Annotated in this window: 45 protein-coding genes and 2 tRNA genes (1 of these 47 running past the window's edge); 9 read left to right on the plus strand and 38 right to left on the minus strand. The window is 27.7% G+C overall.

Annotated elements, in window-relative coordinates:
• Positions 1–3 precede the first annotated feature (3 nt).
• From B5D11_RS05185 to B5D11_RS05210, 6 genes are all read right to left on the minus strand, one after another.
• Positions 4–77, minus strand: a tRNA-Gly gene (locus tag B5D11_RS05185).
• A gap of 29 nt (positions 78–106) precedes the next feature.
• Positions 107–182 (minus strand) — tRNA-Pro (locus B5D11_RS05190).
• A gap of 91 nt (positions 183–273) precedes the next feature.
• Positions 274–744, minus strand: coding sequence for a metallophosphoesterase (locus B5D11_RS05195; protein ID WP_078681992.1), 471 nt, complete (start codon positions 742–744; stop codon positions 274–276).
• A 23-nt stretch (positions 745–767) separates the two neighbouring features.
• Positions 768–1,367, minus strand: coding sequence for an XTP/dITP diphosphatase (locus B5D11_RS05200; protein ID WP_078681993.1), 600 nt, complete (start codon positions 1,365–1,367; stop codon positions 768–770).
• Complete coding sequence (rph, locus tag B5D11_RS05205; RefSeq protein WP_078681994.1) at positions 1,364–2,113, minus strand: ribonuclease PH; 750 nt, start codon at positions 2,111–2,113, stop codon at positions 1,364–1,366. Before rph ends, B5D11_RS05200 begins: the two co-directional genes overlap by 4 nt.
• Positions 2,114–2,158: 45 nt before the next feature.
• A complete protein-coding gene (locus B5D11_RS05210) occupies positions 2,159–3,160 on the minus strand; it encodes an AIR synthase family protein (RefSeq protein ID WP_078681995.1) in 1,002 nt (333 codons plus the stop codon).
• Positions 3,161–3,243: 83 nt separating this feature from the next.
• Here B5D11_RS05210 and B5D11_RS05215 point away from each other — a divergent pair, with 83 nt between their 5' ends.
• Both B5D11_RS05215 and B5D11_RS12530 read left to right on the plus strand, forming a co-directional pair.
• Positions 3,244–4,647 (plus strand): hypothetical protein, encoded by a 1,404-nt coding sequence (locus tag B5D11_RS05215; protein ID WP_228201967.1) that lies wholly within the window; start codon positions 3,244–3,246, stop codon positions 4,645–4,647.
• Between the two features lie 126 nt (positions 4,648–4,773).
• A complete protein-coding gene (locus B5D11_RS12530) occupies positions 4,774–4,941 on the plus strand; it encodes a hydroxymyristoyl-ACP dehydratase (protein WP_127836524.1) in 168 nt (55 codons plus the stop codon).
• Between the two features lie 395 nt (positions 4,942–5,336).
• Here B5D11_RS12530 and B5D11_RS05220 read toward each other — a convergent pair whose 3' ends face one another.
• From B5D11_RS05220 to B5D11_RS05270, 11 genes are all read right to left on the minus strand, one after another.
• Entirely contained in the window at positions 5,337–6,884 is a 1,548-nt protein-coding gene (locus tag B5D11_RS05220; protein WP_180376958.1) for a peptide ABC transporter substrate-binding protein, read from the minus strand.
• A gap of 281 nt (positions 6,885–7,165) precedes the next feature.
• The gene (gatB, locus tag B5D11_RS05225; protein WP_078681998.1) at positions 7,166–8,599 is read right to left on the minus strand and encodes an Asp-tRNA(Asn)/Glu-tRNA(Gln) amidotransferase subunit GatB; all 1,434 of its coding nucleotides are present in this window, start codon (positions 8,597–8,599) and stop codon (positions 7,166–7,168) included.
• Between the two features lie 22 nt (positions 8,600–8,621).
• Entirely contained in the window at positions 8,622–10,079 is a 1,458-nt protein-coding gene (gene gatA, locus B5D11_RS05230) for an Asp-tRNA(Asn)/Glu-tRNA(Gln) amidotransferase subunit GatA (protein WP_078681999.1), read from the minus strand.
• Positions 10,080–10,105: 26 nt separating this feature from the next.
• A complete protein-coding gene (gene gatC, locus B5D11_RS05235; RefSeq protein ID WP_078682000.1) occupies positions 10,106–10,393 on the minus strand; it encodes an Asp-tRNA(Asn)/Glu-tRNA(Gln) amidotransferase subunit GatC in 288 nt (95 codons plus the stop codon).
• Positions 10,394–10,506: 113 nt separating this feature from the next.
• Positions 10,507–10,779 (minus strand): hypothetical protein, encoded by a 273-nt coding sequence (locus B5D11_RS05240; RefSeq protein ID WP_323052673.1) that lies wholly within the window; start codon positions 10,777–10,779, stop codon positions 10,507–10,509.
• A gap of 139 nt (positions 10,780–10,918) precedes the next feature.
• On the minus strand, positions 10,919–12,919 hold the full coding sequence (gene ligA, locus B5D11_RS05245) for an NAD-dependent DNA ligase LigA (RefSeq protein WP_078682001.1): 2,001 nt from the start codon (positions 12,917–12,919) through the stop codon (positions 10,919–10,921).
• A gap of 12 nt (positions 12,920–12,931) precedes the next feature.
• Positions 12,932–15,181, minus strand: coding sequence for a DNA helicase PcrA (gene pcrA, locus B5D11_RS05250; protein WP_078682002.1), 2,250 nt, complete (start codon positions 15,179–15,181; stop codon positions 12,932–12,934).
• A gap of 199 nt (positions 15,182–15,380) precedes the next feature.
• Positions 15,381–15,686: a YerC/YecD family TrpR-related protein gene (locus B5D11_RS05255; RefSeq protein WP_078682003.1), complete on the minus strand. Its 306-nt coding sequence runs from the start codon at positions 15,684–15,686 to the stop codon at positions 15,381–15,383.
• A 340-nt stretch (positions 15,687–16,026) separates the two neighbouring features.
• Positions 16,027–16,779, minus strand: coding sequence for a pseudouridine synthase (locus B5D11_RS05260; protein ID WP_078682004.1), 753 nt, complete (start codon positions 16,777–16,779; stop codon positions 16,027–16,029).
• A gap of 72 nt (positions 16,780–16,851) precedes the next feature.
• Positions 16,852–17,502 (minus strand): lytic transglycosylase domain-containing protein, encoded by a 651-nt coding sequence (locus tag B5D11_RS05265; RefSeq protein WP_078682005.1) that lies wholly within the window; start codon positions 17,500–17,502, stop codon positions 16,852–16,854.
• 34 nt (positions 17,503–17,536) lie between these two features.
• Positions 17,537–19,540: a triple tyrosine motif-containing protein gene (locus tag B5D11_RS05270; protein ID WP_078682006.1), complete on the minus strand. Its 2,004-nt coding sequence runs from the start codon at positions 19,538–19,540 to the stop codon at positions 17,537–17,539.
• Positions 19,541–19,998: 458 nt separating this feature from the next.
• Here B5D11_RS05270 and pulA point away from each other — a divergent pair, with 458 nt between their 5' ends.
• Positions 19,999–22,125 (plus strand): type I pullulanase, encoded by a 2,127-nt coding sequence (pulA, locus tag B5D11_RS05275; RefSeq protein WP_127836529.1) that lies wholly within the window; start codon positions 19,999–20,001, stop codon positions 22,123–22,125.
• A gap of 125 nt (positions 22,126–22,250) precedes the next feature.
• On the opposite strand, the gene B5D11_RS05280 is transcribed toward pulA, so the two are convergent.
• From B5D11_RS05280 to B5D11_RS13025, 10 genes are all read right to left on the minus strand, one after another.
• Positions 22,251–22,691 (minus strand): YaiI/YqxD family protein, encoded by a 441-nt coding sequence (locus B5D11_RS05280; RefSeq protein WP_078682008.1) that lies wholly within the window; start codon positions 22,689–22,691, stop codon positions 22,251–22,253.
• A 138-nt stretch (positions 22,692–22,829) separates the two neighbouring features.
• A complete protein-coding gene (locus tag B5D11_RS05285; RefSeq protein ID WP_078682009.1) occupies positions 22,830–24,179 on the minus strand; it encodes a glucose-6-phosphate isomerase in 1,350 nt (449 codons plus the stop codon).
• 566 nt (positions 24,180–24,745) lie between these two features.
• Positions 24,746–25,600, minus strand: coding sequence for a polyamine aminopropyltransferase (speE, locus tag B5D11_RS05290; protein WP_078682010.1), 855 nt, complete (start codon positions 25,598–25,600; stop codon positions 24,746–24,748).
• A gap of 14 nt (positions 25,601–25,614) precedes the next feature.
• Positions 25,615–26,028: an adenosylmethionine decarboxylase gene (gene speD / locus B5D11_RS05295; RefSeq protein ID WP_205693948.1), complete on the minus strand. Its 414-nt coding sequence runs from the start codon at positions 26,026–26,028 to the stop codon at positions 25,615–25,617.
• Positions 26,029–26,520: 492 nt separating this feature from the next.
• Positions 26,521–27,381 carry a PTS mannose transporter subunit IID gene (locus B5D11_RS05300; RefSeq protein ID WP_078682012.1) on the minus strand — a complete coding sequence of 287 codons (861 nt, stop codon included), beginning with the start codon at positions 27,379–27,381 and terminating at the stop codon, positions 26,521–26,523.
• A gap of 15 nt (positions 27,382–27,396) precedes the next feature.
• Positions 27,397–28,212, minus strand: a complete 816-nt coding sequence (locus B5D11_RS05305; protein WP_347476776.1) for a PTS mannose/fructose/sorbose transporter subunit IIC — start codon at positions 28,210–28,212, stop codon at positions 27,397–27,399.
• A 142-nt stretch (positions 28,213–28,354) separates the two neighbouring features.
• Positions 28,355–28,831 (minus strand): mannose/fructose/sorbose PTS transporter subunit IIB, encoded by a 477-nt coding sequence (locus tag B5D11_RS05310; protein ID WP_078682014.1) that lies wholly within the window; start codon positions 28,829–28,831, stop codon positions 28,355–28,357.
• Between the two features lies 1 nt (position 28,832).
• Positions 28,833–29,252 carry a mannose/fructose/sorbose PTS transporter subunit IIA gene (locus B5D11_RS05315; RefSeq protein ID WP_078682015.1) on the minus strand — a complete coding sequence of 140 codons (420 nt, stop codon included), beginning with the start codon at positions 29,250–29,252 and terminating at the stop codon, positions 28,833–28,835.
• A gap of 209 nt (positions 29,253–29,461) precedes the next feature.
• Complete coding sequence (locus B5D11_RS05320) at positions 29,462–31,855, minus strand: sigma 54-interacting transcriptional regulator (protein ID WP_347476741.1); 2,394 nt, start codon at positions 31,853–31,855, stop codon at positions 29,462–29,464.
• A gap of 182 nt (positions 31,856–32,037) precedes the next feature.
• Positions 32,038–32,262 carry a hypothetical protein gene (locus B5D11_RS13025; RefSeq protein WP_347476743.1) on the minus strand — a complete coding sequence of 75 codons (225 nt, stop codon included), beginning with the start codon at positions 32,260–32,262 and terminating at the stop codon, positions 32,038–32,040.
• A 531-nt stretch (positions 32,263–32,793) separates the two neighbouring features.
• On the opposite strand from B5D11_RS13025, the gene kdpA reads away from it, so the two are divergent.
• The 5 genes from kdpA (at position 32,794) to B5D11_RS05350 (ending at position 40,779) form a co-directional block, all read left to right on the plus strand.
• On the plus strand, positions 32,794–34,476 hold the full coding sequence (gene kdpA, locus B5D11_RS05330; protein WP_078682016.1) for a potassium-transporting ATPase subunit KdpA: 1,683 nt from the start codon (positions 32,794–32,796) through the stop codon (positions 34,474–34,476).
• 33 nt (positions 34,477–34,509) lie between these two features.
• Positions 34,510–36,573: a potassium-transporting ATPase subunit KdpB gene (kdpB, locus tag B5D11_RS05335; protein WP_078682017.1), complete on the plus strand. Its 2,064-nt coding sequence runs from the start codon at positions 34,510–34,512 to the stop codon at positions 36,571–36,573.
• 40 nt (positions 36,574–36,613) lie between these two features.
• Positions 36,614–37,240: a K(+)-transporting ATPase subunit C gene (locus B5D11_RS05340; protein WP_078682018.1), complete on the plus strand. Its 627-nt coding sequence runs from the start codon at positions 36,614–36,616 to the stop codon at positions 37,238–37,240.
• 141 nt (positions 37,241–37,381) lie between these two features.
• Positions 37,382–40,081: a sensor histidine kinase gene (locus tag B5D11_RS05345; RefSeq protein ID WP_078682180.1), complete on the plus strand. Its 2,700-nt coding sequence runs from the start codon at positions 37,382–37,384 to the stop codon at positions 40,079–40,081.
• On the plus strand, positions 40,081–40,779 hold the full coding sequence (locus B5D11_RS05350; protein ID WP_078682019.1) for a response regulator: 699 nt from the start codon (positions 40,081–40,083) through the stop codon (positions 40,777–40,779). Before B5D11_RS05345 ends, B5D11_RS05350 begins: the two co-directional genes overlap by 1 nt.
• A 19-nt stretch (positions 40,780–40,798) precedes the next feature.
• Here B5D11_RS05350 and B5D11_RS05355 read toward each other — a convergent pair whose 3' ends face one another.
• The 3 genes from B5D11_RS05355 to B5D11_RS05365 form a co-directional block, all read right to left on the minus strand.
• Positions 40,799–41,644: a carbohydrate ABC transporter permease gene (locus B5D11_RS05355; RefSeq protein ID WP_078682020.1), complete on the minus strand. Its 846-nt coding sequence runs from the start codon at positions 41,642–41,644 to the stop codon at positions 40,799–40,801.
• Positions 41,644–42,549 (minus strand): carbohydrate ABC transporter permease, encoded by a 906-nt coding sequence (locus B5D11_RS05360; protein ID WP_242942248.1) that lies wholly within the window; start codon positions 42,547–42,549, stop codon positions 41,644–41,646. Before B5D11_RS05360 ends, B5D11_RS05355 begins: the two co-directional genes overlap by 1 nt.
• A gap of 81 nt (positions 42,550–42,630) precedes the next feature.
• Positions 42,631–43,905, minus strand: a complete 1,275-nt coding sequence (locus B5D11_RS05365; protein ID WP_078682021.1) for an ABC transporter substrate-binding protein — start codon at positions 43,903–43,905, stop codon at positions 42,631–42,633.
• Between the two features lie 479 nt (positions 43,906–44,384).
• Between B5D11_RS05365 and B5D11_RS05370 the strand changes: the two genes are divergently transcribed.
• The gene (locus B5D11_RS05370) at positions 44,385–45,113 is read left to right on the plus strand and encodes an AraC family transcriptional regulator (protein WP_078682022.1); all 729 of its coding nucleotides are present in this window, start codon (positions 44,385–44,387) and stop codon (positions 45,111–45,113) included.
• 107 nt (positions 45,114–45,220) lie between these two features.
• On the opposite strand, the gene B5D11_RS05375 is transcribed toward B5D11_RS05370, so the two are convergent.
• From B5D11_RS05375 to B5D11_RS05405, 8 genes are all read right to left on the minus strand, one after another.
• Positions 45,221–47,557 carry a YhgE/Pip domain-containing protein gene (locus tag B5D11_RS05375; protein ID WP_078682023.1) on the minus strand — a complete coding sequence of 779 codons (2,337 nt, stop codon included), beginning with the start codon at positions 47,555–47,557 and terminating at the stop codon, positions 45,221–45,223.
• 198 nt (positions 47,558–47,755) lie between these two features.
• The gene (locus tag B5D11_RS05380) at positions 47,756–48,322 is read right to left on the minus strand and encodes a TetR/AcrR family transcriptional regulator (protein WP_078682182.1); all 567 of its coding nucleotides are present in this window, start codon (positions 48,320–48,322) and stop codon (positions 47,756–47,758) included.
• Between the two features lie 463 nt (positions 48,323–48,785).
• A complete protein-coding gene (locus tag B5D11_RS12800; RefSeq protein ID WP_242942249.1) occupies positions 48,786–49,025 on the minus strand; it encodes a hypothetical protein in 240 nt (79 codons plus the stop codon).
• Entirely contained in the window at positions 48,995–49,354 is a 360-nt protein-coding gene (locus tag B5D11_RS12805) for a DUF1016 N-terminal domain-containing protein (protein WP_242942250.1), read from the minus strand. Before B5D11_RS12805 ends, B5D11_RS12800 begins: the two co-directional genes overlap by 31 nt.
• Before the next feature lie 116 nt (positions 49,355–49,470).
• Positions 49,471–51,375: a UvrD-helicase domain-containing protein gene (locus B5D11_RS05390; RefSeq protein ID WP_078682024.1), complete on the minus strand. Its 1,905-nt coding sequence runs from the start codon at positions 51,373–51,375 to the stop codon at positions 49,471–49,473.
• Entirely contained in the window at positions 51,372–53,420 is a 2,049-nt protein-coding gene (locus B5D11_RS05395) for an ATP-dependent nuclease (RefSeq protein ID WP_180376959.1), read from the minus strand. The genes B5D11_RS05390 and B5D11_RS05395 overlap by 4 nt, the downstream gene beginning before the upstream one ends.
• 187 nt (positions 53,421–53,607) lie before the next feature.
• Positions 53,608–56,697 (minus strand): restriction endonuclease, encoded by a 3,090-nt coding sequence (locus B5D11_RS05400; protein WP_078682026.1) that lies wholly within the window; start codon positions 56,695–56,697, stop codon positions 53,608–53,610.
• Positions 56,698–56,761: 64 nt separating this feature from the next.
• Positions 56,762–57,671 carry the end of a site-specific DNA-methyltransferase gene (locus B5D11_RS05405; RefSeq protein ID WP_078682027.1) on the minus strand. Its footprint extends 1,049 nt past the window's final position, so 910 of the gene's 1,959 nt are visible here — the last part of the coding sequence; its start codon lies off the right edge, out of view; its stop codon occupies positions 56,762–56,764.

The raw sequence follows: 57,671 nt of genomic DNA on the forward strand, positions 1-57,671 counted from the left end.
ATTTGGAGCGGGTGAAGGGAATCGAACCCTCGTAGCCAGCTTGGAAGGCTGGAACTCTACCATTGAGTTACACCCGCATGTAAAATATAAAATTATTTTAAATTTTTGGTCGGGGTGACAGGGATTGAACCTGCGACCTCATGGTCCCAAACCACGCGCGCTCCCATCTGCGCCACACCCCGTTATCGTGGAAGTTATTGCCGAACTCCCGACGACATAGATTATTCTACACGATATATTTAAATTCGTCAATAGTTATTTTAAATTTTTTTGTTATAGTTTTTTCAAATTTACATCTATTTTATTATTCTCAATTGTTAAGATTGCTATACTTTTACAAAAATCACGTGGAAGAGAAGCACTTCCAGGATTTATAAACCATATTCCTTTTTCATATTCCACAAGTGATTCATGTGTATGCCCAAATAAAACTATGTCTGCTTCTAATTCTTCTGCTCTATATTTTAAATTTGTAAGCCCATATTTTACATTATATTTATGTCCATGAGTAATAAATATTTTTTTACCTTCTATTTCTTCTAATATTTCTACAGGTACAGAAGTTACAAAATCACAATTTCCTCTTACATTGATAATTTTACCATTAAATCCATCTTTAAGAATATTTACATCATCTACATTATCTCCAAGATGTATTATTATATCTATATTTTTTACTATATTTTTCAATTTTTTTAATTCGTATGTATTTCTGTGAGTATCACTTATTACTGCTATTTGCATTTAATACTTCCCTACCTTTTATTTTATTTATAATACTTTCTTAATTCTTCTTGTAATTTTCTAAGTGCTTTAGCTCTATGACTTACTGAATTTTTCTCTTCTTCACTCATTTGAGCAAAAGTTTTATTTAATTTAGGAAAATAAAATAATGGGTCGTATCCAAAACCTTTCTCCCCTGCAGGTTCTTCTTTTATATATCCTTCAACTTCTCCTTGAACTTTTATAACGGTATTTTCATCTATAATAAGTACAATAGCACTTATAAATTTTGCTTTTCTTTCATCAAAAGATTTGCCTTTAAGAAGTGATAACAACTTTTTATTATTTTTTTCATCATTTCCATGTTCTCCTGCAAATCTTGCAGAATAAACTCCAGGAGCTCCTCCTAAAGCATCAACTGAAAGTCCTGAATCATCAGATAAAACCATACAGTCTTTTTTAATTTTAAATATTTCACTTGCTTTTTTATATGCATTTTCTATAAATGTAGTCCCATCTTCTTCTATATCTATGTTAATTCCTGCTTCTTTTAATGAAATTATATCTATAGGAAACTCAGATAAAATAGCTTTTATTTCTTTAATTTTATGTTCATTATTACTTGCAATTATAAGTTTCTTCATTTATTCTCACCAGTCCCTATCCATAAACAATCTGTTTTTAAAATATCCTTTTGTATCTGAATAATTTGTTTTATACCTTTTTCTCCTAAAGCAAGAAGTTCATCCAAGTCTTTTCTTGAAAAAGGACTTTCTTCTCCTGTACCTTGAATTTCAATAAACTCTCCTTCATCAGTCATAACTATATTCATATCTACTTTAGCATTAGAGTCTTCTAAATAACATAGATCTAATAATTTCATATCTTTAATAATTCCTACACTAACAGCACTTACAAAATTTCTAATAGGATAAACATCAAAAGGTTTTTCTCTATGAAGCTTATTTACAGCATCTACCAAAGCCACAAATGCACCTGTTATAGAAGAAGTCCTTGTACCTCCATCAGCTTGTATAACATCACAGTCTATCCATATAGTTTTTTCTCCTATAGCTTTTAAATCTACAACGGATCTAAGTGCTCTTCCTATAAGCCTTTGTATTTCCATAGTTCTTCCATCTATTTTTAATTTAGATATATCTCTTAATTTTCTAACTTGCGTAGAACGCGGAAGCATGCTGTATTCGCAAGTAATCCAGCCCTCTCCCTTACCTTTTAAAAATGGTGGAACTTTATCTTCTATAGAAGCAGTACATATTACCTTTGTGTCCCCTACTTCAATAAGTACAGATCCTTCTGCATGTTTTATGTAATTCCTAGTTATTTTAACAGGCCTTAACTGATCATTTTTTCTTCCATCTATACGCATTTTTTCCTCCTTTAAAATTCATAGACTATAATTATATATTAATCATTATATACCAAACTTATTAATTTTTTCATTTATAATAAATAATTCATCTCTTTCTGGAGGTTCAACCTCAATTTCAACATTGTTTTCTACAAGTATACCTTTTTCTTTAGTAACTTTACCTATTATAGAAGCGTTAATTCCATTTTCTTTAAATTTTTCTATAAGAGCTGCACCATCTTTAGTTGTAATAAGCATACTTCCTGAAGATATCAATCTTAAAGGATTTACATCAAATTTATTACATATTTTATAAGTTGAAGTACTTATAGGCATTTTTTCTTTATAAACTTTAAATCCTACTAAACTAGCCTTTGCCATTTCCCAAAGAGCACCAAGTACTCCCCCTTCAGTTATATCATGCATAGAATTTACCCCAAACTTACCAGCTATAACTCCTTCTTTTACTACACTTATCTTATTAATATATTCTTTAACTTCTATAATTTCTTTAAAAGACAATAAATCCTTTATGTATTCAAAATAATCATTTACTACTATATATGTGCCCTCCATACCTATGGATTTAGTTACTATAATATCATCTCCAATTTTAGCTCCTGATGTAGAAATAGCTGTATTATTTTTACCCTTACCAATTGCAGTACATGACACTATAATTTTATTAACAGCTTTAGTTATTTCAGTATGTCCTCCTAATATTTCTACATTTAATTTTTTTGTTTCTTCGTCTATCTCTTTCATAATTGAATCAATTTGTTCAATATCTGTTCCCTCTGGAGCAAGTATTGTTACAAGTATTCCTAATGGTTCTATACCTGTTGAAGCTATATCATTGCAATTTATATGAACTGCTAATTTGCCTATATTTCTTTCAGTACCAGTTATAGGATCTGTAGATAATGCACATTCATAATCTCCAAAATCTATTATACTGCAATCTTCACCTATACCAGGTCTTACCTTAACTTCTTTTCTATTAACACTTCTATTATTTTTTATAATTTTATTTAAATCATCCCAGTTTAATTTACCTGATTTCATAAAAATCTCCTTTCTTATAAAGCGGACAAGCACAATTTTAAAACTCACTTCATATTATTTATATAAGGATTAATTTTTTGGTGGTGTATATTTTGAATTATATAGGACCTTTTCTAAGAATAAACTCTTTAAAAAGTAACCAAGTTGAAAAACAACTATTTTATCTTTCAAAAGAAGCTATAAAGTACTTAACTTTAACCTCTAGATGCGGTATAACTATTCCTCAAAGTGAATTAAAAAGCAGAAACTTTCCTAATATTGATAATAACATAATTAACTCTATTTCTCCACTTTTGTGTATATACAAAAAGGCTCATCCTAAACTTATAAGCATTGGTAATAATCTTTGCTTTGATGAAGATGCTTTAAAAAAAGAAATAAATATTGAAAGTAATGGATTTATGACTTTATGTTTACTTGAACTTATAGAGTATTATAATCAATTTAAAGATATAGATAATAAAAAATACTCTTTAAGTAATTTATACTTAATATTATGCAAAAGGCAGTTGGAATTTTATGCAACTAATTTTAGGAACATAGAAGGAGTATTTGTAGATAAAAAGAATGTATCTCATAACTTAAATTCTGATTTTAAATTTGAAGAAAAAAATAAAAAATTCAAATATTCTGATCAGGCTATTCAAATGACAGCTTTTTATAAATATTCCTTATTTGATAAAACTAAATGTGGAGAAGAATATAGAAACTTTTCAATGGATATTTTAAAAATGTTTTTAGAATATAAAGATGAATTGTACCTTTGCTCTAGAGAAGAACTTATAAAGTTATGTTTCGCTTTTAATGTGTTTTATAAATATTCAAATATTCCAGAAGTAAAAATACTTCTTCTGGATTTAATGGAATTTTTAATTGAAGATAATGATTTTTCAAGTAAATCAGATATTAAAATAGAAGAAATCTGTTTAACATTGATAAACTCTATTCTTTTTTATAAAAGTACAAATATACTTAAATTTAAAGACATAAGTGAAGAAATATTTAAAGTTTTATTAGATATGTACGATCCTGAACTTGGAATATTTATAAAACCTTGTGAAAAAAAAGAAATATCTTATGGATGTTTAGAAATTTTGTCTTATCTTATTTCTATGTTATGTTATAATAATTTAATTGAAAAAAGCAAAGACAGCGATATGATTATAATAGATATTTTTAAACGTCAGATTATAGATTCAGAACTTATTTTAAGCTGGCCTCAAAGTCCTAATTTAGATGATGTAGAAAGGTACGAAAATTTTTCTGCAAAAGCTGAAAATTTACTTGATGAACAATTTTTTAGAATGTCTTTTGTTCCAAGCCCTGAAATTTGTGAACTTCCTCCAATTTTTATAAAAAATATTACTTATAATAAGAAAAAAGGCAGTTTCTCTCAAGGCAAAACTACTTTTGATAGTTCTAAAAATTTATTTATATTTTTTCTTATAATTTATATTACTAAAATATTTAACGAAAATAATTTATAAGTTTATATTATACAAATATTTAGTGGTTTTAACATTTAAACACTAATTTTACGTAACATAAAAAACACTATTAAGAACAAACTATAAATAATTAAAAATAATATAGATAAGTGGAGTGATGCTGTTATGACAAACATAAGCTGTTTGGAAAACTGTACCTATTGTGTAAACGGGAAATGCTCACTTAATTATATTTCAACTTCAACAAATTTATTAAATCTTACAAATAATTGTCCTTATTTTGTTTTAAAAGAATCTATAAATAAAGCAGGAGTATTGCAAAATAAAATCTAGTTTATAATTAAATCTACAATAAATATGTTTTCTAAACTTATGCTGTGCATAATCTATTTTGCACAGCATAGTATTTTTTTATTTTGTTAGATATTATGATTATCTGTAAATTTCAATATCCTCATAACTGTATTGTAATTGTAGTTCATTCTTTCTGTTTAATACAAATGTGCTCATTTTTTCAATTCTATTCTCATTTTATCATTTTTACTTTGATTTATTTACTTAAAGCTCCGTCCCATCAAGCAAGCTAACTATTATCTTCTCACCTTCACACACCATCATCTTCTCTACCAATCTAAAATACATATCAACATCAAAATTCTCTAACAATTATGCATCAGCTAAAATTTCCATAAACTTTTTGCCTGAATTAATTATATTATAAAATGTATTTATTCTATATAAGCTCTGTCAAATTTAACATTACCTTCTGAAGTTACATATACTCCTTTTACATTATTTTTTCTACATAGTACAGCGTTATAAAAATATAGAGGTATGCTAGGAGTATCGTTAATGAATATTTTTTCTATTTGTTCTATTGTTCCTTTTCTTATATTTTTATCTTTTTCAAATTTAGCTTTAAATATTAATTTGTCAAATTCACTATTATTATATCCAAATAAATTATAATTTGAACTTGAAGTCCAAGGTTCAAAAACTGAAAGAGGATCTTTATAAAGTAAAGAATAATCTACTTTTACCATATCATAATCTCCTATTTTTATATTTTCTAAAAATTGATCTTCATTATATCCAATACATTTTACATTTAATCCTAATTTATCTTTTATATTTTTAGCTATAGCTTCACATACCTTTTTATTTTCAATACTATTTAAATAAATTAATTTTAAACTTGTACTTTTATCATAATCTTCATTTTTATTAATTTCTTTATCTAAAATTTTATTATTTTTATCATTAAAAGGTATATAAGAATTTGCCTCTACAACCATTCCATTTAAAGTTTTTTCAACTAAATTTTTCTTATCAATAGAAGATAATACTGCTTTTCTAAAATCATTTTCTTTTATAATACTCTTACTTTTTAAATTAAAATTAATACTAGACCCTTTATTAATTGGTATAACTTCTGCTTCTTCATCTATAATAAGATTTTTAATTTCATTAATAGGTGGATCCATAAAAATATTAATATTTGAATTTTTAAAACTTGCTAAAGCACTTTCACTACTTTTACTTGAAGTTATGTATATTTTTTCACTTTTTACAAAATAAGGTTCATAATAATTGCCATTTTTTAAAAGTGTAATTTCATCATTTAAAGATATATCATCTATTTTAAATGGGCCAGTATATTTAATATTTTTATAATTTTCTCTAAATTTTTCAAGTCCTTTATCCATTTCTCTAAGTGTGTATATAGGCTGACTTAAGATTTCTAAAAAATAACTTGTAGGAGAATTTAATCTTATTTGAAGAGTTTTCTCATCTTGTGCTTTTATAGCAACATTATCGAAATTTTTTTTGCCTTTATTATATTCTTCTGCACCAAATATAGAATATAACTGATATGCATATATGTTTTCTCTATTAGGATTTAAAAATTCTTTGAAAAAATTGACAAAATCTTCAGCTTTTATTTTTGTGCCATCGCTCCATTTAGCATTTTCTCTAAGATTAAATGTATATGTTATACCATCTTCACTAATAATCCAATCTTTTGCAATACCTGGAACAATTTCCCCATTTTCATCTACTTTAACTAAACCTTCAAATACAGCCAAAATTAAATCCATTTCTCTTATATTGTTTTCATTTAACTGAATTAAATCTTTAGGAATATCTCCTAAATCATAAATTAAATAATTATTGACTCTACTACTATCTTTAAAAGATGCATTTGTTTTCTTTTCAATACAACCATTAAAAAATAACATCATAAATATAATTAAGCATAAAACATATTTTTTCATAAGTTTATTCCCCCAACTGTAGCTTTTTAAATTATATATTTTAATTTTAGCCATTATTATATAAATTTAATCAAATTAGTATCTATGAATATATACTTATAAAATTTAAATAAAAATTTTAGATGTCCAAAGCTTTAAAATTTAATAAGCCTAGCAAAATAATAATTTCTCTCTTTTAGGAGTAAAATATATTACCCCTTTAATTATTATTTTACTAGGCTATAATTTAGTTTTCTTATTGAGCATCTATATTTATATTAATTTATTTAATTTTTCTATATTTATATTAATTTATTTAATTCTTCTGCTACTAATTTATTTGCAATTTGAGGATTAGCTTTACCTTTAGTTTCTTTCATAACCATTCCAACTAAAAATCCAATAATTTTAGTTTTACCATTTTTAAAATCTTCTACAGCTTTAGGATTAGACTGTATAACTTTAACTACAGCTTCACGAATAGCCTCTTCATCATTATTTTGAATAAGTCCTTTTTCTTCAATTATAATCTTAGGATTTTTTCCTGAAAAGAACATATCTTCTAAAACTTTTTTCCCTATATTGTTTGAAATAACTCCTGTATTAATAAGATTAATAAGATCACTTAAATCTTTAGGCGTAAACTTTAATTGAGAAACTGTAATGTTATTTTCATTCATAAGCCTTGAAATATCTCCCATAAGCCAATTAGAAGCAGCCTTTGCATCTTTACTTTCTTTAGCAGTTTCTTCAAAGAAATCTGCCATATCCATAGATAAAGTTAAAACTCCAGCATCGTATTTAGGAATACCATATTCTTTAACAAATCTTTCAGCTTTTTCATGAGGAAGCTCTGGTATTGTTTCTCTTATTTGATTTATCCACTGTTCACTTACATTAAGAGTTACCAAATCACCTTCTGGAAAATACCTGTAGTCATTTGCTTGCTCTTTGCTTCTCATAACTACAGTTTCACCTTTTGTTTCATCCCATCTTCTTGTTTCAACTGAAAGTTTTTCTCCATTATTTAACGCTTTAACCTGTCTATTATATTCATAATTTAATGCTTTTTCTAATGCTTTAAAAGAATTCATATTTTTTATTTCCGATTTAATTCCAAATTCACTACTACCTTCTGGTCTTACAGATATATTCCCATCACACCTTAAAGATCCTTCTTCCATTTTAACATCAGATACTCCAATAGAACTTAATATACTTTTTAATCTTTGAAGATAAAGTGTGGCTTCCTCAGGAGTTCTTATATCAGGTTTTGAAACTATCTCAATTAAAGGTACTCCAGCTCTATTATAATCTACCAAAGTTCCTGCTGAAGTATGAAGAAGTTTTCCTGCATCTTCTTCTATATGTATTCTTTCTATACCTATTTTCTTTTTATCTCCATCTGAAGTTTCAATTTCTATATATCCATCATAACATAATGGAATTTCATCTTGAGTTATTTGATAATTTTTAGGGTTATCTGGATAAAAATAATTTTTTCTATCCATTCTGCTTACATTATGTATTTTACAGTTTAATGCAAGGCCTGCTTTTATACCATATTCCACAACTTTTTTATTAAGCTGAGGAAGTGAGCCTGGAAGACCTAAACATATTGGACATACATGTGTGTTTGGCTGTCCTCCAAATTCAGTTGTACATGAACAATATATCTTAGTATTTGTTGAAAGTTCTGCATGAACCTCCAGCCCTATGACTGCTTCGTATTTCATTATCTTCCCTCCTGTAAGTACTTTAAATATTCGGTTCCATATTATGCCATTTAGTTGATTGTTCATAACTATAAGCTAAATTAAATAATACATCTTCTCTAAAATAGTTCCCCATAAACTGAAGTCCTACTGGAAGTCCATTTACCATACCACAAGGTACTGATATAGCAGGTATACCTGCTATGTTTACAGGTACAGTATATATATCTGACAAATACATAGAAAGTACATCTTTTGACTTTTCTCCTATTTTAAAAGCAGGTGTTGGAGTAGTCGGAGATATAACAGCATCATAATTTTTAAATACTTTTTCAAAATCTTGTTTGATAAGATTTCTTACTTTTAAAGCTTTTTTATAATAAGCATCATAATAGCCTGCTGAAAGCACATATGTTCCAAGCATTATTCTCCTTTTAACTTCTTTACCAAAACCTTCACTTTTAGAATTATAATATATATCAATTGCATTATTAAAATTTTTAGATCTATGCCCATATCTAATGCCATCAAATCTAGCTAAATTTGATGAAGCTTCTGCACTTGAAATTATATAATAAGCTGCTAAAGCATATTCTGAAAGAGGAAGAGAGCATTCTTCTACTATAGCTCCATTTTCTTTTAAAACATCAATAGCTTCCATAATAGTTTTTCTTACATCTTCATTTAATCCTTCTTCAAAATATTCCTTTGGTACTCCTATTTTCTTACCTCTTATATCTTTAGTTAAGCTTTTTGAATAATCTTGAACAGGAACTTCTGCTGTTGTAGAATCTCTATTATCAAAACCTGCAATATATTGTGTAACAAGAGCACAATCCTCTACATCTCTTCCTAAAGTACCTATTTGATCAAGTGTTGAGCCAAAAGCAACAAGACCATATCTTGATATCCTTCCATAAGTAGGTTTTAATCCTACAACTCCGCACAAGGATGCAGGCTGTCTTACTGACCCTCCTGTTTCAGAACCAAGAGTAAGAGGAGATTCAAAACTTGCAACTGCAGCAGCAGATCCACCTGAAGAACCTCCTGGAACTCTTTCTAAATCCCATGGATTTCTAACTAATTTATACGCACTATTTTCATTAGAAGATCCCATAGCAAATTCATCCATATTTAATTTTCCTAATATAACAGCATCTTCTTTTTTTAATTTTTCTACTACTGTTGCATCAAAAGGAGGTTTATATCCTTCTAACATTTTTGAAGCACAAGTATTTTGCATATTTTTAACGCTTATATTATCTTTTATACCTATAGGTAATCCCCCTAAGGCTCCTAATTTTTCTCCTTTAGCAATTTTTTTATCTAATTCTTTTGATTTTTCAATAGCTTCTTCTTTTGCTAAATAAAGATATGCTCCTATGTTTTTATCTATATTTTCAATTCTATTTATAAAGCTTTCAGTAACTTCTTCTACCTTTACTTCTTTTTTATCTATAAGCTCTTTTAATTCATGAGCTTTTAACTTATGTAGTTCCACTAAAATTTCCTCCTTTTAATAAGAATCTATTCTATAACTTTAGGAACTAAAAAATATTCTTCTAATTTATCTGGTGCATTTGATAGCACATCTTCAAGTTCCATAGATGGTTTAACTTCATCTTCCCTTAATCTATTTTCGATATAATAAGGATTTACTATTATATCTACATTATCAGTATCTAATTCATTTAATTTGTCAATATATCCTAATACACTATTTAAATCATGTATTAGAGCATCTTTTTCATCTTCTGTAAAATTTAATCTAGCAAGTTCTGCAACATATTCTACATCTTTTTTAGTAACTGACATTTTCCCACCTCTTCCATTTATAATAATTAATATTTTACCACAAAATAAAGTTTTTTAGGCTACAATACTAAAAAAATACATCAATATAAAAATATTGATGTATTTTTAGTAATTTATTGTACTCTCATAAACCTAAAAATTACAGAGCCAAAAGCCATAAGAAAACAAATCCCTGTGTACACTAAATCTTTAAAACTGGATTTTAAGTAAAAAATTTTTACTCCCCAAATTATCATGGTAAAAAATAAACACCACTGAAGAGTATAATATCCATAAAAATATTTTATGTACACAAAATGATATGTTGAAAGCATTGTAAGTATTAAAGCTAAAAATGTAAATAAAACTCCAATCCAGCCTAGTATGTTTATAGCTTTTTTAATCATATACTATGCCTTCCTCTCTTTTTCAAAATAATTATAAATTATTTTGAATAATATTTAAAAAATAAAGTTTTTATCCACAATATATAATAATATTAATTTTAATTGTTGTAAAGAGTTTTTCTATATATTTACAAATATTTTACAGCATAGAAATAAATTCTTCTTCTGATAATATTTTTATTCCAAGTTCTAAAGCTTTATTATATTTAGAACCAGGATCTTTTCCTGCAATTACATAATCTGTTTTTTTGCTTACACTTTCTGAAACTTTAGCTCCTAAATTTTGAAGCTTTTCTTTTATTTCACTTCTGCTATAATTTTTTAAACTTCCTGTTACAACTATAGTTTTACCCATAAAAGTATTTTCTATTGCAGTAATATCTTTAAAATAAGGTTTTATACCTAAATTTAAAAGTTCATTTATACTATTTGCTATTTTTTCTTCTTTAAAAAATTCTATTATACTTTTTGCTACTATATCTCCTATATCTTGAATGGAAGTAAGTTCTTCAAAATCAGCTTTTTGTAAATTCTCTAATGTTTTAAAATTTTTAGCTAAATCTAAAGCAGTTTTTTTCCCTACATTAGGTATTCCAAGAGCATATATAAAAGACGATAAATCACAATTTTTGCTTTTTTCTATAGCATTTAATAAATTTTGAGCTTTTTTTTCTCCGAATTTCTCTAACTTAAGTAAATCTTCTTTTTTTAACCTATATAAATCTGCAATAGACTTAATATCTAATTTTTCAAAAAGAGCTTCTGCTGTTTTTTCACTAAATCCTTCAATATTCATAGCTTCACGACTTCCAAAATGAACAATACTTTTAATCATTTGAGGTTTACAAGATAAAGTATTTTCACAAAAGTAATGAACTCCTTCTTGTATAAGTTCGCTGCCACAATATGGACAATATTTAGGGGGTTCTATTTCTTTGCTGCCTTCTAATGTATCTTCTACAACACCCATTATTTCAGGAATTACATCATTTGAGCGACGTACAAAAACATCACATCCAATCCTTACACCTTTTCTTTTTATATCATCCATATTATTTAAAGTTGCTCTCTTTACAGTAGCACCAGCGAGCTCAACTGGCTCAAGAATTGCAGTAGGAGTAACTCTTCCACTGCGTCCTACATTCCATTCAACATCTAAAAGCTTTGTTGTAGCTTCTTGTGCTTCGAATTTAAAAGCTATAGCCCATTTAGGAAATTTAACAGTATATCCTAAAAGTTCTCTGGTTTTAATATCATCAATTACTATAACTGCTCCATCTATATCATAATCTAACTCATCTCTTATATTTTTAATATAATCTATTTCAGTTTTTAATTCCTCTAAATTTGTACAAACTTTTATATAATCGTCAACTGGGAACCCTTTTTCTTTAATAAAATTCATCATGTCTATATAACTTTTAAATGGTTCTCCTTCTGTATATCCTATATCATAAAAAAATGCTGAAAGATTTCTTTTAGCTGTTTCTTTTAAATTCAAATTTCTAAGAGCCCCTGCAGCACCATTTCGTAAATTTTTAAGTGGAACTTCAGCATTTTTGTTGTATTCATTAAAAGCTTTTTTAGTCATTATAGCTTCTCCATGAATTTCAAATAGATAATCATTATCTATCTTTAAAGGAATGGTTTTTATAGTTTTAACTTGTGGTGTAATATCTTCTCCCACGCTTCCTGTGCCTCTTGTAGCAGCCTTTATTAATATTCCATCTTTATCGTATGTGCAGTTTATTGTAAGTCCATCAAATTTTTTAGTAACTACAAATTTTAATTCAGGTAATTTTTCTTCGTGACTTATATTATATTCATATACAAATTTTTTAACTTTAGTAACCCAATCTTCAAGTTCTTCTAAAGACTGAGCTTTATCAAGACTCCAAAGCCTACCTTTATGTATATATTTTTGAAATTCAGATAATACAATATCCCCTACTCTTTGAGTTGGTGAATAAGGTAAAATATAATTAGTCTCTTTTTCTAATTTTAAAAGTTCATCATATTTTTCATCATACTCTTTATCTGAAATAGAAGGATTATCTAAAACATAATAATTATAGGCATGTTTATTAAGTTCTTCTACAAGTTCATGTATTTTTTTTATTTTAATATCTTTATCTACCATGAAATCCCTCCATTAAATTGCTTCAAGTGGTGCCAATCCAAGCATAAAATTTTTAATTCCATGTGTATTAAAAGCTATTGTTAATTTTACATCATTTCCATCTTTTGCAACGCTTACTATAGTTCCAATTCCAAATTTAGCATGCCTAACCTTTCTTCCAAGAGTAGCTTCATTAATTGTCAATGTTTTACCTGATAATTGACTTTCTAAAGAAGAATTTTTATTTGAATTGTAACTTTGAGAATTTATTCCTATATTATTAATATTATTAGAATTAAATAATTTATTATTAAAAAATTTATTTTCTTCAACTTTTTGCTTATAACTTTGACTTCCTATATATTCTTTAAGTTCATTTGGTATTTCACTTAAAAAGTCAGAAGGTGAATAAGCTACAGTTTTCCCAAATACTCTCCTTACCTCAGCAGAAGTCATATATAATTTTTCTTTAGCCCTAGTTATACCTACATAGCATAGTCTTCTTGATTCTTGCATTTCACTTTCGCTATTTAAAGATGCTGCTCCTGGAAATATTCCATTTTCCATACCAACCATAAATACTACTGGAAACTCTAAACCTTTTGCACTATGAATAGTCATAAGTACAACACTGTCAGCTTTTTCATCAAAATTATCTATATCTGAAACCAATGTAACTTTTTCAAGAAATGCAGATAAACTTGTATCTTCTGAAGTCTGTTCAAATTCTACAGCTGCAGATACTAATTCCTTGAGATTTTCTATTCTGCTTTCATCTTCTACATCTTTTGAAGCTTTAAGCTCTTTTAAGTAACCAGATTCTTCTAGTATTGTTTCTATAAGTTTTGAAACAGGAATTTCATCCTTTTGTCTAATAAATCCATTTATTAAGCTTACAAATTTATTTATAGAATTTATAGCCTTTTGTGTAAGTCCTGGAACATATTCTATATCTAAAAGTGTACTATATAAGGCTTCTTCATTGCTATTTGCAAATTCTTGTATTTTAGCAACTGTTGTTTCTCCAATACTCCTTTTTGGAACATTAATAATTCTTTGAAGACTTATATCATCAACAGGATTATTAATAAGTCTTAAATAGGCTAATATATCTTTAATTTCTTTTCTATCATAAAATTTCAATCCACCAATAAGTCTGTATGGAATATCATTTTTTATAAAAGTATCTTCAAATATACGAGACTGTGCATTAGTTCTATAAAGTATAGCAAAATCGCTAAAATTTTTACCTTCTTCTCTTATCAATCTCTTTATTTCAGAAGCTACAAAATTTCCTTCATCAGTATCAGAAAAAGCTCTATATATTTTTATTTTTTCTCCTAAATCATTAGTAGTTTTAAGAACTTTATCTTTTCTTTCATAATTATTTCTTATAACAGAATTAGCTGCATTTAAAATATTTGCCTTTGACCTGTAATTTTGCTCAAGCTTAATTACTTTAGCTTCTGGATAATCTTTTTCAAATCCAAGAATATTGCGAATATCTGCACCTCTCCATGTGTAAATTGCTTGATCATCATCACCTACAACACATATGTTTCTGTGTTTGTCAGCTAAAAGTTTAACTAATTCATATTGTGCCATGTTTGTATCTTGATACTCATCAATCATAATATATTTAAATTTTCTTTGATAAAATTCTAATACATCTTTATGTTCTCTAAAAAGCTGTACTGTTTTAAATATAATATCATCAAAATCAAGAGCATTATTTGCTTTAAGCCTTTTTTGATAAAGCATATATACGTCAGCAATTTTATTCATTCTATAATTATGTTCATATTCTATTTTAAATTTTTCTGGAGAAATTAATTTATCTTTTGCATCTCCAATTTTATTTATTATTTCTTTAATATCTATCTCTTTTTCATTTATATTATTAAGTTCTTCTATACACTGCTTAATTAATGTTTTCTGATCATATGTATCATATATAACAAAATTTTTATTATATCCAAGCTTATCTATTTCACGTCTTAAAATTCTTACGCAGCTGGAATGAAAAGTTGAAACCCACATATTATCAACTTCTGAACCAACTAAATTTCTAATCCTATCTTTCATTTCACCTGCTGCTTTATTTGTAAATGTAATTGCAAGTATAGAAGAAGGATAAATGCCTAAATCTTTTATCATATGTGCTATTCTATAAGTTAAAACTCTAGTTTTCCCTGAACCTGCTCCTGCAAGTATTAAAAGTGGACCATCTATAGTTGTAACAGCTTCATATTGTTCTTTATTTAAAAGCTTTTGTAAGTCCATATTTTTCTCTCCTTTTATAGAAAATATAAACATTTATTTATTACATACCTATCATTATATCATATTTTAATTATATTAAAACAATGGCATCATAAAATAGCCACAAATCAAGTGTTTTAATTAAACTTACTAAAGTTTAATTAAAAGAAAAACACTAAAATTTGTGGCTATTTAGAAACATTTTTAATTTATTATTTATTTACTCTTCTTTCCAATTAATTCTTTCAAAAACAAGATTATATCCATCACTGCCATAATTTAAAGCCCTATTAACTCTGCTTATAGTTGCTGTACTTGCTCCAGTTGCATTTGCTATGTCAAGATAAGTTTTTTTCTGCTTAAGCATCTTTGCAACCTGAAGCCTTTGTGCTAAATCTTTAATTTCATTTACAGTACATATATCTTCAAAAAATCTATATACTTCTTCTTTATTTTTTAAACTTAAAATAGCTTCACATAAAAAATCTATTTCCTTACTTTTAAGTTTTGAATTATAATCTGACATATTTACCTCCAAGATATTCCCTGCTCGGATTATTACATTATATGTATTTATTCTAACATTTTTTAATATATATTTCAAAGTAAACTTAACTCTTTAAACAAAAAAGTATATAAAAATATTAAATTCTTACTTGTTTAAATAAAATTCATATGAAACCATAATTTCATTTTTTAATTTAAAAATTAAATCAAAAAATGAAAAACAGTCCTTGGGGCTGGACTGTTTTATTAATAAATAAAAAGGGGGCTATTAATTCTTTTTATTTATCCTTGCAAGATTATTATAATAAATTTATATATAAAATGCAATACTTTTGCAATATAAATTTGTAAATGACATATTAAATGAATGATAATCCTTCATTTTTAAGCTGACTGGTGATATTTTTTAACATTTCTACTTCTTCTTTAGACAATTCTCTGCTTTGCCCTTCTTCTAAATTTTCATCAAGTTTAATAGGTCCAAAACTAATTCTTTTTAAATACACTACATTTTTATTTAAACTATTAAACATTCTCTTAACTTGATGAAATTTACCCTCTTGAATAGTGACTTTAACTTCTGAACCATCTCTCCCAGAATTTAATATTTCTAGTTTAGCAGGCATACATTTATAACCATCATCTAATATAATACCTTTTTCAAATGCTCTTACATCATTTTCATCAACTGCTTTATCTATTTCAGCATAATAAACTTTATCAACATGCCATTTAGGAGATATTAATTTATGATTTAATTCACCATCATTAGTAATTAAAAGAAGCCCTACAGTATCTTTATCTAATCTTCCTACAGGGAAAGGATTAAATACTTTATATTCATCTTCAATTAAATCTATAACAGTTTCATCATATTTATCAAAAGTTGCAGAAACTACTCCATCTGGTTTATTCATCATTAAATATATATATTTCCTATAATTTACTACATCACCCCATACCTTAATTTCACTTTTTTCAGGATCTATAAGCATTGAACTATCTTTAGCAATAACACCATCTATTTCAACTTCTTTATTTTTTATAAGGGCTTTTACTTCCTTTCTTGATCCATATCCTAAATTAGCTAAAATTTTATCTAACCTTTCCATTTATATACCTCACTTTCTTTGTATATATTATAACCTTTAATAAAATAAAAAACAGCCTGTTTAAGACTGTTTTTACTTATTATAATAGCTCATAACCTTTTTTACATAGTTTTGAGTTTCTTTATATTTTGGTATACCATTGTATTTTGCTACTGCTCCTGGACCTGCATTATAAGCTGCCAATGCAAGTTCTTTTGAATTACCATACATATCTAAAAGGCTTCTTAAATATTTGGTACCACCATCTATATTTTGCTCGATATCATAAGGATCTGTAACTTTTAAAGATTTAGCAGTACTAGGCATAAGCTGCATAAGTCCCATAGCTCCTGCACTTGACTTAGCGTTAGGATTAAATCCTGATTCTTGCTTTATAATAGCTAAAATAAAATCTTTGTCTACATTATATTTTTTAGAAGCTTTTTCTACTGCTTCTTCAATAGTAATATTGTTGCTTTTTATATCACCATTGATTTCTTCCTTCATATTAGTTATAAATTTTACAGGTTGAATTTCAGTATAATTTAATTTATTTAAATCTTCTCCTAATAAACCTAATAAATTTATTTCATTTTCATTGTTTTTCATGTTATCTATCAAACTTTGAAAAACAACTTGAAAAGAAGATGAATTTTCTCCTAAAATACCTTTAAATGCTTGAGTTAAAAGCTGTATTTCTAAAAATTTCTGTATAGTACTTTGATTATTATTTTCTACATTCAAATCTTTTCACCTCGACATTTATTAAATTTAATTTTTATTCTACTTGAAATTTAATTATATCGTAATCTTCATAATCACATTTTCTTAATCCGCTTTTACATAAAACCAAAAGTTTATATACACCATTATGAAATGGCATAAAACTATAATAATTTTTTTTGCTATAATTTTGAACTAATTTCCAATTTTTTTGCTCCATAATATAAAATTTATAAAGAACGTCTTGTCCACCATCGCAGCTCACATTAAAAGTTACAGTTTCATTTACTTTTAAAAATTTTTTATCACATGATATTTTTATATTACTTATAGGAGGAGCATCATAAACATTAATTTTTATTTCTCTCTTGCAATCAAACTCTTTATCACTTTTTTCGTTTTTAGCATAAATTTCTAAAGTATATATGCCGCTGCATTTAGGAATAAAAGAATAATTTTTATCTTTAACATAATCTGTTTCTTCTACTTTACGTCCATTTATATTTAAAACATATTTTACAAGAGTTTTTTGTGTGTATTGAGTTATAATTTCATAATCTATTATATCTCCTATTTGATAATTTTCCTTCTTTTTATGTAATATATAATCAATTGAAGCAGGCATATAATCAAAAGCTTCAATATAAACTATAGAGTGACTATCATAATTTCTTTTTGAATATTTATCTTTTACCCTTACTTCAAGCTCATAAACTCCTTTTTCTTCCGGTGTAAAATTAACCCAGTTACATGTACCAAAATTTATTTTCTCTATTTCTTTGCCTTCTTTTTTTACATTGAAACTGTATCTTGGCTCTATGCCTCCAGAAGCGATTACTTTAGCATTTATAGTCTCTCCTATTAATATTTTGTTATTTTTATCTAATACAACCTTACTTATAATAATAGGATCTAAGTTTTTTTCTTCAATTATAAAATTCATTACTGCTGATTTTTCATAATTACCATCAAAAGAAACATCTTTTACCCAAAGCTCAATTTTATATTTACCAGGCTTTTTAGTTTTCCATAAAAAATTACTATTTCTTATGTAACCTGAATCTTCTGGATGGTTGCCATCAATTTTAAATCTATATTGAAGCTCTTTGCCCCCAAAAACCACTGCCTTAAAATTTATACATGTTTCACAAACCTGAGGGGAGCTTAAATCACTGGTAAAACTTTGTATAACTATGTCTTTATAAGGTTTAACAGTATAATTTAAAGCTGCTATATCATCATAATCTCTTGGAGAATATATATCTTTTACAAGACATAAAAGCTTATAATCTCCTTTTTTAGTTTCAATAAAGCTTACTATATTTTTATTAGAATAATCTTGTATACATTCTTTGCTTCCATCTTCTGCAACTTTTATAAATTTATATAATATAGTTTTACCATCTTTACAAGATGTTTCTACTTCAAATACAAGCTCATTATCAACTATAATATCTTCTATTAAACATTTAAAATTAATAATTTCAACTTTTTTTGTTTCTTCAACTTGAAATAGTATATTTTCACATTCATCGAATTTATTCTTTGAATCTAATGTTTTACATTGTACTAAAATTTCATTTTGCCCTGGTTTATCAGCAATAAATGTTAAAGTATTTTCAGCACTATAATCTTTTATAAGCCTCCATATATCCTTTTCTTTTATGTAATATCTAAAAACCAGATCTAATTTTTTGGTTTCTATAGTTAATGTAACTTTATCTCCCTTTACTATTTCTTCCTTATCTAAATATATATTATTTATTATTTTTTCTTCTTCTTTGCCTATAATAAAATCTGCTTTTGAGACATAATCAAAAGACTTAACACTATCTAATGTTTTAGCTTGTACCATAATTGTATATCTTCCATCTTTATGAGGAGTCCAAATAACTTCTTCTTCAGGGCTAAAATCTCTTAATGTTTCCCATGCTCCATCGCATCCAATCATAAATTTATATAAAAGATTATCTTCTTTTTTTTCAGATATATATATTTTTATGTCCTTATTTTTTTCTTGCGGACTTTGTAAATTAAAAGCTATGCCTATCTCATTCATTGCAATATCTCCCTTGCTTATATGATATACCTCATTTTAAAAATAAACAAGCTCATAATTAATGGCTTTTTATATATATTATATATAAAGCTTCAAAGTTTAATATAGTACTATGATTAACTCGCAATAAGCTGTAAATTAATCCCCATATACAGTTTATATTGTTTCTAACCTTATATTTTATAGCAGTCAACATTTAATATTATTATTTTTCTAAACTATATTTATCTTATTCTTTGAATATATATAATACAAAACCAAAATTTTTAAATTATAAAAAGCCTATTTTAATATTGAACTTATTTATATATTATACTATAATTCCATAATTTGTTATAGTATTTTATATTAAGGTTTATATTATATTTACTATTTACTCCCCCCTTTAATTATATCGTTTAATAGGTTAAAATGTTTATATAATTTGAATTTTTTATTATATGAGGAGATATATGTTAATGTTTAATGTTTCGATTATTGATTTTAACAAAATTAAAGTCATATTTAAAGAAAAAGTATGTTTAGATAAAAATTGCTTAATTATAAAAAATGGAGAAAAATTTTTAAATATAAAGGAAATTATAGAAAAAGAAAACTATTTTTATGTATTATTAAATGAAGAAATAAACATAAAATATTATTGTTATGTTACTTATAATGATATAACAATTAGAGCTTTATATAAAGAAATATTTACTTCTCAAAGCTTTAATAAAAGATATTATACAGATATTCCATTAGGCTGTTTTTATAGTAAATCTGAAACTTTATTCAGAGTTTGGTCTCCAGCTGCTTCTTCTGTAGATTTACTTTTATATAAAAATGGTGATATAGAAATCGAGGAAGTACCTAGAAGATTTAAAATGACTGAGCAAGATGGTGTTTGGTCTTTAAACTTAAAAGAAGATTTGGAAGGATTATTTTATACATATGAAGTAAATGTATACGGAAATATAAATGAAGCCGTAGACCCTTATGCAAAGGCTGTTGGAATAAATGGGCTTAGAGGAGCTATTATTGATTTAAGTAAAACTAATCCCGAAGATTTTTTTAATGAGCCTTCTTTAAAACTTGATAATTTTACTGATGCAATAATATATGAAATTTCTGTAAGAGATATATCAATGCATCCTGATAGCAATATAAAAAATAAAGGAAAATTTTTAGGCCTTACAGAAGAAAACACAAAATCATCTAAAGGTTTATCTACTGGATTAAGTCATATATTAGAGCTTGGAGTAACTCATGTTCAGCTCATGCCTATATATGATTTCAGCTATATAAGTACTGATGAAAAAAATCCTATAAAATATAATTGGGGTTATGATCCTCAAAATTATAATGTGCCTGAAGGCAGCTATGCTACTAATCCTTATAATCCTACCTCTAGAATTTTAGAACTTAAAGCTTTAATTCATACTTTTCATAAACATGGAATAGGGGTAAATATGGATGTAGTTTATAATCATGTATTTGATTTGAAAACTGATAATTTAGAAAAAATTTTCCCAGGTTATTATTTTAGATTTTATGAAGATGGAACTCAATCAAATGGTAGTGGATGTTCCAATGATACAGCTTCTGAACGTCCTATGATGCGCCGTTTTATAATAGATTCTGTTTGCTATTTTGTAGATGAATATCATATAGATGGATTTAGATTTGATTTAATGGGTATTCATGATATTACAACAATGAATAAAGTGAGAGAAAGTTTAAATAGTTTTAATAAACCTATTATGCTTTATGGAGAAGGTTGGGTTTTAAATACTTTACTTCCAGAAGATATAAAAGCAAATCAGTTAAATGCAAATAAAATTCCTCATATAGGTCATTTTAATGATACTATAAGAAATGCAGTAAGAGGCAGTGTTTTTATAAAAGAAGAAAAAGGGTTTGCAAGTGGAAGAGAAAATATGGAAGATATAATAAAGTATTGTATTGTTGGATGTACAGATTATTTTAATAGAGGAAATTCCTTATTTCAAACTCCTGATCAATCCATAAATTATGTATCATCTCATGATAATAATACATTATGGGATAAAATAAATCTTTCTAACCCTGAAGATGATATAGAAACTTTAAAGTCAATACAAAAATTTTCAAATGCAATAGTTTTAACTTGTCAAGGTATAGCTTTTTTACATTCTGGAGCAGAATTCTGCAGAACAAAGTATAATGTAGAAGACAGTGTACGTTCAGATGACTATATAAATTGGATGGATTGGAATAGAAAATTTGAATTTAAAGATGTTTTTGAATACTATAAAGGTCTAATAAAACTAAGGAAAGAACATAGCGCTTTTAGAATGAATTCAAGAGAAGAAATACAAAATCATTTAGAATTTTTAGATACTCCTAAAAATTCCATAGCTTTTATTCTTAAAAATTATGCTAATGAAGACATTTGGAAAGATATTTTAGTTATTTATAACTCAAATAAATATAATATAATATTGCCTATTCCTAAAGGAGTTTGGAACATAGTTACTGATAAACATATTTCTGGTACTAATGTTATAAAAAAAGTTTCTGATAATGTATTAGTGGAAAGTATAAGTATAATGGTATTATATAGATAAAAATAAGCCTAAATATAAATGTTATAACTATTATTAACTTTATATTTAGGCTTTGTTTTATAATATATTTTATTTATATAACTATTTTTAGTAGAATCTAGGTCTAAAGCGGAATTTTCATTTTTTTAAATAATATTTAACTTTATAAGCTTTAATAAATTATTATAAAGTCTTTCATCATCTTCTTTGCTCCTTTTTTTAGGATTAACTGTTTTCCCGCCGCTTCTTCTTATCTTACTTGATATATGTCTTTCTAGCAAAAGGTTATCTATATTATCATTACTATATATATAACCTTTAGGGTTTATAGCAAAAGCTTTTTTAGAAAGTACTATAGCTGCTACTCCAAAATCTTGAGATACAACAATGTCATTTTCTTTTACTTCGTTTACTATAGCCATATCTACACTTTGAAATCCACTATCCATATATTTTATAGTACAATAATCACTATATAGTACGTGATTTAAATCACAATACATAATTATTTCAATATTATATTCTTTTCCCAATTTTTCAATTATACTTTTCCCAGGACAGGCATCAGCGTCAACTAAAATTCTCATACAAACCTCTTAATAATTTATATATTAAAATTAATGTTATTTAAATACAAATTTTCTTACAATAAAATACTCTAAAATACTCTTAATTTATATTATATTAAAAATAATGTGCCAGGCTTATACCTGACACATTATTTTTTATAATCTTTTCTCAAGCTCAGCTTTTAAATCTTCAAAGCCTGGTTTTCCAAGCAATGCAAACATATTTTTCTTGTATGCTTCAACTCCTGGTTGATCAAAAGGATTAACTCCCATTAAATATCCACTTATTCCACAAGCTTTTTCAAAGAAATATACCATATATCCGAAATTATATGGAGTTAATTCACTTACATTTAAAACAATATTTGGAACTCCACCATCATTATGTGCAAGTACTGTTCCTTCAAAAGCTTTTTTATTTACAAAGTCCATAGTTTTTCCTGCTAAGAAATTTAATCCATCTATATTTTCAGCACTTTCTTCAATAACAACTTCTTTTTTTGGTTTTTCAACATTTATAACAGTTTCAAAAATGTTTCTTAAACCTTGTTGAATATATTGTCCCATAGAATGTAAATCTGTTGAAAAATCTACTGCTGCAGGGAATATTCCTTTATTGTCCTTTCCTTCACTTTCACCAAAAAGCTGTTTCCACCATTCATTAAAATAATGAAGAGCTGGCTCATAATTTACTAATATTTCAGTAACTTTACCTTTTCTATATAAAGCATTTCTAGCTGCAGCATACTTATAGCAATCATTTGAATTTAAATCTACATTACTATAAGCTTCCCTTGCAGAAGCTGCGCCTTCCATCATTTCATCTATATTTATTCCTGCAACTGCAATTGGAAGAAGTCCAACAGCTGTAAGTACAGAATATCTTCCACCAACATTATCAGGAATAACAAAAGTTTCATAACCTTGAGCATCTGCTAAAGATTTAAGTGCACCTCTTGCTTTATCTGTTGTTGCAAATATTCTTTCTTTTGCACCTTCTTTTCCGTATTTCTTTTCAAGATAATCTTTAAAAATTCTAAAAGCAATAGCTGGTTCTGTAGTTGTACCTGACTTAGATATAACATTAACTGATATATCTAATCCTTCTATAGCTTCAAGTAAATCAGCCATATATGTAGAACTTATATTGTTTCCTACAAAAAATATTTGAGGAGTTTTTCTTTTTCCCTTTTGTAAAACATTATAGAAATTATGAGATAGCATTTCTATAGCAGCTCTTGCACCTAAGTATGAACCACCTATTCCAATAACTATAAGAACATCTGAATTATTTTTTATTTTTTCTGCTGCTTTCTTAATTCTTGCAAATTCTTCTTTATCATAGTTAACTGGAAGATCTATCCATCCTAAAAAGTCCTTACCTGCTCCAGTTCCATTATGAAGCATATTGTGTGCTTCTCTTACCATTGGTTCTAAATTAGTTATTTCACTTTCATTTAAAAATGGCTTTATTTTGCTTAAATCAAGGCTTAAAGGTTTCAACATAAAATTTCCTCCTGTTTTTATAATATTTTTATGTTTATATATTACAAAGCAAATCTGATATTTAAATAAAAAAATCCGCAAAATCCTAAAATGCTTATTAATATCGACTTGCCAAATAAACTTATAAAAATATAGTGATTAGATATTTTGACTACTATATGAAATTTTATCCTAATTAATTAAATAAATCAAGTTTCATATATTTATTTCTATTAATCTTAAGAGGCAATATTGACAAATATCTCCATACTTAAAAATTTTTTATTTGCAAAATTAATATAAAATCCTTATAAAATTTATATTAATATAAGGATTTTTATAATATTAATAGTTTTACTTTATAAAATTATATTTATACAACATAAAAAATATAATTTGTTTAAAAATTATTACAAAATTGTTATAAAAAAAATTGTTCCAAAATATAATTTGAAACAATCTTTTTATTAATATAGTCCTATTTAATTATATAAAAAACATAAAAGTTCAATATATTTTAAAATAGTGCAAAACAGTATTTTATTTATTATATTCTTTTTTCTTGCAGAAATTAAACTTTAATTAAATTAATATTCCTGTTCATTTAATTGTTCTATTACATAATTTGGTAAAGCAAATGCTCCAACATGAATTCTTTTATTGTAATATTTGGTTTTAAGTCCTAATTTTTCCCAATTTTCTCCGTTAAAATCTTTTATAGGATGAAGTTTCTTAGAAGCAAATCCAAAAATCCAATGTCCAGAAGGATAAGTAGGCATATGATATTGATAAGCCTCACATATTGGAAATATTTTTTTAAGCTTTGAGAAAGCTCTTTTCATTTCCCTTGCATCTTTTTGATAGTATGGACTTTCTCCTTGATTTACTAAAATTCCATTTTCCGTTAGAGCATTGGAGCAGTTTTTATAAAATTCTGTAGTAAATAATCCTTCCCCTGGCCCTATAGGATCCGTAGAATCAACTATTACTAAATCATATTCATTATTTTTTCCTTCAACAAATTTTATTCCATCTTGAAAATAAAGATTAACTCTTGGATCATCAAGTTTATTAGCAGTAAAAGGTAAAAATTCTTTTGCCACCTTTACAACAGTTTCATCTATTTCAACCATGTCTATTTTTTCAATAGAATTATATCTTGTAAGCTCTCTTACAGTTCCACCATCTCCAGCTCCAATTACTAAAACTTTTTTAATTTCAGGATTAGTTGCAAGAGCTACATGAGTTATCATTTCATGATATATAAATTCATCTTTTTCTGTAAGCATTGTCCATCCATCTATAACTAAAACTCTTCCAAATTCATATGTGTCAATAACATCTATTTGCTGAAAAGGACTTTTAGCAGAATAAAGATGTGATTTAACTTTCATTGAAAATTTAACATTAGGAGTTTGATTTTCAGTATACCATAATTCCATTTTTAATTCCTCCATTAATTCATTGGCTTATGAGTTACTTCAATATTATTATATTCACCATTAGCAAAATTTTTAATTTTTTCAACCATCCCTCTTGCCACTTCTGTTGATTCGCTTCTGGATGCTTTAAGTACATCTTCAAGATATTCAAATGCTATCCATGGATTTACACTTTCTCCACAAGTATATACATCTACAGAAGCATATCCATATTCAGGCCATGTATGGATTGTTAGATGTGATTCTTGTATTATTACAGCACCACTAACTCCCCAGGGATTAAATTTATGAAAACAACTTGTGACTATAGTAGCATTAGCTCTTCTAGCCGCCTCGTTCATATATTCTTCTATTAATTCATGGTTTTTTAATACTTCTTTATCGCAGTTATAATATTCTATTAGAATATGTCTGCCAAGTTGTTCAATTTTCATAATAAATCCCTCCTTCAAAATAAGCAAAAAAAATTATCTATATATAGATACTTTTAAAATTAATATACCAACTTTATATAATTTTTATAAAAATATTTTAAATTAGTTTAGCTATATTAAACTAAGGGTTTATTTTTATTAAATACATATAAAAATATATCACATTTTGAATTTTTGTCAATAGTTTTTTTGCTTCCATTAAAAGATTTGCCATTACTTAATATATAACGTTTAAAATTTTTATTTTATTAATATATAATACTCAACTTAACGCTTAATTTCAAAAACTACTTTTGTAAGTAGCTAAGTAGCATTAATATAAGTAGAATTAAAATTTTTTAAAAATAAAAATTAAATTTATTAACATTATATTCTTAGCTTTTATTATTACTATTATATTTTTAATATCTTTATTTAAATAAAAATAAGCGGCAAATAACTAAACAATAATATTAGATATTTACCGCTTGATATTTTATTTATATACTATTTTAATACCCCTGTTGCAAAACCAATAATTCCTACTGCAAATAATCCAAAAATAATCCAAATAGCATTTACTTTTTTCTTTAAAAGATTCATACATAAGAATGTTAATAATAATGGTACTAATCCAGGCATTAATTGATTTAGAATATCCTGAACTGTTGTTACTGCAACTTTACCATCCTGCATAGTTATTCTGGATATTTCTAAAGGTATGTTTACAGTAGTCCATTTTGAAACTAAAGCTCCCATTACAAATAATCCAAGTATAGAAGCTCCTTCTGTTAATTTTTGCAATCTATTTCCACTCATATCTTTAACAATATCTGTTCCTTTTTTATATCCGTAATTTACCCCAATCCATCTTATAGCTAAACGTATAGCATTAAATATTACAAAGAATAATATAGGCCCTGCAATACTTCCTGTTAAAGCTATTGAAGCTCCTAATGCTGCAACTACAGGTCTTAATGTTCCCCAAAATATTGGATCTCCAACTCCTGCTAAAGGTCCCATAAGCCCTATTTTAATACCATTTATAGCACCATCATCAATTGGAGCTCCATTTGCTCTTTCTTCTTCCATAGCTGCTGTAACTCCAAGTATTGGTGCAGTTACAAAAGGCTGAGTATTAAAAAATTCAAGATGTCTTTTCATTGCTGCTTTTCTTTCTTCACCTTTATATAATCTTTTTATTACAGGAACCATAGCAAAACAATATCCTAAAGCTTGCATTCTTTCAAAGTTCCAAGAAGCTTGATGAAAGTTAGAACGTATAAATACATTTCTTAAGTCTTTTTTAGTTAATTTTAATTTTTCATTTGGATTTTTAACCTCTGAATTTTTAATTTCTGCGCTCATTCTTACTCCTCCCTTTTAATCATCTAATTCATCATCTAAATCGTCATCTAAATCGTCAGTAGCTGCCTTACTATTAGTAGATACAGCAACCTTAGGCATATTGTATTTTGGATTTAATTGAATATATATTATAGCCATTACTGTTCCAAGAACTCCAAAAGCAACTAAATTAAAGTTTGTAAATGCAGCCACTACAAATCCTAAAAAGAAGAATGGCATTAAATATTTAGCTTCCATCATATTAATAACCATTGCATATCCAACAACAACTATAAATCCTCCAGCTACTTGAAGTCCACCAGTTATCCAAGATGGTATCGCATTTAAGAAAGATTGAACAGCTCCTGTTCCAACGAACATAGCTACAAGTAAAGATGGAATAGCTACACGTAAAGCTTGAATAAGAAGACCACTTAAATGCATTAAATCTATGCCTCTAAGATTTCCTTCTTTAGCATAAGTGTCAGCTCTATGCTGTAATCCTACTGATAAAGTTCTTGCAAATATTGTTAATACTTGTCCTGCAGCAGCTATTGGAATAGCAACAGCTATACCTGTACCTATTGCTTGTTTACCGCCTATAACTAATATTGTAGAAATAATACTAGCTAAAGCTGCATCAGGAGCCATAGCAGCACCTATATTCATCCATCCTAAAGCCATCATTTCTAGAGTACCGCCAATAATAATACCTGTTTTTAAATCACCTAAAATAAGTCCTATTAGTGTGCATGCAATTAATGGCCTATGTGTTTGAAATTCATCTAAAACACTGCCTGCACCACAAATACATGAAACTATAAAAATTAATATAATTTGTGTAACACTTATAGACATTTTATGTCCCCCTTTTGATTTTATTTTTTATTTATAAAATTTTATAAATAAACACTTTTAAAATAATATTTTATATGCAAGCAATTATTAAAATACTTGTTTTAACAATTGCTTATAAATTAATACAAGCTTAATACTATTGAATTTTTGACATTAAATCAACTTTAGCATCAGTTATAACTTTTCTTATTTCTAATTCTATACCTTTTTCATGAAGCTTTTTAAATGCCTCTATATCCTTTTCATCAACTGATACAGCACTAGTTATTTGCTTTTTACCTTCTTTAAATGCCATTCCACCTATATTTACACTTTTTATATCAATTCCGCCTTCAACCATTCTTAAAACATCAGTTGGATTTGTGAATAATAAAAGTGCTCTATCATTTTCATATTTAGGATTTTTGCATACTCTTATAGCTTTCTCTACATCTACAACACTTGCTTTAACTCCTGGAGGAGCTACTTGAACTAATAGTGTCTTTCTAATTTCATCTTTTGCAACATCATCATTGCATACAATTATTCTTTCACATCTAGTTTCTTTCGCCCAAACTGTTGCCACTTGGCCATGGATTAATCTGTCATCAATTCTTGCTAATACAATATTCATTTTATAATTCCTCCTCAACATATTGTGATAATGTTTCTTTTAAAGATTTTATTCCTTCAAGTGCTGCATTCTTTGCAGTACTTACTAATTCTTCTAAATTTGAAAAACTTCTAGCTCCAAATGTTTCTAAAAGCATTGGTATATTTACTCCGGTAACTATATCCATATTTGAATTTTTAGCTGCTATCATAGCTGCTGCATTATAAGGACTTCCCCCAAATAAATCAACCATAAATAAAACACCATCTTCAGTATTTAAACTTTCAAGTTTTTGATTATATTTTTCTAATAAATTATCAGTATTTTCACCTGGTTCAAAAGTTACTGCATCTATGTTTTCCTGACTGCCAAATATCATTTCAGCAGATTTTATAAGTTCAGGTGCAGATTTTCCATGGGTTGCTACTATAATTGCTACCATTTTTTCTCCCTCCAATTATGTAATTGTTATTTAGTACACTATTTTATATAGCAAAACACGTGCCAAAATTGTGTATTAAAAAACCTAAGGTATAATAATCCTTGTAAACCAATACCTTAGGTCTATTATTTGTTTATTATTTATTTTTTATTAATACACTATAAAAAAATATTAATACACATTATAATGCTTCTTTATTCTTTAATACATTACTCCAGCATTTCTGCGATATAAAATAACTCATCTTCACTTAATTTCAAATTTAAAGAGCTATTAAATACTTCATTTGCAGTTTCAAGACACTTTAATACATATGAATTAATTTTACTTTTATCCTGATTATATATTAATCCATCTTTAATAACCATTCTTTCTAAGGCACATCCTGCATGTATAGCAATCCTAATGCGCATAGCATTATCAAAATCTTTTTTTAAATTTTCTTCTAATACACTTAGAAATTTCATTAATACACTAATAATTTTACTTGGATTTAAAAAAGTTAAAAATTGTTTTAAACTATCTTCACATAGCTCTTTTACAACTGTATTAGTATGTTTGGGTTTTAATTTAATATTTTTATTTTCTATTATATTTGCTATTATTTCTTCACCATTTCCTCCAATTAAAGATTCTAGTGAAATAAATGGCGCATCAATTTTAGGATTCATAATACCGATTGAAGCAATTATATTATACTTATTTTTAATAATATCTATTTTTTTATTTAATTCTTTTACTCCTACAGGAATTATTTTAATTTCTTCATTAGTTAAATTAACAATTACATTTTCAACCAATTCTTTTAATTTTTCTGCCGTTCCTATTCCAGTAGAACAAATAGTAATTATAGCTTTTTCTTTATCTTTATATTTTTCATTTTCTACTACTAAATTTCCATATCCCTTAAAATCCTTAAGTGAATTGTAAAGTGTATCTAAATCCATACCAAATAAGTTAGATTTTCTAACAGCTTCAAGTACTACTGGAGTAGAAACCATATCAATAGTTTTTACTTTAATACCAGTTTTTTCTGTAATTATAGTATCAAAATTAGCCAAAGATCCCATATCTACTAATAATAAAATTCCCTTGCCTGTATTTAATTCTTTGACTCTTTCAATTAATTGATCTAATATTTTTTTAGGGCTAACTTCAAGAGGCATATCAACAGCCTCAACTATACCTTCTCCTAAAAGTCTTTTAGCTACATTTACCATACTGCTGGCAGTGCTTGTCCCATGCGCTGCAACTATTATAGCTACACGATCTGAATTTTGATTTTCATCAATTGTATTTAATAATAAAGTTAAATACACTAACTCTTCTTCTGGCATCAAAATATTATATCTTTCTTCAATAAGTCTTTTAATTTCTAATGATATATTAAATTCTTCAGGATTATCCTTAACTATATCTTCAATATTTGCATAATGAACAGGAGTTTTTGATTCAACTCTTTTTATAAAAGAACTTAAATGAAGTCCTAATGCATATAAAAATCTTTCGCTTAACTTTTTATTAAACTTCTTTTCTATAAAACTTTTTACCTCTTCAGAAAATTTAAGAATATCCTCACTTATTATCTCTAATATTTTATCCCTTCCTGATGAAGTATTTTTAAATTTATCATAAAAACATTTTATATGAATATTTATATCCGTAGTAATAAAATTTTTTATATACTCTTCATCTACTCCCTCTTCTTTTAATAATGCAGCCTTATCTTCTATTATTTTATAAAGATTAAAAGGAGGTTCATAATCATCATCTTTTATTAAATTTTTACATCCAGTAGGTAAAATTGTTAAATGAGATTTAACAAATTCAGATATCTCCTCTATTTCTTCTCTTTTAGAACTTAAATTAAATAAGCCGCTCTTTATTTCAGGTGGCAGAGATTTAAAATCTATATTTATAAACTCTTTATTTTCTATACTATTTAAAAATCCCTTAGCACATACAAGCTGAATATTAGATTTTAATTGTCCTATATTACCATAAGAAGCACTCCCTATAAGAGCTTTAACAGCATCAGCTTCAATTTTAATACTTTTATTTACTCTATGAGCTTCATTAGAAAGTAAAAATTTAACTATATCTAATCTATCTTTAATAGGACGTTCTTCAAAACTTGGTATGTTTATTATAATTGGTATTCTTCTTAAAAAAGTTTTTAATAAAGAAGAGCCTGGTTCTTCAGTAGTTGCTCCTATAATAAGTACATTTGCTTTTCTTTTTCTTTCAGATTCCCCCAATTTATTATAAGTACCAGTATCCATAAAATAAAATATCATTTCTTGGCCTTCTGGAGGCAGCCTATGAATTTCATCTAAAAACAATATCCCATTATTAGCTTTTTCAACTATGCCCTCTTTATCACTATCAGCTCCTGTAAAAGCACCTTTTATATGTCCAAAAATATGAGATATAAGAAGCTGAGGATTATTATAATAATCAGCGCAATTAAATACAATAAAAGGAGCATCTTCTTTCAATCTTTTTGTAAATTTAGCGTAATTATACATCATATTTGCAAAAAGTGTCTTACCAACACCAGTTTGTCCAACAATCAAAGTATGAAGTCCATTAGGAGGATACAATATAGCTGCCTTAGCTTGTTCAATTTGATTTTTTAATCCTGAATCTGCTCCAATAAGTGAGCTAAAAGGTGATGAATCAATATCTTCTGATTTTTCTTCTTTTATTAATTCATTAATATCTTCTAATTCATTAAAGCTTTTATCTAATTTATAGCCAATAATATTTTCTACAGATTTTTTATCTATATATAATACAGGTCTTCATATAATACAGGTCTTCCTTTGATTTTTATAATTTTATCTTGTCTTAATAGTGTATTAAGTTCCATACTTACATTGTTACGCAAAATTCCTAATGCCTCTGAAATTTCACTTGCACTAAAACCTTTATTTTCTTTTAAATCTTCTAATGTAAGATCTTTAGATTTTTCAATTAAATAATTATAAACTTTATCTATTCGCTTCATAATTTTAACCTCCATTATAGAGAACATTTACAATAAATAATACTGTATAGTAAGTGTATTAATACACTGACATTATAACATATTATTTATAAATTGTGTAAAAACTAAATATTATTATGTACTTTTTTAAATTTAAATTAGTAAAATTTATTCTTATCTTATTTTTATTTTATAAATGTTATTAGTATATTATTAAAATTCTTTATACTTTCTTTATATAAATACAAGCAATCTTAACACAATCTTAATACTTAAAATGTTATTATTTAAATTTGAAAAATAAGCTAGGAGGTATCTAGTTATGAAAGATGCGCTTTTTATAGTATCATTATTAATTTGTTTTATTTCAATTAAATTATTTATAAATTGGTGTGATAAACAGATTATAAAAAAACAATAATAAATAATATTTGGAGGTAAGCATATGTGGATTTTAATAATTATTATAGTATTACTTTTTTTATATCTTACTTATGCATTATTTAACCCTGAAAAATTTTAATCAAGGTTTAAAAATAGGAGGAAAAATATATGGATTGGTTACAAATAATAGTAACTTTATTAATATTTATGATTTTAGTAGTTCCTATGGGAAAATATTTATATTGTGTATCTACCGGAGATAAAATTTTAGGAGAAAAATTTTTTAATAAAATTGAGAATTTTATTTTTAAAATATGTGGAATAAATAAAAATGAAGAAATGAATTGGAAAGAGTATGTAATTTCCATAATTACATTAAATGCAGTTATAGTATTTATAGGATATATAATATTAAGAACTCAAAATTTTCATATTTTAAATCCAAATAAAATAAAAGCTATGGAACCTAGTTTGACATTTAATACATTAATTAGTTTTATTACAAATACTAATCTTCAAAACTATAGTGGTGAATCAGGGCTTTCTTATTTTAGCCAAATGACAGTCATAATATTTATGATGTTTATATCATCGGCTACAGGTTTTTCAGCTGCACTAGCTTTTATGAGGGGAATTGCTGGGAATAAAAAAACAATGGGTAATTTTTTTGTTGACTTAGTAAGAATTATTACAAGAGTTTTATTGCCGTTTTCAATAATTATAGGGCTTTTATTGGTAACTCAGGGAGTACCTCAAAATTTTTCTGGTATTCATAAAGTAACTACAATAGAAGGTAAAATGCAAGACATAGCAATGGGACCTGTAGCAGCTTTAGAATCTATAAAGCATATAGGAACTAATGGAGGAGGTTTTTTTGGTGCAAATTCCAGCCATCCTTTTGAAAACCCTACTCCTTTATCAAATTTAATTGAAATTTTATCAATGATGCTAATTCCTGGATCCCTTGTATATACTTTTGGACTTATGATTAAAAATAAAAAACAAGGCTGGTCAATATTTACAGCTATGGGAATACTATTTTTAATAGGACTACCAATATGTTATTTGGCCGAAAAATCAGGAAATCCAGCTTTAGCACATATAGGATTAAATCAATTTATGGGAAATATGGAAGGAAAAGAAGTTAGGTTTGGTATAGCACAATCATCTTTATTTACTCAAGTAACTACAGCTTTTACTACAGGTTCAGTTAATAATATGCATGATTCTTTAACTCCTATAGGAGGTGCCGTTGCACTTATTAACATGATGCTTAATGTAATCTTTGGAGGAAAAGGTACAGGATTTATGAATATGATTATGTATGCTATATTAGCAGTATTTTTATGTGGCCTTATGGTTGGAAGAACTCCAGAATTTTTATCTAAAAAAATTGAAGGAAAAGAAATGAAATTAATAGCACTTGCTATAATTATTCATCCATTTTTAATACTCATATTTTCAGCATTAGCTTTAGTACTTCCACAAGCTTCAAAAGCTATAACAAATCCAGGATTTCATGGACTATCGCAGATTGTATATCAGTTTACAACTTCTGCAGCTAATAATGGTTCTGCTTTTGAAGGTCTTTTAGATAATACATTATTTTGGAATACTGCAACAGGTATTGTAATGTTTTATGGAAGATATTTATCTATAATTATACTTTTAGCAGTTGCAGGCTCACTTGCTTCTAAAAAAGCAATACCAGTTTCTGCAGGAACTTTTAGAACTGATAATTTAATGTTTACAATCACTTTAGTTTTTATTGTTTTAATAATAGGTGCATTAACATTTCTTCCATCTTTGGCACTTGGACCTATAGCAGAACATCTTACATTATGGCATTAAAATTAAATAAAAAAAGAAAATGAGGAGATTAATATGGGTAATAAAAATAAAAAATCTAAATTTATTACAAAAGATATGATAAAAGAATCTAGTATAGAAGCTTTTAAAAAACTCAATCCTAAATATATGGTAAAAAATCCTGTAATGTTTGTAGTAGAAGTAGGTTTTTTTATATCTTTACTGCTTACAATATTTCCTAATATTTTTGGAGAACAAAGCAATAATTTTAGAATTTATAATTTTATAGTATCTATAATTTTACTTATAACAGTACTTTCTGCTAATTTTGCAGAAGCAATAGCTGAAGGCCGAGGTAAGGCACAAGCGGAAAGTTTAAAGAAAACAAAAAAAGATACTATTGCAAAACTTTTAGATGATAAAGGCAATATTAAAATTATAAATGCAAATGAATTAAAAAAAGGTGATATAGTTTTAGTTGAAAGTGGAGATATCATACCTAATGATGGAGAAGTAATAGATGGTGTAGCATCTGTAGATGAATCAGCTATAACAGGTGAATCAGCTCCAGTTATGAAAGAATCAGGCGGAGATTTTGCTTCCGTTACTGGTGGGACAAAGGTTGTAAGCGACTGGCTTAAAATTAAAATAACAGCAACTCCTGGAGAATCATTTTTAGATAAAATGATATCACTTGTAGAAGGAGCATCTAGGCAAAAGACTCCTAACGAAATAGCTCTTAATACTGTACTTGTAAGTTTAACTTTAATATTTTTAATAGTTATTGTGTCTTTATATCCTATGGCTTTATATTCTGGAGTTAAAATTGAAATTTCTACATTAATAGCTCTTCTTGTATGTTTAATACCAACAACTATAGGAGGTCTTTTATCTGCTATAGGTATTGCAGGCATGGATAGAGTTACAAGATTTAATGTAATAGCTATGTCAGGAAAAGCAGTTGAAGCTTGTGGTGATGTAGATACTATCATACTTGACAAAACAGGGACTATAACTTTTGGAAACAGGTTATCGTCAGAATTTATACCTGTTGACAATATAAAATCTGAGGATTTAATAAATTACGCTGTTATTTCTTCTTTAAAAGACGATACTCCAGAAGGAAAATCAATAGTAGAACTTGGTAAAAAATTAGGAGCTAAAATTAATTTTAAAGAATATGAAGATTTACCTTTTATAGAATTTACTGCTCAAACCAGAATGAGTGGAATAGATTTAAAAGATGGCTCTACTATAAGAAAAGGCTCATATGATGCTATTAAAAATAGGATAAAAGAAATGGGAGGTACTATGCCGAAAGATTTAGAAGATAAAGTAAATGAAGTTTCTAAACTTGGAGGTACTCCTTTAGTTGTTTGTGTTAATAATAAAATATATGGAGTTATATATCTTAAAGATACAGTTAAACCTGGTTTAGTGGAAAGATTTAAAAGACTTAGAGAAATTGGAATTAAAACAATAATGTGTACAGGAGATAATCCATTAACTGCGGCAACTATTGCTAAAGAAGCTGGAGTAGATGGATTTATAGCAGAATGTAAACCAGAAGATAAAATAGAAGCAATAAAAAAAGAACAGGCAGAGGGAAAAATTGTAGCAATGACAGGAGATGGAACTAATGACGCTCCAGCCTTAGCTCAGGCAGATGTTGGGATTGCTATGAATAGTGGTACTACTGCAGCTAAAGAAGCCGCTAATATGGTAGATTTAGACTCAGACCCTACTAAAATTCTTGAAGTAGTTGAAATTGGTAAGCAATTACTTATAACTAGAGGAGCTTTAACTACTTTTAGCATAGCTAATGATATTGCAAAATATTTTGCAATAATACCAGCAGTTTTTACTACTGCTATCCCACAAATGCAGATTATGAATATAATGAAACTTTCAACTCCTTACAGTGCAATACTCTCAGCATTAATATTTAATGCAATAATAATACCAATACTTATACCAATAGCTATGAAAGGAGTAAAATATAAACCTATGAAATCTGAAATAATGCTTCTAAGAAATATGCTTATTTTTGGATTAAGCGGCATAATTGTTCCATTTATAGGTATTAAACTCATTGATATAATAATAACTCCATTAGTCAAAATTTTAAATTTAGGATAGTCTATAACCCTATAAAAAATATTAGAAAGGACGAATTTTTATGAAAATAATAAAAAAATCTTTACTTATAAGTATAGTTTTATTACTTCTTTGCGGAGTTATTTATCCACTATGCTTAACAGGAATTAGTCAATTGGTTTTAAATAAGAAAGCTAATGGAAGTATGATTGTTATTAACGGTAAAGAAGTAGGGTCAGAGCTTATAGGTCAAGATTTTACAGATCCAAGATTTTTTAAAGGTAGAATTTCAGCCATAAATTATAATACTTATACAAAAGCTGATATAAAACCTGATAAATATGGAAAAACATCTTATACTGGTCCTGAATCTGGATCTGAAAATTTAGCCCCATCAAATAAAGCTTTGCAAAAAAGAGTAGAAAAAGACATAGAAGAATTTTTAAAATCTAATCCAAAAGTAAAAAAAGAAGATATACCAACAGACCTACTTACAAGTTCAGCTTCAGGTCTTGATCCAAATATAAGTCCTGAAGCTGCTAAAATTCAAATACCAAGAGTTTCTAAAGCCTCTGGAATAAGTGAAGATAAATTACAACAATTAGTGGATAAATATACTGAAGGAAGAAGTTTAGGATTATTTGGTGAACCAAGGGTAAATGTTTTGAAGTTAAATATTGAAATAGCATCTATTTTAAATAGTAAATAATTGCTAATTTAATAAATTTAATAAATCATTTGAAGAAAATAACAATGAATTATATAATAAAATATATTCAATGATTGCTTATTTACTGTGCTATATTTAGTTTTTGTTATATATCCATATTATAAAAGGAGGTTATTTAAAATAAATACTGATAACAGGCCTAATCCAGAATATCTGTTAAACCAAATAAAAAAAGAGCAAAATACTCCTGCAAGAGGGAAATTAAAAATTTTTTTTGGATATGCAGCAGGTGTTGGTAAAACTTATGAAATGCTTCTTGAAGCTCATGAGCTAAAAAAAGCAGGAAAAGATGTTGTAATTGGATATATCGAACCACATGCAAGGCCAGAAACTATGGCATTAATTAAAGGTATCGAAAAAATAGACATTAGAACAATTAATTACAAAGGAGTAACTGTAAAAGAGTTTGATTTAAATAAAGCACTCTTAAGAAAACCTGAAGTAATATTAGTTGATGAATTAGCTCACACAAACATAGAGGCTAAAAGGCATAGAAAAAGATGGCAGGATGTAGAAGAACTTCTTGATGCAGGAATAGATGTTTATACTACTTTAAATGTACAGCATATTGAAAGTTTAAATGATATAGTTGAAAGTATAACTCATATTTCAGTAAGGGAAACAATTCCTGACAGAATATTTGATGAAGCAGATAATGTAGAATTAATTGACATTGAACCTGATGAATTATTAAAAAGATTTAAAGAAGGTAAAATATATAGTAAAGCTCAGACAAAAACTGCTTTAAAAAATTTTTTTACTAAAAATAATTTATTTGCTTTAAGAGAAATTGCCCTTAGAAGAACAGCAGACAGAATAAATTACGAAGTTGAAAATGTAAGACTTGCAAAAGGTCAAATAACAGTAATTCCTACATCAGAACAAATACTAGCATGTATAGGTACTTCACCTTCATCTGCAAGAATTATACGTACAGCAAGTAGAATGGCGGAGGCCTATCACTCTAAATGGATAGCCTTATATATTGAAACAAATAGCTCTAAGAATTTAAGCAGTGAAGAAAAAGAAATACTTAAATCAAATTTCACTCTAGCAGAGCAGCTTGGAGGAGAATTAGTTACCTTATATGGTGACAATATTGTAGAACAGATAATTGAATATGCAAAATTTAGAAATGTAACTAAAATAATAATAGGAAAAAATCACAAAAAAACTAATAATTTGTTCCGTTTTTATGCAAAAGACATAGTTGATAAATTAATGGATTCTAATTCCTATATTGATGTTTATGTTATACCTAACACTACACATAAAAAAAGAAACAGTAAAACTGTGTTAAAAGATAATTTTAATTTTAAATTATCTTATGTAGATGTTATTTTGTCAACTCTTATAATGGCTGTATTTATAACAATATCATTAATTTTTTATCACTTTAAACTTAGTGAATCAAGCATAATTATGATTTTAATTTTAGGTATTATAATAGTAACTATTAAAACTAAAGGATATACTTTGGGTTTTATATGGTCAATTATTAGTATATTTTTATTTAATTATTTATTTACAAAGCCGAGATTTTCATTACATTTTTCTGATAAAAACTATTTATTTACTTTTCCTACAATGTTAATTGTAACTTTTATAATAGGAACATTAACAACTAGAATACAAAAGGAAGCAAAAAATTCTATAGAAAGAGAAAACACTACTCAAATATTATATAGAGTTAGCAAGAAACTGCTTAGTGCTACTGGAACATCTGATGTAATTTCCATAGGTATAAAATATATGTCAAGGCTTCTTGGAAGAACTGTAATTTGTTATTTATCTAAAGATAATAAGCTTTTACCGCCTTTTATTTATAACTCTGATAAATCTGGTAAAAAAGATTTTATTTTAAGCAAAGATGAAGAGGCTATTGCATATTGGTGTTTTTTAAATGATAAAGAAGCAGGAATAGGAACAAATAATTTTTATGCTTCAAAAAGTTATTATATGCCTTTAAAAAGTCAAGGTAAAATATTAGGTGTTATAGGTGTATTCTCCAATACTGCTCTTAAACCAGAAGAAAAATATATATTTCAAACAATTTCAAGTCAAATATCTATTGCTTTAGATAGAGAAATTCTTTCTGAAACTCAAAAAAACATTAAACTTGAAATAGAAAGTGAAAGACTAAGAAGTAATTTATTAAGATCAATTTCGCATGATTTAAGAAGTCCTTTAGCAGGTATCAAAGGAGCTGTAAGTACTATTATTGAAAATGGTTCTTCTATTTCTGATGCTAAAAAAGATGAGCTTATTCAAGGCATTTACGAAGACACAGAATGGCTTATAAGGTTAGTTGAAAATCTACTTAGTATGACTAAATTTGATGAAGGTAAAATGGAAATAAAAAAGAATATGGAAGTTGTTGAAGAAGTAATATACGAAGTTGTACAAAGAACTTCTAAAAGATTTAAATCTCATAAAATAAAAGTAACAGTTCCTGATAATGTTATAGTAGCTCCTATGGACGGAAGTTTAATTGAACAAGTTCTTATAAATTTAATTGATAACTCTTTAAAATTTACCCCAAAGGGATCAGAAATAGAAATTAAGACATATGAAAAAGACGAAAAAGTATTTTTTGAAGTTATTGATAACGGAACTGGAATAAAAGAAGAAATACTACCACATATATTTGATAGATTTTTTACCGATGGAGGTAAAATAAGTGATTCCAGAAGAGGTGTAGGATTAGGTCTTGCTATTTGTAAATCTATAGTTGAAGCTCATGGAGGGAAAATTTGTGCATATAATAAAAAAGGTGGAGGAGCAGTTTTCTGCTTTTATATTCCAAAGGAGGGAAATTAATGGAAAATAAAGTATGCATACTTGTTGTTGAAGATGATAAACCTATAAGAAATTTTATAACTACATCATTAGAAGCACAAGATTTTAAATATATTGAAACAAGTAAAGGGAAAGAAGCTATTGTGCTTTCAATGTCTTATAATCCAGATCTTATAATATTAGATTTAGGACTTCCAGATATTGATGGTATAGAAGTCATAAAAAAAGTAAGAGAGTGGTCTAATACACCTATAATTATTGTTTCTGCCAGAGAAAATGAAAGGCAAAAAATAGAAGCTTTAGATAAAGGAGCCGATGACTATTTAACTAAACCTTTTGGTATTGGCGAACTGCTTGCAAGAGTCAGAGTAGCTTTAAGACATAAAAATTCTATAGAAAATCAAAATTTAAACAAAGATAAATTTAAAGTTAGAGATTTAGTTGTTGATTTTAACAAAAGAAAAGTATTGATAAATAATGAAGAAATACATTTAACTCCTATAGAATATAAAATAATGGCTCTTTTTTGTAAATATCCAGGAAAAGTATTAACACATAATTTTATTATTAGTGAAATATGGGGCGGACAGGCAGGCAATGAAACCCAATCTCTTAGAGTATTCATGGCTAACTTAAGAAGGAAAATAGAGAAAGATCCTGCCCATCCTCAATATATTTACACTGAAGTTGGAGTTGGATATAGATTAATTGATGAATAAAAATAATTTGTATTTTAATCTATTTTACAGCTCCAGCCATAACACCTTTAATAATATATTTTTGTGAAAATAAATAAAAAATAATAACTGGTATTATAGAAAGAACAAGTCCTGCCATTGCCAAATTCCATTGTATTGTAAATTCTCCAAAGAAGTAAAAAGTTGATAGGGGAATTGTTCTTAATTCAGGACTTCTAAGAACCAAAGATGGAAGTAAATAGTCATTCCATATCCAAATAACATTTAATATAGCTACAGTTACAGTAATAGGTTTTAATGTAGGAAAAACTATTTTCCAAAATACTTGAAATTTATTAGCCCCGTCAATCATAGCTGCTTCTTCCAGAGAAGCTGGTACTCCTTTTATAAAACCATGGTATAAAAATACTGATAGGCTTAATCCAAATCCTATATACATGAATATAATACCAAAGTAACTATCTATCATAGAAAAATTTATAGATTTTATTTTCCATTTAGTCATATACTGCATTAAAGGTATCATAACTGATTGAAAAGGAACAAGCATTGTAACTACAAATAAATATAATATAAAATCCGAAATTTTTGATTTATTTCTAACTAATACCCATGCTGTCATAGAAGAAAATATTATAATTAAAGAAATACTAATTACTGTTATAAAAAGTGAATTAGAAAATGCTCTTACAAACTTCATCTTTTCCATTGCCTTTGTATAATATGAAAAATCTATAGGTTTAGGCAATCCCATCGTATCTGTAAATATTTGTTTTCTTCCTTTAAAAGAATTAACCACCATAATATACATAGGAAATAGAGTTAAAAATGCAATAAACCATCCAAATAATGCAACTAAGCTTGAACCTTTTATTCCTTTTTTCATTACATTTCCACCTCTCTTTTCTTTGTAAAATAAACTTGAGCTACCGTAATTAACATTATTACAAGGAAGAAAATAATAGATTTTGCTTGTGCTATTGCATATTTATTATAACTAAATGCTGTTGAAAATATATTCATAGTTATAAGTTCTGTGGATCCAAATGGTCCTCCATTAGTTAATGATAAATTAGTATCATATTGTTTAAATGCATTTGATAAAGTAACAAATAAACTTATAGTAAATGCAGGTGCAATAAGTGGAAGAGTAATTTTTTTAAACTTTGTAAAACTATTTGCACCATCTATTTCTGCTGCTTCCATAACTTCATCAGATATGCTCTCTATAGAAGCTATATAAATAACCATCACATATCCTGCCATCTGCCAGGTTCCAACAATAACTAATGCCCAAAATGCCATAGTTGAATCATCAAGCCAATTAAATAAAATATTTTGTTTGTGTAAAATCTCTCCAAGCTGAACAAAAAATTTAGTAAATACAAACTTCCATATAAAACCTAAAATAAGTCCTCCTATTAAATTAGGTAAAAAATATATACTTCTTAATATATTTTTTGATTTTATTTTTGAAGTTACCAAAAGTGCTAAAGTTAGACCTATAATATTAACAAAAATAACCATTGCTATAGTATATTTAGCTGTAAGCAAAAAAGATGAAATAAATTTTTGATCGCCTAAAGCTAATGCATAATTTCTTAAACCTGTAAATTTTGAGCCTTTAAATGCAAATCCATCCCAATTAGTAAATGAATAAATAACTCCCATAATAAAAGGTATTATAACTACATTTACAAATATAAATAATGAAGGAATAACAAATAAAGAAGTTGTTATTTTATTTTTGGTAGACTTTTTCATTGCTTCACCTTCCATTTCTACAAACATTATAAAATATATTATGAGGTTAAAAGCCTTCAATCATATAAATTTTAGAAGGCTTTTAATCTCATAGAAAATTATATTATTTTATTTGCTTACAGCATCAGTCCAAACTTTATTTATCTCATCTAAAAGCTGATCAGTATTTATTTTCCCAGCATAATATTTTTCCATTGCACTAGAACAATCTTTATCTACTCCAGCAGGGAAAAGATTAAAAGTCCAAGGAACTGTTTTACCCTCTTGTGAATACTTTGAAACATCTGCTGCTAAAGGATCCATATCTTTTGTATCAAATCCTTCATATGCTGGTATTAATTTGAATTTTTCAGTTACATATGTTTGTCCTGCTTTATCAGTATATAACCAATCTAAAAACTTTTTAGCACCTTTTTGTTGTGCTTCAGTAGCATTTTTATTTACACGGAAAAAGTTAGTATTCCCTACAGCAAGACTATCATTAGCATTAAACGGAACAGGCATCATACCATATTCAAAATCAACATCATAATCATCTAAAAGTGATTGTACCCAATTACCTTGATGAATCATTGCATATTTACCTTGTGCAAATCCAGCAACTTGTTCATCATAAGTATCTTTAGCTAAATTAGTATGAGTTTTTAATTTATCTAAATCTTGAACATATTGTTTAACTTCTGGTACATCCTTTAATTTTGTTTTCCCAGATATAACATTATTTATAACTTCTTTATAATTATCCATTACTGCAAAAGGCCAGTTAAATGGATGCATAAACTGGAAGTAAGTTTCTTTACCAAAAGCAATTGCCTTAGAAACTCCTTGAACTTTTTCAAGTTTTTCACAAGCTTTAATTAAATCATCCATTGATTTTATATCTTCAGCTTTTACTCCGGCTTTTTCAAATAAAGTTTTATTATACACTAATCCAAATCCTTCTATAGCAACTGGAAGACCATATAATTTTCCATCTTTCATTGCATCTTCTTTTTGACCTTTTACTATTTTTTTACTTGCTGCTGTATCATCTAATGTTGTCATATAATTAAAAAATTTTTCAAATTCAGAACCACTTCCGCAAGTAAATATTGTAGGTGCTTTCCCTGGATCAGAGGCAAATTGAGTTTGAAGTACTTTTACTAAATCATCTCCAGCTGCTCCCAATATTTGAACTTCAACATCATTTTGAGATTTGTTAAAATCTTTCGCAGCATTTTCAAGCTGTTCTTGAATTTCAACTTTATTTTGAATTAATGTAACTACCGCCTTTTCTTTAGAATCAGTATTTGTATTTCCCTCTGTTTTTGTCGTAGAAGAACATCCTGATAACGTTGATAGTATTAATGCCGCAGCACACACTCCACTTAAAAACTTTTTCATAACACGCCTTCCCCCTATTATATTAATATTTTTAGGTAATTACTTTTGCTTAATATTCAACATTATAATCGTAAAAGTTTACAATTATAACATTTTTGCTTTTAAATTACACTTAAGTTATATATAACATTTTTAAATTTTAAACTATATTTTTATTTAGTATAAAATTTATTGATATAATTTAACTTTTTAAAGTCATATAATTTAATTATTATAATTTAATATATAAATTTTTAAATTAATAATCGTTTTCAATAAAAGCATTATATTACTTTAATTCTAAAAAATTTTAATATTAAGTGTAATTTAAAGCATTTTTTAATTACCTAAATTATTATGTTTACATTATATATTGAAAATAGTATACTTTTTATAAAATATTAATATTTTTTACAAAATTTTAAGGTAAATTTTTAAATTAATTACAAATACCATTTAAATTTATAATTATTATTAAATTTTAATTTGGAGTGATATCATTGAGTAATATTTATAAAAAACTTGAGCTTATTATTGCACAAAATAAATATAGTTCTTATACTCATCCTCCTTATGAACTTGAAAAAAAATTAATGCAGTATATTAAACAAATGGACAAAGATAAAAGTCTTGAAACATTATCACAGATTAATTCTTTAGAAAGAGCCCATTTATCTAAGAGACCTCTTAATTCTCTTAAATATTCTCTTGTAGGCTCCTGTACTCTTTTTACAAGAGCTATTATTGAAGCTGGAGTAGATGCCGAAACTGCATTTATGTTAAGTGATTACTATATAAATCTTATAGATGAGACTAATACGAAAGATGAAGTGCAAAACTTAGAATATAAAATGATAGATGACTTTATAGAAATTGTAAAAACTCATAAAAAACATATTTATAATCCTGTTATAAATCGTGTAATTTCTTATATTAAAAAAAATATAGAAAATACTCTATCTCTCCAAGAGATAGCTGAATTTGTAAACGTACATCCAAATTATCTTTCTTCAACTTTTAAAAAAGAGGTAGGAAAAACTTTAAGTGAATATATTAATGAAGAAAAAATAAATGCAATAAAACTTTACTTAATTTACACTAATTCTTCTATAAGTGAAATAAGCTGTATATTTAATTTTAAACATGTAGGTTATTTTTCACGTTTTTTTAAAACTCATACAGGTCTTACCCCTATGGAATATAGAAAACAAAATAGTTCTTTATATTAATTAAATCAAAGATATAGAGGATATTCATGAAAATTAAACATTAAAAACCATTATTATTAACTATTATCTGCATAAATAAAAAAAGAGTCAGCCTTTCGGCCGCCTCTTTATACTGATAAATTATTTTCTATAACTTTATTTATGATTTCCCCTTTTCTTATAAAAATCATGTTAATTATCATAAATATCATCCCAAATATAGTTAAAATTATAGAATCTTTTATGATTAATGAAGTATTCATACTAGCTGAGAATAAAATCTCCCTTATAGCACTTACTGAGTATGTGAATGGTAGATACATACTTATATCTTTAAAAAAGCTTGGCAAAACTTCCATTGGAAAAGTTCCTGCATCAGAGCATAACTGAAGTACTAGTAATACTATTGCAACCGCTTCACCTGCTAGTCCAAATAAACTTATAAGTGTATATACTATAGAATCAAATGAAAGTGCCATAAGTATCAGAAACAAAAATAGCAATGGTATATTTATAGGTTTGAGTCCAAGCCATAAAATAATTTCTCCAAGTAAAACTGCTTGAACTATACCTATTAATGCATAAGGAATAAACCTCCCTATTGTAAGCTTCGCATTACTTAATTTTTCATAGTCCTTAATTTTTATTTTTATAGCTAAAAGCATAAATACTGCACCAAGCCATAAAGATATAGGAATAAAGTATGGTGCAAGTCCTGATCCATAGCTATTTGCTGACCCTATGGTCATTTCTGATACCTTTACCGGCTCTCCTATAAAATCTCCAAAATCCTCACTTGTAGCTTTAACATTATCTTCAACCTTTTCTACCCCATCTTCTAAACCATTCTTTAATTTCTCCGTTCCAGACTTTAATGAAAGTATTCCATCTGTAAGCTTATTTGAACCATAAGCGAGTTTGTCTATCCCTGAAAATAATTCAGGCATTTTCAAATTCAAGACACTTACACCATCTTTTAAATTCAATGAACCACTGTATAATTTAGAAACTGTATCAGAAAAAATTGGTATGCTAGAATTTAAACTATCCATTCCTTTAGATAACTCCGATGAACCTGCATCTAAATTATTTATTCCTAAAGCTAATTTATTTGTGCTATCTACATAAGTATTAACACCTATAGTAAATTTTTTAATTCCTTGCTCCTTAAAATTATTAAGCCCATCATAGTAAAGAAAAACTGCAGATTTATTATTATTTAAATCAAGCTCACTGGAAAGATTTTGAGTTCCTGAAACTAAACTGTTTATCCCATTTTGAATGTCTTTAATGTATTTACTGTTTTCTTCACTTGAAATAGCCTGACCTTTTATATCCTGCATGGTCTTTAAAAGTATCTGAATATTAGGATCTTGCATTGCAGTTGGATTTGCCTGTAAATATGCATTCAAGCTTCCCTCAGCAGAAGTTAAAGACTTTTTCATATTTTCTTGGCTCTGTAATGTAGTTCCTATAAGTAAATTTACTCCATCTCTAACCTGTAAAGCACCATTATTTAACTTATCTGCTCCATTCTTTAAGGCACCTGTTAATTGCTTATATCCAGAAATCATCTGTTTTTCATAAACACTGTTTAAATTATCTGATCCATCTTTTAAAGCTTTAGAATTAGCTGTAATTTTCTCAGCTCCTTCCTTTGCAGAAGTTATTCCATCCTTTAAATTCTTTGTTCCATCCGAAAGTTTATTTATTGAATCAGATAAAATCATCATCTTAGAATTTAACTTTTCTAAACCATTATTTAACTTATATGTTCCATTTTTAAGGTTTGTAAATCCATTTTTAAATTCTGGCACACTACTATTTAAAGTATTTAATCCATTTGCAAGCTCCTTTCCTCCTTTATAAAGCTTATCCTCACCATTTATAAGTTTTAAAGTTCCATAAGAAGCATACTTTAGACCATCTCTAAGTTCATAAATTGTATCAAAGGCTATTTTTCCGTAATTTTTAGAAATATCACTGTTTACTTCTTTTAATATTTCGTTTTTAATACTCTCTGAAATCTTTGTTCCAATATAATTTTTTTTATTATTTGAAATATAGTTAAGCTTAGGATTTTTAACATTTCCCTCCTTAGCATTTACTATATTTTGAGAAAAATCTTCTGGAATTTCAATCTCAGCAAAATATTTATCGTTTTTGAGACCTTCTTCTGCTGTGTTTCTATCCACAAATTCAAAACCTATATTGTTTTTATTTTTAATATTATCAACAATATCATTGCCGTAGTTTTTGTTTTTCCCATCTAAAACAGCTCCTTTGTCATTATTAACTATAGCAATATGATAATTTTTCAAATCACCATAAGGATCCCAATATGCTTTTAAATATAGTAAAGTATAAAGCAAAGGTATAGCAATAACAGCAATTATAGCAGCTATTTTTATCTTATTTTCCACTAAAGCCTCAAGTTCACTTTTAGTTATTCGAAATAAACTCATGTTTTTACCTCCTTTATAAATTTTATAACTGACTGGTCAGTACAAAAATATTTATACCACTTTTTTTAAAATAAATCAAGAGAACTATATAGTATTAAAAATTTTTTACGTTTATTAATAAGATTCCCACCAAATTCTTAATTTTTAACAATAAAAAACTCAGGTTTCTTTTAATTTGAAGCCTGAGTTTTTTTATTGTTAAACCTGAATTCCATTCAATATATACATCATTAAATTTTCTGTAACCTCATCTATATTACTTCTTCCTTTATTTATAAGTTCATATACAGCTGCAGAACACAAAAGACCAAAAAATATATAAGCCATAAAATAAGGATCACCCTTTTTTATTACACCTTCATCCATAGCATCTTTTATATATTTTTCTATACTGTTTATATACTTACCTATAACTTCCCTAAGCTCCAACTGTCTAATCTCTTGCCCCCAAAGCTGACTCATTATTACCTTAAAAAAATCTTTCTTTTCATAAACCAAGTTAAGCTGAAGCCTACACAAAGCTTTTAGCTTAGATAAAGAATTCTTTTCTTTTTCTGTAACCTCTGCAATCTGCTCTTTTATAACTTCTATACCTTCAGTTATAACATATTTAAATATTTCTTCTTTGCTTTTAAAATGATAGTATAGAGTTCCCTTAGCTACACCTGCTTCCTGAGCCATGTCATCCATAGTAGCCCCTTCATATCCGTTAATTGAAAAAATCTTTATTGCAGCATCAAATATAGCCTTCTTTGTTTTACTCATCATATGATATCACTCCATAATTGTTTATAGATTTATATTTTTATTATCATCATATTTGCTATAATTAGTTTAATTTTATGCAATTTTCTGTAATATGTCAAATTAGTGTTACTGTTATTAAAAGTTTAGCACAAAAATCCCAGTGAAAATTTTATTTTTACTGGGATTATATTTTTTACATTTACTTAAAGATCTAGTAAGCTTTTATAGCAATAGGTTGTAAAAATGGCTACACTTTTCCCCTTCTCCCAAGAGATTTTAATAAAAACTTCTCAATTTTATTTTTAAATTAGTTTTTTACAAACAGTGGGTGATTCCAATTATCTTCTATAGTAAACCTTTCATCTCTTATGTATTATCTTTCATAAAGTTTCTGCTGATGTAAATTTATTTGTTATTATAATCCAGATTTCTTTAATTTCCGATTTATCTCAATTATAAATTTTATAAATCTTACTTTTATTTATGAATCAGCCATTTCAAAATTATCTTCAGCCCAAGCTTGTATTTTTATGTAGCTTTTGTTTTCTTCTCTAAGAAGCTTTAAATCATTTATAATAGTAAGTTCTGGCTTCTTGGATATAGCAGAGCTTATTCTCTCTCTTATGGTTCTTACACTCCATCTTTCAGTGCTGCACATGGTTGTATAGAAATCTTTTCTTAACCCATCTTTTATTGATATAATTTCCTTAAATACGACCATGTTAATTGTTGCGACAGTGTAGCGACAATTTCTCCTTTTGGAAAAGCTTCATAGAACTGAACCATTCTAAAAAGATTACTTTTGCTGTATCCTCTACCATATTGCTCAGATAATTCCTTAGCCAAGGCAGCAACTACCTTTTCACCGTAGCCAGCTCTTTCAACTTTAATAATATCTTCCTTTATTGTCTTACCTATATTCCAATAAAGTAATACAAGTTCAGAGTTTACAGAATGATATACCCTTTCTTTAGTTGTTTCGATAAGGGCAGATACATTTTTATAAAGTGAGGACAGTTCCTCAGTAGTATTTATAATTTCTTTAGACATTATAGACACCTTCTTTATTTTTCGATAATAATAAATATAATATTTGAATAACTCCCTTAATACAAGCATTATCAAAGACTTTATATTTATCCTCTTTAAGTATACATATAAATCAATTATATTTCAGTAAAGGCTACCTCATCCACTACCTCAGATTCACGTAATAACTCATAAAATGTTTGTATCTGAGCTCTGCTCTGAGTTTTTTTTCTATTATATCTGTCGGTTCTCAAATTACTAAAAGTAAAAATCGCTCTTCTTTTTGCCCTAGAAAGTGCCACGAAAAAAGCACACATATCCTCTTGCTTCTGCTGTCTAAAACTCCAAAATGCCCCATCTTCAAGACCTACAAAAATAACTGTATCATATTCAAGACCTTTGCTCTTATGTATTGTCATTATAGGAATAGAGTTAACTCCCTTTAACTCCATTACTGCCTGAGTCCAATTCATAACCTCACTATATTCTTTCCAAAGATTTGAGGTTAAATCATCTATCAATCTATAAAGATTTGCAAAGTTTTTATACTGAGGAAAAATGCCACTTATAATATTCACTCCTAAATACTTAACAATTTTATTTATAACCTCCTTTAACTGATCTTTATTAGTTGTAGTTTCTAACAATGCTTTTAACTCCACCAAAAATTTATTAAGCTCCATTTCTAAGTCTCTAATCTTTTCTTCTTTTGAATCATCATCGTATCCCTTTAACATTTTGAATAATTCCACAACTTCAATCCATTGTACAGGAGCTTGTTTGTCATTAGATAGGATTATTATATTTAAAATAGCTTGAGCAACCTCATCAGATAATAACTCTTGCAAATTGGCTTCGTTTCTCGCTTTTATGTTATTGAGTTTGAGACCTTCCACAATAAGTTTACTATAAGCATCAACATTTTGTTTTGCAATAATACATATATCCCTTGGAGAAATATCCTCTTCCTCAAGCCAAGTTTTTATTGACTCACAGACTATTTCTGCTTCTTCTTCCTCATCATTAAATACCCAATTTTCACATATACCATCTTCTTTATTCCACTTTTTATTAGTTTTTATATCTGTTACTCTGCCATTAATAGCATATGATATAACCTTTTGAATGGCTACTAATCTTGGTGCTGATCTATGGTTCATAATTAGTTCTTTTTGTACTGATGTAAAGTCCTTCTTATATGTATTAAATATATCTTCCATTGCACCGGCCCATTTCATAATACGTTGTTTATCATCGCCTACAGCAGTTAATATGGAATTAGAACCTAAAAAAGCTGTCTTAACCAAATCATATTGTACCTCAGTAGTATCTTGAAACTCATCAAGAAAAACATATTTGTAAGTCATCCTTAAAGCTTTTCTAATACTTGGATTGAACCTCAATAAATATTCAGCAAGCCTTGATATCATTGGAAATGTTAACGATGGTGTCAACCAGCTTTCTCCATTTATAAGAGAATGCCATACCTTCCCAATGAGCCATTCATTTATATTGTTATAGTCTTTACATATAGGAAGCATATTTTTGGTAAGATAAAATCTAATGAATTCCGTTGTACTTACTTCATGAATTCCATATTCATTTTCTATATCATGAGGCAAATCATAGTGTTTAATCAAACTTTCAATATCATCGTGTGATGCAATATTATATTCTGCTGGTGGTCTATAATCTTCTGGTATACTCATCCTAAAATGATCCACTAAATGCTTAGCAAAAGAATCGTAAGTCCTTGATACAAATCTTTTAGCCAGATCTTTCCCACATCTTTTTTCTACACGTTCAGCCAAATTCCTAGCTGCGTCTTTTTTAAAGCTTATTGCTAATATTTTCTGTGGATTTGGACATTTATTAGTCTCCAATAAGTAACATGCCTTTTGTGCAAGCAGCTCTGTTTTACCTGCTCCAGGACCTGCTATTACAATACAATTAGTATCTGTTTTCACAGAATCATACGCTGCATCTTCTAACTCAATTCCATCTGATGGAAACCATTTATCACAATTAGTATATCTTATCATAAATTAACGTCACCTACTCCTAATTCAGAAAATGGATCATCTTTTAAATTGCTATAGATGGCTACTACTAATTTTTTTAATGGTTCTGGCATGTTATCCTTTAATTTCTTATTATCTATATTAGATAATGCCATTATGTGCGTACTTGGCTTTTGACGCTGCAAGAAAAGATAGTTGTACCATATCATTAGTTCTCTTTGTTCCTCACTGTAGCTTTTGCCATCTCCACCATCATCCTTTAAAGTTGCTCTAACCGCACTTTCTATTTTTTTATTAAACTCACTTAAATTGGTTAACTTGTCAGGAATTCGTGGTCCTCCATTTTTAGGAGCAGTATGTTTATATTCCTCAGGGAATGCTTCTAACATCATAAAATCAATATCTAATGGTGAAGAAAAAAATACATTATACTTATTTAAGCGTACAATCCAAGAATTTAATCTTTCTGAATCAAGTTCCCATGTATGCATTTTTTCAACACTGTCGTTATCTAATATAGTATTATCTCTTAACAAAAGAAGCTCATTTTCGTTATGTCCATTTTTAAGAAGCTGTTTTATAGCATACTTAATTCTTCCCCATGCTCCTCCTTCTCTCTCAGTGTCTAAATCAAGCAATGTAATATACGGAATTTCTAAAGAGCTCAATAGCTTCCAGAAGTGATTAACATGTCTTCCTCCAAGAGGAACAATTGAAATTCCACTATTATCTGCTTTAGGTCCAAGTAACTCCAATAGCTTAGGAATAACAATTTCTTCACTGTCGCCCTCTCCAAGGATAACTAATCTTGCAAAATAAAGCTCTGGATATGCTCTCACAGCTTCTTTAATATACTTATATGCCGCATCAGTTTTCTCCGGTAGTTTAATTTCATTTAATACTGTAGAAAAATCTTCCTTACTAATTCTTAGATGACGGATAGATTCAGGATCAACTCTTTTTATTATAGCTGGAGTATGGGAAGTAATTAAAATCTGAGCATTAGCTTTTTCAGCAATTAAATTTAAGTTATTTATTATCCTGCCAAGTAGATGCGGCGAAACATGATTTTCAGGCTCTTCTACTGCAAGTACCGTTAATGCAGTTGGTGTTATGTTATTAAACTCATGTCTATCAGTATCTTCACTGGCCTTTTTTTCTATCTCTAACAAAGAATTTACCAGTGATAAATAAAATAAAGATCTCAACCCATCTCCAAGAGAATCTATTTTATAGCCTTTATTTGTTACACTTGGCAGAAATTCAATTTCCATCTTTTTTAGTATATCCTCAAGCTCTGCACTATTGAATTTAATGTTTGCTTCTGTATATCGAATATCCCTGTGATAATTTTTCCATTCCTTATTAATCACCTTTTTTATGTACTTTACAGCGGGCTGATCATCGAATAATAAATCCACTTCATCTACTTTATCCTTTAATTTTGAATCAATATCTTCAGGCCATTTTATCATTCTCATTATCCGCCACAATATTGTGCCAGCTGCATTTTTTAACTGGACAGAAGGTTCCCTAACTGCCGGCACATAAATAACTTGGATACTTGAGCGTTCTTGACTTGGGACCTTGATTTTATTAACACCTTCCTTCTCTTCTTCGTTACTATCTTCAGGTATAAATATATACCATAAATTAGTTTCTATGTCTCCTTCAGGAGTACTTCCTATTGTCCAAGTTGATTCTAATCTAATTCTTACGTAAGGAGTTAAACCAGGTTCTTTTATAACCATTCTATTAAAGAATACTGGAACTGCAATACTTTTATCTGCATCCTCTCGTAATTCTGGAAATTCTAATATAGCTTCTATGGATAAACTATTATTATTTAATTCTTCAGGGGATACCCCTTTGGGTATGTGAAAATCACTTTTTACTATTTCTCTATCTTTTGTGTTAGCTCCAAACAGTTTTAATAATGATTGAAGTACAGTTGTTTTCCCGCTACTGTTTGTCCCAATAAATGCCGTTAAATCATTTAATCTAATAACCGTTTCCGTAGCGCCAAAACATCTGAAGTTTTTTAATTTTATTTTATTTATTTCCATAAACATCACCCACTACTACAAAATAAGCTTTCATAATTAATTTCAAGCCAAAAACTATACTATATGTAACTTGAATGCATTTTAAGTAAATATGACTTTTAATTTACTTCTGATAATAATAAAAAAATAGTTTTATTAAAGAAAAAGGCCTGAAACCTTATAAATTTCAAAGTTTTTCCCTTCATGCTTAACTGCTCCTTCTCCTTAAGATATCCTCCTTCACCAGCTCTTTAAACTTGTTATAGCTGTTAACCCAATCAAAAGTAATATCTTCTGAAACCTTGGCAAAATGCTTCTTTGCACAATTAATTTTAGCATCTTCCACCTGAGTCAGATCCTTCTTTTCCTTATCGCACTTTGTTTCAACTATAAAGTAAAGTTTAGCCGTTACATCATCTACCTTATGGATAATAGCCCAGTCAGGTGAATAATTTCCATAAGGAGTATCAATTACAATACCACCCTTTTTAAGTTTAGTAAATAGAAGCACCTCTGGGTCTTCATCAAGACTCTTTGCAAATTTAAATTCTCCATCACTATCAACTCTTATATACTTATGAAGTGCTCTTTTATAATCTCCCTTAGTTTTATATGCCCTTTTATTGTCTATCATACTTCTTTCAATCTCTTCCACAGAAAATATAGAACTTTCCTCAAAGAGATATCCATCTATAACTTCATAGTCAATATTTTTAGCCTTAAACTCTGTTAATTTATCCAATATAGCCTTCATAACCTCATCAAGAACTGCTTGTTTTTGGAGGAATTTTTTATTTTTCAAACCTGAAATAATCCTAAACAAAGCCTTCCTTGGAAGCATTGTGTGATGCATAAGGTAATTAGTAATTTCAAAATCACTCTTTGTAATTTCAATATTTTCATCACCAAGAGCAAGGCTTACCTTAGCCGGATCATCAAATTTAAACTTTCTGGTTTCGTCATAATCTCCCTTACCTGTTGCTACTTCAAATTCTCTTTTTAGTGCCTTGTAACTTAATTTCTCATTCAAATCATCAATACATTCTTTAATAAACTGTTCGTTATCAATTTTAACCTGATACATAGTTCTCTTTACTATACGATTTTTAAGTTCTGTCCATAGTTTTTGAAACTCTGATTCAGTAACAAAACTATGATATCCATTAACAACTGGTTCTTCATCGCCATTTTTGATTTCAATCCTGCGGCTTCCTTTGTTTTGCATATTATCTATAAATCTTTCTTTGATTTTGATTTCAAAGGTTTTTAGGGTAGGATTCTTAAATTCATAATATAATATATCCGCTGCATTTTTAGTAAGTTCATTGTTCTTTGGATTAATAATTCCAGCTTCAGTTAATTCTACCTTGAAAGCTTCCACTGTTTCCGCAACTATAAACTCCTTAGGCATACCTGCTTCCTCAAGGGTCCTGTATACTATATCATAAGTTACTTCTTCCTTCTTAAAACCGGCTTCACTGCTAAAATCATTTTGTAGTGCTTCTGAAAAATGGTCATAGTAATCATTGGCTATAACAGTTAGAATATTTATATCCTCATCAAAGCATCTATTACCATGTATATCTACTGGTAATCTAAGTCCACGGCCTATCTCCTGCTTCTTTGCTATTTCTGAACTTCCCTTTTTTAGTGTACAAATCTGAAATACATTCGGATTGTCCCATCCTTCTCTAAGAGCTGAATGGGAGAATATAAATGCGAGAGGTTCCTCGAAGGATATAAGTTCATCCTTTTTATCAAGTATGAGCTGAATTCCTCTCTCTATATCTTCTTGAGCCTTCTTATTCATATTAATTTCATCCTTAGACCAATCAAAACCTTCTACTTCTGTCTCGTTATTCTTCTTATCACGGGCAAAATATCCTTCTCTTACCTTTTGAACGCTTTTGTACTCTGGAAAAAGCTCTGGATACTTTCTAAATACTTCATTGTATCTTGGGTCAATGATAATCTTTGAATATTCTTCATCAAATATTTTAGCATACAGTCCTCTGCCATCACAGGATTCACTGTCTCTAAAATTCTTTACAGCATCTATAAAGAAGAGTGAAATTACCTTAATTTTATAACCTTTTTCAAGTATTTTTAACTGCTTTTCAAAGTGTTTTTGTATTGTCAGTCTTATTTGAATTCTAATTAAATCAAGCTCATCAACATCATAATTATTCTCTCCTTCCTTGAGGACGAGAACATCATCTCCTAACCCAATCTTAAGGCCATTTATTTTATGTGGATCTTCTAATACTATCATATTTTTATATTGTGAAAGTCCCCCTGATAACTCAAATAAGGATGCATTTTTTAATACATTAAATGTCTTAAACCTTACACTTCCACCAGGCTCACTATAGAATATTTCTATCTTCGCCTTTAAATCCTTTGTGAACTCTACATAGCGTACATAATTATAGTCTTTACTTATATTGCTGTATATTGTTTTAACTTCTATTTTTTTAACCAAATCCTGTTTATAAGCCTCATAAGAGTCCAGTTTATATATTTGATTATAGAGTTTTTTATGTGTGGCTGAATATCTTAATATAAACAGTGGATTCAGTTCCTCAATTGCACTTAAAGATGCAGTCTTTTTTTTACTGCTGCCCTCAAGTCTTTGTGGTTCATCTATAATAACAATAGGATTTACATACTTTAGTAAATCCCAAAGTACCCTGCCTGTTTCATCTTCTTTTCTTATTTTGTTTGTATCCTTGTTAAAGGATTGAATATTCATTATAGCTATTCTTAAATCTCTTGCTTCAACAAAATCCGTAAGCTTTCCTAGGTTATCTGAATCATATACAAAGGCATGTTTTGATATATCAAGACCATGATAAAGTGTCTTAATATGCTCCTTTAACATCTCTATACTTTTTTCTACACCTTTTCTAATAGCAACAGTAGGTACAACAATTATAAACTTCATAAAGTTATACGCTTCATAAAGCTCTAAAATAGTACGAAGATAAACATAAGTCTTTCCTGTACCTGTTTCCATCTCTACAGTAAAGTTATATCCTGCATCAAAAGCATTACTTGGAAAGAGCATATTTTTATTTTGTACTTCCCTCATATTATTCAGTATTATACTTGGTCCAATATCAAGCCTATTTCTTACTGGATCCTTCTCCCCAAGTCTTTTTATATGGCGTGTTGCACCCCTGTATATTACATCTCCAAGCTCCCTGTCCTGACCTTTGAAAAGATCTACAACAGCATTTATAGCTCTACGTTGATATTCCAAGCTTTCATCAAAATTAAAAACTATTTTCTGCGTCATACTCTATCTCCCCTCCTGTATTCCAAAATAGCACATAATAATTGCACCAATATGTTTTCTGAGCTTAAATAAACTCTACTCTGTAGGACTGTTCTTTCCCTTGATTATGCTTTTTAAGCTGTGCATCAAGGCGATTCATTGTATTAAGCTTCAGGGAGATATCATCATCAAAGGCACTATCACGGAATATTACTTTAATAGGCTTTGGATCTATGGCTGCAATTCCATCAACTATTTTGTCTGTTACCTTTTCTTCTAAACATACAACTATTGCATCAGCAAATATATAAGTCCTCTCTCCTATGTTTGATAGTTTTTCAATCTTTGAGGTCAGTGGAAAATCCCTGTGGCGGAGCATTATTTCGTAAACTACATCTATATCAGTAAAGCCAGGATTAAAATCAATTAAATCCTTATTTTTAAGTGTAGCCTCCTCCATAGTTATCTGTCCCTCTTTTAACGCCTCACTATTCCATCTGATGTTTGTATCAGCTACTTTAAAAACCTTAAATCCAATATCAAGGTTTTCTATTCCTTCCTTGTCTTTAAATTCCTCTTTTATTTTTTCACCCGCACGACGGATACGTTCTTTGCCAATCTCAGTTAATAAACATGGTTTGTTGTTTCTATTTAACAAAGTTATTGCATTTTCAATTATAGCTTTACTATTGGTATCGGCTTGTTTTAAATTTTCATGCAAGTTTTCTGGAAGTTGTACCATTATAAATTTACGATTTCCTCCATCTTCAGCATTAAGCTGCATTACAGCATGAGCAGTTGTGGCTGACCCTGAGAAAAAGTCAAGAATAATATCTGAATCATCATTGGTAGAACATTTAATCAATTCATATAAATAAGTGGTAGGTTTGGGATAGCTAAATATCGATTCTGTAAATAGTTCTTTTAGTTCTGTTGTGCCCCTCTGATTCATGAACTCATTATCAATAGCAAATAGGCTATTGACAGGATTATAT

It is taken from the genome of Clostridium sp. USBA 49, from assembly GCF_900167505.1.
Lineage (GTDB): Bacteria > Bacillota > Clostridia > Clostridiales > Clostridiaceae > Clostridium_AT > Clostridium_AT prolinivorans.

Excerpts from the sequence above, each read along its gene's own strand:
- B5D11_RS05240 (WP_323052673.1), bottom strand. The coding sequence starts at position 10,779 with ATGATTAAAAAAGCTATAAACATACTAGGCTGGATTGGAGTTTTATTT.
- ligA (WP_078682001.1), bottom strand. The coding sequence starts at position 12,919 with ATGGTAGATAAAGATATTAAAATAAAAAAAATACATGAACTTGTAGAA.
- B5D11_RS05375 (WP_078682023.1), bottom strand. The coding sequence starts at position 47,557 with ATGAGTTTATTTCGAATAACTAAAAGTGAACTTGAGGCTTTAGTGGAA.
- B5D11_RS05340 (WP_078682018.1), top strand. The coding sequence starts at position 36,614 with ATGAAAATAATAAAAAAATCTTTACTTATAAGTATAGTTTTATTACTT.
- B5D11_RS05280 (WP_078682008.1), bottom strand. The coding sequence starts at position 22,691 with ATGAGAATTTTAGTTGACGCTGATGCCTGTCCTGGGAAAAGTATAATT.
- B5D11_RS05315 (WP_078682015.1), bottom strand. The coding sequence starts at position 29,252 with ATGGTAGCAATTATAGTAGCAACCCATGGAAAATCTGCACCTGAACTT.
- gatC (WP_078682000.1), bottom strand. The coding sequence starts at position 10,393 with ATGTCAGTTACTAAAAAAGATGTAGAATATGTTGCAGAACTTGCTAGA.
- B5D11_RS05365 (WP_078682021.1), bottom strand. The coding sequence starts at position 43,905 with ATGAAAAAGTTTTTAAGTGGAGTGTGTGCTGCGGCATTAATACTATCA.
- B5D11_RS05200 (WP_078681993.1), bottom strand. The coding sequence starts at position 1,367 with ATGAAGAAACTTATAATTGCAAGTAATAATGAACATAAAATTAAAGAA.
- kdpA (WP_078682016.1), top strand. The coding sequence starts at position 32,794 with ATGGATTGGTTACAAATAATAGTAACTTTATTAATATTTATGATTTTA.
- B5D11_RS05270 (WP_078682006.1), bottom strand. The coding sequence starts at position 19,540 with ATGAATGAGATAGGCATAGCTTTTAATTTACAAAGTCCGCAAGAAAAA.
- B5D11_RS13025 (WP_347476743.1), bottom strand. The coding sequence starts at position 32,262 with ATGAAGCGAATAGATAAAGTTTATAATTATTTAATTGAAAAATCTAAA.
- B5D11_RS12530 (WP_127836524.1), top strand. The coding sequence starts at position 4,774 with ATGACAAACATAAGCTGTTTGGAAAACTGTACCTATTGTGTAAACGGG.
- B5D11_RS05260 (WP_078682004.1), bottom strand. The coding sequence starts at position 16,779 with ATGGAAAGGTTAGATAAAATTTTAGCTAATTTAGGATATGGATCAAGA.
- B5D11_RS05255 (WP_078682003.1), bottom strand. The coding sequence starts at position 15,686 with ATGTCAGATTATAATTCAAAACTTAAAAGTAAGGAAATAGATTTTTTA.
- B5D11_RS05390 (WP_078682024.1), bottom strand. The coding sequence starts at position 51,375 with ATGATAAGATATACTAATTGTGATAAATGGTTTCCATCAGATGGAATT.
- B5D11_RS05285 (WP_078682009.1), bottom strand. The coding sequence starts at position 24,179 with ATGTTGAAACCTTTAAGCCTTGATTTAAGCAAAATAAAGCCATTTTTA.
- pulA (WP_127836529.1), top strand. The coding sequence starts at position 19,999 with ATGTTTAATGTTTCGATTATTGATTTTAACAAAATTAAAGTCATATTT.
- rph (WP_078681994.1), bottom strand. The coding sequence starts at position 2,113 with ATGCGTATAGATGGAAGAAAAAATGATCAGTTAAGGCCTGTTAAAATA.
- B5D11_RS05360 (WP_242942248.1), bottom strand. The coding sequence starts at position 42,549 with ATGTTTGTAGAAATGGAAGGTGAAGCAATGAAAAAGTCTACCAAAAAT.
- gatB (WP_078681998.1), bottom strand. The coding sequence starts at position 8,599 with ATGAAATACGAAGCAGTCATAGGGCTGGAGGTTCATGCAGAACTTTCA.
- B5D11_RS12800 (WP_242942249.1), bottom strand. The coding sequence starts at position 49,025 with ATGGTCGTATTTAAGGAAATTATATCAATAAAAGATGGGTTAAGAAAA.
- B5D11_RS05355 (WP_078682020.1), bottom strand. The coding sequence starts at position 41,644 with ATGAAAAAAGGAATAAAAGGTTCAAGCTTAGTTGCATTATTTGGATGG.
- B5D11_RS05395 (WP_180376959.1), bottom strand. The coding sequence starts at position 53,420 with ATGGAAATAAATAAAATAAAATTAAAAAACTTCAGATGTTTTGGCGCT.
- B5D11_RS05350 (WP_078682019.1), top strand. The coding sequence starts at position 40,081 with ATGGAAAATAAAGTATGCATACTTGTTGTTGAAGATGATAAACCTATA.
- B5D11_RS05300 (WP_078682012.1), bottom strand. The coding sequence starts at position 27,381 with ATGAGCGCAGAAATTAAAAATTCAGAGGTTAAAAATCCAAATGAAAAA.
- B5D11_RS05380 (WP_078682182.1), bottom strand. The coding sequence starts at position 48,322 with ATGAGTAAAACAAAGAAGGCTATATTTGATGCTGCAATAAAGATTTTT.
- B5D11_RS12805 (WP_242942250.1), bottom strand. The coding sequence starts at position 49,354 with ATGTCTAAAGAAATTATAAATACTACTGAGGAACTGTCCTCACTTTAT.
- B5D11_RS05210 (WP_078681995.1), bottom strand. The coding sequence starts at position 3,160 with ATGAAATCAGGTAAATTAAACTGGGATGATTTAAATAAAATTATAAAA.
- B5D11_RS05220 (WP_180376958.1), bottom strand. The coding sequence starts at position 6,884 with ATGAAAAAATATGTTTTATGCTTAATTATATTTATGATGTTATTTTTT.
- B5D11_RS05195 (WP_078681992.1), bottom strand. The coding sequence starts at position 744 with ATGCAAATAGCAGTAATAAGTGATACTCACAGAAATACATACGAATTA.
- pcrA (WP_078682002.1), bottom strand. The coding sequence starts at position 15,181 with ATGGACTTACAAAAGCTTTTAAATAAAGAACAATATGAAGCTGTTACA.
- B5D11_RS05400 (WP_078682026.1), bottom strand. The coding sequence starts at position 56,697 with ATGACGCAGAAAATAGTTTTTAATTTTGATGAAAGCTTGGAATATCAA.
- speE (WP_078682010.1), bottom strand. The coding sequence starts at position 25,600 with ATGGAATTATGGTATACTGAAAATCAAACTCCTAATGTTAAATTTTCA.
- B5D11_RS05310 (WP_078682014.1), bottom strand. The coding sequence starts at position 28,831 with ATGAATATTGTATTAGCAAGAATTGATGACAGATTAATCCATGGCCAA.
- kdpB (WP_078682017.1), top strand. The coding sequence starts at position 34,510 with ATGGGTAATAAAAATAAAAAATCTAAATTTATTACAAAAGATATGATA.